Source organism: Streptomyces humi (genome assembly GCF_001005085.2).
Classification (GTDB): domain Bacteria; phylum Actinomycetota; class Actinomycetes; order Streptomycetales; family Streptomycetaceae; genus Streptomyces; species Streptomyces humi.
On sequence record NZ_LBMU02000041.1, the window covers coordinates 57,672 to 112,393 of the forward strand.

The following is a 54,722-nucleotide window of genomic DNA, read 5'->3' on the forward strand; positions in this document are numbered from 1 at the left end:
CCAGTACTACATCGAGCGCCGTTACGCCCGCGGTTCCTCGCGCAGCCTGCCGCCGACCCCGTTGCAGCGCCTGCGCAGGAACCTGTCCCAGTGGGCTTCGTTCCGTCGCCCGGAGGTGGCCCGATGAGCTCTCTCGTCAAGGACATCACCCCGCCGAGCAGCGGCGCCCCGATGGTCAAGGCGGAGGGGGTGCACAAGTCGTTCGGACTCGCGCACATCCTCAAGGGCATCGACCTGGAGGTGCTGCCGCGTGAGGTGTTCTGCCTGATCGGCCCGTCCGGTTCCGGCAAGTCCACGTTCCTGCGGTGCATCAACCATCTCGAGAAGATCAGCGCGGGCCGCCTCTACGTCGACGGCCAGCTGGTCGGCTACCGCCAGCACGGCGACAAGCTCTACGAGCTGAAGGAGAAGGAGGTCGCGGCGCAGCGGCGGGACATCGGCATGGTGTTCCAGCGCTTCAACCTCTTCCCCCACATGACGGCGCTGGAGAACGTCATGGAGGCGCCGGTCCAGGTCAAGGGCGAGTCCAAGGCCGTGGCCCGGGAGCGGGCGCAGCGTCTGCTGGACCGGGTCGGTCTCGGCGACCGTACCGGGCACTACCCGGCGCAGCTCTCCGGCGGCCAGCAGCAGCGGGTCGCGATCGCGCGGGCGCTCGCCATGCAGCCGAAGCTGATGCTGTTCGACGAGCCGACGTCCGCGCTCGACCCGGAGCTGGTCGGCGAGGTGCTGGACGTGATGCGGGACCTGGCCGAGGACGGCATGACGATGATCGTCGTCACCCACGAGATGGGGTTCGCCCGCGAGGTGGGCGACAGCCTGGTCTTCATGGACGACGGCGTGGTGGTGGAGTCCGGCCATCCGCGTGACGTCCTGACCAACCCGCAGCACGACCGGACGAAGTCGTTCCTGTCGAAGGTGCTGTAGCACACAGCGCACAGCGCACGGCCAGTAGCGCGCGCCTCGGCGCGAAGGGGCGGTACGGGATGCCCGTACCGCCCCTTCGCGCTGCCGCCCGTTCTGCCGCCGCCGCTACTTGAGGGCCAGCAGCAGCGTGTCCGAGGGCGAGCACCACACCGGCCTGGCCTCCCCGAACCCCTTCTCGCGCAGCACGCGCGCGTGCCACCGGGCCGAGGGCATGTCCCCGTCCGCGTGCTCGCCGTAGATCTCGAACCGGCGGGCGGTCGGCCCGGCGAGCACCGGGTCCTGGGCGGCCAGCTGCCACCATTCGGCCCAGTCCAGTGCCCCCGCCGCCTTGGCCTGATCCATGTCACGGTGCCGCCGCGCCCGTTCCGCCGCGTTGATCCGGGGCGTGCTGTCGTCGATCATGTGGTCCGCGTTCATGAAGACACCGCCGTCGCGGACGAGTCCCGCGACCTGACCGTAGAGGGCCGCGAGGGGTTCGCTGTGCAGCCAGTGCAGGGCCGTGGCGGTGAGGACGGCGTCGTACGAGTCGTACGGCAGCCGCGCCGGCCACTCGGGATCCTTGAGGTCGGCGGTGACGAACGTGACCCGGTCGTCGCCCGCGAAGGTGCCCTCGGCGATGGCGAGCAGGGCCGGGTCGAGGTCGACCCCGGTGCTCACCGCGTCCGGGAAGCGGGCCAGCAGCCGGGCGGTGATGCTGCCGGTGCCGCAGGCCAGGTCGAGGACGCGGGGCGCCGTGCCGACGAACGCCTCGACCATGTCGAGCATGATCCGGAACCGTTCCTCGCGGTCCGGCATGTACCACTCCTGCTGCCGGTCCCAGCTCTCCTGCCAGGCGCCCCAGTCGGCTCCGGCCACGGCCGTCGTGACGTCGCTGATGTCGCTCATGGCAACCCTCCACCATCCCGGTCCCGTAATACCCTGGAAGCACGACCGGCTGTTACCCGACCGCACACCGACCATAGAGCGCCCCCGTAAGGACTACAAGTGGAACTGGCCTATTACTCGGATTACGCCGTCCGGCTCGTCAACAGTGAGGAACCGGGCCGGGGCAGGGACGCCCTGACCTCGGTCGAGGCCGTCCGCGACCTCTTCGGCGGCAACCAGCAGGCCGCCCGGCGCGCCACCGACGCCGACGTCACCCGCTTCCGCTCGGTACGGGGCCGGCTGCGCGCGGTCTTCGAGGCGGCCGACAAGGGCGAGGAGACCCTCGCGGTCGACCTGCTGAACTCACTCCTGCTGGAGTTCCCGGTCAGCCCGCAGATCTCCGGGCACGACCACCGGGACGAGGACGGCCGCCCGTTGTGGCACATGCACCTCGCCGACCACCCCTCCAACGCCACCGCCGGGTACGCGGCGATCGCGGCGATGGGCCTGGCCTTCCACCTCACCGAGTACGGCGTCGACCGCCTCGGCCTGTGCGAGGCGGCGCCGTGCCGCAACGCCTACCTCGACACGTCCACCAACCGCTCCCGGCGCTACTGCTCGGACCGCTGCGCGACCCGCGCCAACGTGGCCGCCTACCGGGCCCGCAAACGCCTGGAGGCGGAACGCCCGGACCGGCCCGCGCGATCGGGCAGCACCGGCCTCGCGGCCGAGAGCGCCCAGCGCGCCACCGCCAGCGGCGAGCGCTGACCGGCCCGCAGCGGCCGCCAGCGGAACAGGGCCCGGCCGAGGATCAGTTCCTCCGGCACGGTCCCGTAGTCCGTGCTGTCCCCGCCCGCGTACGCGTTGTCCCCGAGCACCCACCAGCCGCCCTCGCGCGGCTCCACGGCGCGCTTGACGACCAGCAGGTCCTGCTGGAAAGGATGACGCAGGACGACCACGTCACCGGGCCGCACCCGGGCCCCGTACCGCACCAGGAGCTGATCCCCCTGGTACAGCGTGGGCACCATCGACGGGCCGGTCACCTCGGCCAGCCCGAAGGGCGCGGCGCCCCTCCCCCGCTCGGTCTCCTGCGACAGCTCCGGCATCCCCGGCACCTCCCCGGTCCGTTCCTCCACCAGTCTCAGTCTGACCCTGGACTTTTGTCCTAAGCCCATGGGGGCACTCGCGAAATCACGCTTCCCAGGGAGTAATGTCCCACCTGAGAAGACGATCACGAGGAAGGAATGCTCCATGCTTTCCCGCCTGTTTGCCCCCAAGGTCAAGGTCAGCGCACACTGCGACCTGCCCTGCGGTGTGTACGACCCGGCCCAGGCCCGCATCGAGGCGGAGTCGGTGAAGGCCGTGCAGGAGAAGATGGCCGCCAACGACGACCCGCACTTCCAGGCGCGCGCCACCGTCATCAAGGAGCAGCGTGCCGAGCTCGCCAAGCACCACGTCTCGGTGCTGTGGAGCGACTACTTCAAGCCCCCGCACTTCGAGAAGTACCCCGAGCTGCACCAGCTCGTGAACGACACCCTGAAGGCCCTCTCCGCGGCCAAGGCCTCCACGGACCCGGCCACCGGCCAGAAGGCCCTGGACTACATCGCCCAGATCGACAAGATCTTCTGGGAGACCAAGAAGGCCTGACCCCGCGCCTTTTCGGTTGCGAAGGTCTGGTCCTGCCGCACCCGGCCCGTCGGCCCGCCGTCCACGGCGTACCGGGGGTTCGGGTGCGGTCTTTTTCCCGGCCCCTCCCGGCCTCTCCCCGCGTCCTCCCCGCGTTCTCCCGGCTACGGGGCGTCCGCCGCGGACGCCAGCGCGCTCAGGCCGTCGCCGGTGAGGCGGCAGACGCGCCACTCGTCCAGGAAGTCCGCGCCGAGCGACTTGTAGAAGCCGATCGCCGGTTCGTTCCAGTCCAGCACCCACCACTCAAAGCGCTCGAACCCGCTGCGCAGACAGAGCGCGGCGAGGGCGGCGAGCAGGGCCCTGCCATGGCCGCCACCGCGCGCCTGCGGTCGTACGTACAGGTCCTCCAGGTGCATGCCGCGGGTGCCGGTCCAGGTGGAGAAGCGCGGGAACCACAGGGCGTAGCCCACCGCCTCGCCCGTGGTGTCGTCCTCGGCGATCAGCGCGTGGGCCGCGGGGTGGGGGCCGAACAGCGCCTCGCGGAGCTGCTCCTCGGTGGCCCGGGCCTGTTCGACGGCCCGTTCGTAGGCGGCGAGTTCACGGATCATCGCGCGGATCGCGGCGATGTCGTCCTCGGTGGCGGCTCGGATCATGCGGCCGATCCTCGGTGGTCGCGCCGAGGCGTGTCCACCGCGTTCCGCCATGCGAAAGGGCCGGCCGGGGCCCGGCCGGCCCTCCGCGCTGCCGGCGTCGGCGCACGCCGTCCCTGCCCTCCGCGCTCCCGGTGCTAGCGCATGCCGTCCCGGTCGTCCTCACCGGCCTCCAGGAGGCCGGCCGCCGCGCCCACGATCCGGGGGTCGGGGCTGCCGACGACCTCCTCGTCCTTGTCGGCGTAGTCGAAGCGGGCCAGCACACTGCGCATGGCCTCGACCCGGGCCCGCTTCTTGTCGTTGCTCTTCACCACGGTCCAGGGCGCGTACTCGGTGTCCGTCTCCCGGAACATCTCGACCTTCGCGGCCGTGTAGTCGTCCCAGCGGTCCAGCGAGGCCAGGTCCATCGGGCTGAGCTTCCACTGCCGTACCGGGTCGACCTGGCGGATGGTGAAGCGGGTCCGCTGCTCGCCCTGCGAGACCGAGAACCAGAACTTCACCAGGTCCACCCCGTCGTCCACCAGCATCCGCTCGAACAGCGGCGCCTGGCGCATGAAGCGGCGGTACTGGTCGTCCGAGCAGAAGCCCATGACCCGCTCGACACCGGCCCGGTTGTACCAGGACCGGTCGAACATCACGATCTCGCCCGCGGTGGGGAGGTACTGGACGTACCGCTGGAAGTACCACTGCCCGCTCTCGCGCTCGGTGGGCTTCTCCAGCGCCACGACGCGCGCGCCACGGGGGTTCAGGTGCTCCGTGAAGCGCTTGATGGTGCCGCCCTTGCCGGCCGCGTCGCGTCCCTCGAAGACGATGACGATCCGGCGCCCGGTCTCCTTGATCCAGCTTTGCAGTTTCAGCAGTTCGATCTGTTGCAGCCGCTTGTGCCACTCGTACTCCTTGCGCTCCATGCGCTGGGCGTACGGGTAGTTCTCCCGCCAGGTGTCGATCGGGGAACCGTCCGGGCGGATGAGTACGGGGTCGTCCGGGTCGCTGTAGTCGACCTTCAGGTCGGCCAGATCGGCCAGGTCGGACAGCAGGTCCGGCGTCGTCATCCAGTCCTCCTCAGCGAGTCGGGGGGTCGGGGGTCGGGGTCAGTGGAACTGCGGCACGATCAGGTAGATGCCGTACGCCACCACCGCCGCGCAGGCGAGGAAGCACAGCCCGGCCTGGGCGATGCCGGCGGTGCTGGTGCCGCCCTGCTCCTTTGCGCCCTCGTAGCGGGAGAGGCCGAGGACGCCGAAGGCGAAGACGACCACCACTGCGAATGTAACTCCGATGCTCACCGCGGTGACCTGCCCGAGTGAGGTCCAGTCGATGCTCATGGGAACTCCCGGATTCAGGCGGCGGTGCCGACGTGGGACGGCGGTTCGGTGCGGATGGCGACCTGGTGGCCGTCGTTGACGTTCTTCGCGTCGATCGGGTTGCGCCGCGACAGCAGGACGATGCCGGCCGCGAGCGCCGCGCCGACCAGTGCGACCACGACCGTGCCGAAGTTGCCGCCGTGCTTGACGGCGTACGCGGAGATGCCGCCGACCAGTGCCGCGCAGGGCAGTGTGATCACCCAGGCGGCGACCATGCGGCCCGCGACACCCCAGCGGACCTCCGCCAGCCGCCGGCCGAGGCCCGCGCCGAGGATGGAGCCGGAGGCGACCTGGGTGGTGGACAGGGCGAAACCCATGTGGGCCGAGGTCAGGATGACGGCCGTGGAGGCGGTCTCCGCCGCGAAGCCCTGCGGGGACTGGATCTCGGTCAGGCCCTTGCCCATGGTGCGGATGATCCGCCAGCCGCCGATGTAGGTGCCGAGACCGATGGCGAGACCGGCGGTGGTGATGACCCAGACCGGCGGGCCGGCCCCGTCCGGCAGCGCGCCGACGGATATCAGGGTCAGGGTGATGATGCCCATGGTCTTCTGGGCGTCGTTGGTGCCGTGCGCGAGCGAGACCAGCGAGGCCGAGCCGATCTGCCCGAGCCGGAAGCCCTTGGTCACGGAGCCCGCACGGCCGCGGGCGGTGAGCTTGTAGGCGCAGTACGTCGCGATCAGCGCGGCCACGCCGGCGACCACCGGGGAGGCGAAGGCGGGGATGATGATCTTCTCGACCACCTTGTCGAAGTTCACGGCCCCGGAACCGGCACCGACCCACACCGCGCCGATCAGCCCGCCGAACAGGGCGTGCGAGGAACTGGACGGCAGACCCACCAGCCAGGTCAGCAGATTCCACAGGATCGCTCCCACGAGTCCCGCGAAGATCATGCCCGGCGTCACCTTGGCGTCGTTCACGATGCCGCCGGAGATCGTCTTGGCGACCTCGGTGGAGAGGAAGGCTCCCACCAGGTTGAGGGCACCACTGATCAGAACCGCCGTCTTCGGTTTGAGGGCACCGGTCGCGATGGAGGTGGCCATCGCGTTCGCCGTGTCGTGGAAGCCGTTGGTGAAGTCGAAAGCAAGCGCTGTGACGATCACGACCGCCACGAGGAACGTGATGTGGTCCATTCCTTAATGCAAACAAGCGATGGCCAATTACGCGAGAACTGAAGGGAAACGAACGTCCAAGAACAAACCCGGTCCGTGTGGCGAATGTGCGTGCCATGCTGGGGCGATGACCCTGGAGGACCTGCGGCGGCTGCGCCGGGCGCGCGACCGCATGGACCGCGAGTTCGCCGAACCCCTCGACATGGCGGAACTGGCGCGCACCGCCCTCATGTCGGCCGGCCACTTCCAGCGCAGTTTCCGCAAGGCCTTCGGGGAGACGCCGTACAGCTATCTGATGACCCGGCGGGTCGAGCGGGCCAAGGCGCTGCTGCGGCGCGGCGACCTCACCGTGACGGAGGTGTGCATGGCGGTCGGCTGTACGTCCCTGGGGTCCTTCAGCTCCCGGTTCACCGAACTGGTCGGCGAGACACCGAGCGCGTACCGGGCGCGGGACCACGAGGAGAGCACGGTGATCCCGTCCTGCGTGGCCCGTACGTTCACCCGGCCCCGCCGCCGGCCGTACTGACCGCGGTTCGTCCACGGCCCCGGTCACGGTTCGTCCACAGCCCCGGTCACTCCGCGCTCTCCCGCCGTACACTGACGGTCATCGTCGTATCAGTTGCCCGACAAGGTCTGTCAGAGCACCCGGGGGAGCCGTGGCAACCGCATTCATCTCCGTGCTGAGTCCCGATCCGGTCCGGCACGCCGAGTCCCTGACCGACTGGCTCAGGGGCGAGCCGGCGCTGACCGGCCGGGTCCGGCCGGTCGGCGGCGCACCGGTCGAGGGGCACCTGGGCGTCCCTCTCGACACGGTGTCCGTGCTGCTGGGCGCGGGCGGTCCGCTCACCGTGCTCGCGTCCTGCCTGCGTGCCTGGATCACCCAGCCGCGCCGCAGCGACGTGAAGCTGAGCATCAGACGCGAGCACGGCCCGGCGATCGAGATCGACGCCAGACGGGTCGACGGCGAGGACCTGGCCCGGCTGCTGCGGCAGGCCCTGGACGAGCACCAGGATCCGCGGGCGTGACGTGCGCCTCCCCGACCGCGGGCGCTCCCGGATCGTCCTGATCGGCGCGAGCCGCTACTCCGACCCGGCCCTGCCCGGCCTGCCGGCCGTCGCGCGGACCGTCACCGACCTGCGCGAGCTGCTCACCGACCCCGGTCACGGAATCGTCCCCGAGAGCCACTGCACGGTCCTGCTCGACGACGGCGACCTGCGCACGGTCGGCGACCGGCTGCGCTCGGCCGTCGCCGACGCCGAGGACCTGCTGCTGGTCCACTACGCCGGGCACGGCCTGGTCGCCGGCCGCCGCCACTCGCTGTACCTGGCGCTCCCCGACAGCCGCTGGGCGGCACCCGAGTTCAACTCGCTGGAGTACGACAAACTCCGCGACGCCGTGCTGGACTCCCCCGCCGCCGCCAAGGTGGTCGTCCTCGACTGCTGCTTCTCCGGCCGGGCCCTCGGCGACTCGCTCGGCGGCGGCACGGCCGAGCGGCTCGGCCAGCTGGAGGTGGCCGGCAGCTACGTCCTCACCTCCGCCCAGCGCGACCAGGTCGCCCTCGCCCTGCCCGGCGAGGAACACACGGCGTTCTCCGGCCGGTTGATACGGCTGCTGCGCGACGGGATCCCCGGCGGACCCGAGTTGCTCACGGTCGAGGACCTGTACCGCCGGCTGCGGGCCGTCATGGCCGCCGAGGGCCTGCCCACCCCGCTCAACCGGAGCGCCGGCACCGCCCACTCCGTCGCCCTCGGCACCAACCGGGCGTTCGCCGCGACCGCTCCGCCCGAGCTGCGGGGACGGCACGAGCACGCCGTCGCGCAGGGCAAGGCCGGGGACTGGGCGGGGGCCGCCGAGCAGCTCCGGGAGACCGTCGAGGCACAGACCAGGCTGCTGGGCGCCGAGCACCCCGACACCCTGCGCGGCCGTCAGTCCCACGCGCACAGCCTGGGCGGCGCGGGCGGCCCCGCCGAGGCCGCCGAGCTGCTGCGCCCGCTCCTCGGCGACCAGCTGCGCCTGCTCGGCCCCGACCACGAGGACACCCTGCGCACCCGCCAGTTCCTCGCCGTCAACCTCGGCGAGGCCGGGCACCGCGAGGAGGCGGCCGGGATGCTCCGGGTGCTCCTCACCGACCGGGGCCGGGTCCTCGGCCCGGACCACCCGCACACCCTGCGGACCCGGCATCTGCTGGCCCGCAACCTGGCTCTGAGCGGCGCCGAGGAGGAGGCACGGACCCTGCTGCGCGAGGTGGTGACGGTACGGGAGCGGGTGCTGGGGGCGGAGCATCCGCACACCCGCAGGGCACGGACGGACCTGGCGGACCTGACGGAGGCGGGCGATGGGGTACGAGAGGTTCGGTGACCGGGCGCTGGACGTCGTCGACGCCGCCGGTGCGCGGGCCCGGGAGCTGCGGCACTGGTACGTCGAGCCGGGACACGTCCTGCTGGCACTGCTCGACCTGGACGGGGCGGAGACGGTACGGGTGCTGGGCGCGCCCGCCGAGGCGCTGCGCGGCGGGGTGATCGACGCCCTCGGCCGGGGCACCGTGGAACCGGGCGACCACCTGCCGCTCAGCGGTGCGACCGGTGCCCTGCTGGCGCGGGCGCCGCAGGAGGCCGACCGGCTCGGCCAACGCCGTGTGGAACCGCTCCACCTCCTGCTCGCCCTGCTGTCGGCCGCGGACACCGTGGTCATGGACGTCCTCGCGGCCCACCGCGCCGGCCCTCGGCAGGCTCCCTTCGTCTCCGCCGACGCCCCACCCGCTCCCCGCCCCGCCCACGATCCCTACGTCTGGGCCATGAGCTGACCCGCCGTCCCGGCCCGGCTGCGCCTAGCCTGAGCCCATGGACGTAAAACTCGCGCAGTGTTTCATCGCCGTCGACGACCACGACAAGGCGCTGGCCTTCTACCTTGACGTCCTCGGCCTGGAGGTCCACAACGACGTGGAGTTCGAGGGGATGCGGTGGGTGACCGTCGGCTCGCCGCAGCAGCCGGGCGTGGAGATCGTGCTGGAGCCGCCCGGCGCCAACCCCGACGCCTCCCCCGCCGACCGGCAGGCCATGGCCGAACTGCTCGCCAAGGGCATGCTGCGCGGAGTGATCTTCTCCACCACCGACTGCGACGCGCTGTACGAACGGGTGCGGGAGTACGGCGGGGACGTCATCCAGGAGCCGATGGACCAGCACTGGGGCGTACGCGACTGCGCGTTCCGGGACCCGGCGGGCAACCTGCTGCGCTTCACCGAACGCCGCGACACGTAGTGCCCCTACGATCCCGTCCATGACCATCCGCTGGACGTACGCCTTCGCCGACCGCCCCGCCGACCGCCTCGGTGCCGCCCAGGCCTTCTGGACGGCCGTCACGGACACCCGGCTGTCCGCGCCGCGCGGCACCGACGGCGAGTTCACGACCCTGCTGCCGGTCGCCGCCGCGGACGCCTGCGTCAAGGTCCAGGGCGTCGGCGACGGCCTCGGCGGCGCCCACCTGGACCTGTGCGCCGAGGATGTGGCTGGCCTGGTGCGGCGGGCCCGGGAACTGGGGGCGGAGCCGGTCGCCGAGCACGAGGGCTGGGCCGTACTGCGGTCGCCCGCCGGGCTGTTGTGGTGCGCGGTGCCCTGGCACGGCGAGTCGGTACGGCCGCCGGTGGTGGCGGGCAGCCGGCTCGACCAGGTCAGCCTGGACATCCCGCCGTCCGCGTACGAGGCCGAGACCGTGTTCTGGGCGGAGCTGACCGGCTGGGAGCTGCTGACCGGCTCGCTGCCGGAGTTCCGGGTGCTCAGGCCACCGGCCGGGCTGCCCCTGCGGATCCTGCTCCAGCGGCTGGCCGCCGAACAGCCCGCCGCCGCCCACCTGGACCTGGCCTGCGCGGACATCGCCGCGACCCGGGCCCGGCACGAGGAACTGGGTGCCCTGCATGTGGCCGACGGCCGGCACTGGACGGTGCTGCGGGACCCGGCGGGCGGCGTCTACTGCCTGACCGGCCGGGACCCGGAGACCGGTGGCCTCCCTGCCGTCACCGCCAGGGCCGCACATCCACCACGGCCGTGACCGGGATCGGACCGTACACGTGCGGGAACTCCTCGCCACCCGGCTTCACCGCCTCCCACTTCACCGGTACACCGACCCGCGCCGGGTCCACGACCAGCACCACCAGTTCGTCCGGTCCGTCGTAGGACCCGTACAGGAACGCCGCGACCTGGGGGAGCTGGTCCTCGGTCGAGCAGTGGATGAAGCCCTCCTCCTGGAGGGTGCGGCCACGGGTGGAGATCTCGTAGGTGCCGCGTGCGCGGGCCTCCTCCCACCGGGAGTTCTCGGTGATGTGCAGGATGTTCGGCAGTCCGGTCATGCGCTCACGCTACGGCGTCGGCTCTCCCCGTGGGGCCTCCGGCGGCCTGCGCTCCGGACCCGGGGACGGCGGGGCCTGCGGAGACCGCGCCTGCGAAGACCGTGGGGTCTGGGGAGACCGCGGGGCCTGCGGAGACCGTGGCGGGCCGGGGTCCGGCTGCTCGGAGCGCTGCGGCCGGGACCGCGCGGGGGACCGCTTCGGGGCGCCGGATCCGGCGTACTCGCCGCATTCCGGATTGCGGCAGGCCCCGGGACCCCAGACCGGCACCCAGGCGCCCAGCGTCTTGTGCCGCCGCACGACACTCTCCACGGCCTGCCCGCAGACGGGACAGACCTGCTTCCGGCCGTCCATGTCCTCAGCGTAGGCGGGTACCGGGCGCGGCGCCTCGGGACGGTCCGGCACGGGGAGACGGCGGGCCCCGCACGCCGTGGGGATGTGCGGGACCCGTCGGACCGGAGTCCCCGGGGATCCGTGCGGGGTCAGGAGCCGCGCGGGCCCGGGGACTCCGGGGTCTTCATCTGCTGCGCCGGGTCACGAACTCGGCGAGCGCGAGCAGGCCACCGGCCGGCTCGGGGTCGGGCACGGCACGGGTGAGTTCCTGCATCGCCCGGGCCATCCGGTCGGCCGCCTCGGCCTGCGCCCAGTCCCGGCCGCCCGCCCGCTCCACGGCCAGCGCGGTACGCGCGATCTCGTCGGCGTCGGCCCGCACATGAGGTGTGGCGTACAGCTCGGCGAGTTCACCGGCGGCCGGACTGCCGGAGGTGAGGGCCGCGACGACCGGCAGGGACTTCTTGCGGGCGGCCAGGTCGGCACCGGCCGGCTTGCCGGTGCGCCGAGGGTCGCCCCATATCCCGATGACGTCGTCGATCAGCTGGAAGGCGAGTCCGGCCTGCCGGCCGAAGCCGTCGAGCGCCCCGACCTCCTCCTCGTCCGCCCCGGCGTAGAGGGCGCCCAGGGCGCAGGCGCAGCCGAGCAGCGCCCCGGTCTTGGCCTCGGCCATGTCGAGCACCTCGTCGAGGGTGACCTCGTGGGGCGCCCTGTTCTCCATGGCCGTGTCCGCGTGCTGCCCGGCGCACAGTTCGAGGACGCACTGCGCGAGGCGGGCGGCGGCCGGCCCGGACGCCGGGTGCGGGTCCTCGGCGAGCAGCCTGAGGGCCAGTGCCTGGAGCGCGTCCCCGGCGAGGATCGCGTCGGAGTCACCGAACACGGTCCAGACGGTGGGCCGGTGCCTGCGGGAGGTGTCCCGGTCCATGACGTCGTCGTGCAGCAGGGTGAAGTTGTGCACCAGCTCCACGGCGGCCGCGGCCCGTACGGCGGACGCGCGGGCCCGCGGGCCGCCGAGCGCTTCGGCGGCGGCGAGGACCAGCGCGGGCCGGATGGCCTTGCCTGCGCTGCCCACCGCGGGGGTGCCGTCCACGTGCTCCCAGCCGAAGTGGTAGCGCGCGATCCGCCGCATGGAACCGGGCAACGACTCGACGGCCGCGCGCAGTTCGGGGTCGACGGACCCCCGGGCCCGCTCCAGTATGGCCGCCGCCTCGGCCCCGTCGAGCGTCTCGGTCCTGCCCGGCGGCACCGCCGTGGCAGGGTGCTGCCTCTCCGTCACGAACTCGGTCATGGCCTCCCCCTCGCGGAGTGCGCGGACCGTGGCGTCTCCGCCCCGGCTCGGCACGTACCCCGAGGGTGTACCCGCCCCGGAGGGCGGGGACACGGCCGCCAAGTGCGGAAACGTCACCTCCACCGGCCGATCTCGACGTTCTCCAGCACTCCGAGGGCGTCCGGGACCAGGACGGCCGCCGAGTAGTAGGCGGTGACCAGGTAGTTGATGACGGCCTGCTCGTTGATGCCCATGAAGCGGACCGACAGGCTCGGCTCGATCTCGTCGGGGATACCGGACTGCCGCAGCCCGATGACGCCCTGCTCCGACTCGCCGGTACGCATGGCGATGATCGAGGTGGTCCTGGCCTCGGTGACCGGGATCTTGTTGCACGGGTAGATCGGGACCCCGCGCCAGGTCGGGATGCGGTTGCCGCCGATCTCGACGGTCTCCGGGACCAGTCCGCGCTTGTTGAGCTCGCGTCCGAAGGCCGAGATGGCGCGCGGGTGGGCGAGGAAGAGCTTGGTGCCCCGTCGGCGGCTGAGCAGTTCGTCCATGTCGTCCGGGCTGGGCACGCCGTCGTGCGGCTGTAGCCGCTGGTCGTACTGGCAGTTGCTGAGCAGGCCGAACTCCCGGTTGTTGATGAGTTCGTGCTCCTGGCGTTCCTTCAACGCCTCGACGGTGAGCCGCAACTGGTGCTCGGTCTGGTTCATCGGCTGGTTGTAGAGGTCGGCGACCCGGGTGTGGATGCGGAGCACGGTCTGGGCGATGCTCAGTTCGTACTCGCGCGGACGGGCCTCGTAGTCGACGAAGGTGTGCGGGATGTCGGGCTCGCCGCTGTGGCCGGCCGCGAGGGCGACCTCCTTCTCGCCGTACTTGTTGGTGCGCTGCTCGGGGATCGCGCGCAGCTGCTGAAGGTGCTCGCGCAGCGTGTCGGCGCGCTCGGCGACCTGCTCGAAGTCCTGCCGGGACAGGGTCAGCACGGTGCAGGCCGTGTCCGCGCGGGCGGTGTAGTCCCAGATGGCGTCCGAGTCGAGCAGACCGTGCTCGCCGAAGTAGCCGCCGTCGGCGAGGACGCCCAGCACCGCGTCGTCGCCGTACGGGCCGGTGCCGACCTTCTCCACCCGGCCGTGGGCGAGCAGGTGCACCTCGTCCGCCTGGTTGCCGAACGAGGCGATGACCTCGCCCGGGGCGAAGTCCCGCTGCCGGCAGCGCTGGGCCAGCTCCCCCAGTACCTCCTGGTCCTCGTACGCCCGCAGGATGGGGAGTTCACCCAGCTCCGCCGGGATGACCTCGACACGGTCGCCGGTCTTCAGGAAGGTGATACGGCCGTCCCCCACCGTGTAGGTGAGCCGCCGGTTCACCCGGTACGTGCCGCCCTGCACGTCGACCCAGGGCAGTGACCGCAGCAACCAGCGGGAGCTGATCTCCTGCATCTGTGGCGCGGACTTGGTCGTGGTGGCCAGGTTCCGCGCTGCCGCCGTGTCCAGAGACTGCTGCGGCTTGCCCTGATCCGTGCGGACCTCTTCGCCTACCGACATAAGGAAATGCCCTCCCATACCTGCGCAGACGCCGAACTGCCCGCGCATCGGTCTCACGGGCAACCCTGTCATCACCGAGCGTGTTCGTGCCATTACCCGAAAGAGCGGGAATAGATCATCGGACTACTGGGCATGACGACGCCTCACGCCCCCCTTGCCCTGCGGCGCAGCGACTTGCCCGGCTCGTCCGGATCGGCTCGCACGTGATCCGAACAAGCCCGGACCCCCTGGCAGGGAAAGCGGACTTATGTCGAAAATCCATCAGTTCATGGATTTCATCGCACTCACCACGAAAACGAAGGAGCCGGTCATGGCCCCACCCATGTCCGCGGGCGCCCTCCTCGACGCGTTGCGGGACGAGGGCGTCACCGTCGTCGAGGTCGGCGACTGGCGGGAACACAACCGGAACCACAAGGGCCCCTGGGGCCCCGTCCACGGCGTGATGATCCACCACACCGCGACCCACGGCGCCGACCGCGCCGTCCGGCTCTGCCGCTACGGCCGCCCCGGCCTGCCCGGTCCGCTGTGCCACGGCGTCATCACCAAGGACGGCACGGTCCACCTGGTCGGGTACGGCCGCGTCAACCACGCGGGCCTCGGCGACGACGACGTCCTGCGGGCCGTGATCGCCGAGAAGGCGCTGCCCCCGGAGAACGAGGCGAACACCGACGGCAACCGGCATTTCTACGGCTTCGAGTGCGAGAACCTCGGCGACGGCGAGGATCCCTGGCCACAGGCCCAGCTGACGGCGATCGAGAGGGTGGCCGCGGCGGTGTGCCGACGGCACGGGTGGTCGGAACGGTCGGTGATCGGGCACCTGGAGTGGCAGCCGGGGAAGGTGGACCCGCGCGGCTTCTCGATGGCCTGGCTGCGCGACCGCGTCCGGGACCGCCTGAAGTGACCCCCGGGCCGCCGACCGGGCGTCCGTCCCGGGCGACAATGACGACGTGACCAGCGCCGGCATACTCGACCCACGGCTGCCCTCCCCGCTCCAGGAGGTGGCCGACGACCGCTTCGACCGGCACGGGGTCCGGCTGCTGCTCAAGCGGGACGACCTGATCCACCCGGACCTGATCGGCAACAAGTGGCGCAAGCTGGTCCCGAACATCGAGGCGGCGGCCGGCCGGCCGCTGCTCACGTTCGGCGGCGCGTACTCCAACCACCTGCGGGCCACGGCCGCCGCGGGCCGCCTGCTCGGCTTCCCGACGGTGGGAGTGGTACGGGGAGAGGAACTGGCCGGCCGGCCCCTGAACCCCTCCCTCGCGCGGTGCGCGGCCGACGGCATGCGGCTGCACTTCGTCGACAGGTCGACGTACCGACGCAAGGCCGAGCCGGAGGTGCTGGCCGGTCTGCTGCGGGCGGCAGGGGCGCAGCACGCGTACGTGGTACCGGAGGGCGGCAGCAACGCGGCGGCGGTACGCGGCTGCCGCGCCCTCGGCGAGGAGCTCCGGGGGCGGACCGACGTGGTGGCCGTGGCCTGCGGCACCGGCGGCACGCTGGCCGGCCTGGCCGCGGGCCTCGGCGCCGGGCAGCGGGCCCTGGGGGTGCCGGTGCTCAAGGGCGGGTTCCTGGCAGCGGAGACGGCACGACTCCAGGTGGCGGCGTTCGGGGCCCGGAGCGGGGACTGGTCGCTGGACGAACGGTTCCACTTCGGGGGTTACGGGCGCACGACCCCCGCTCTCCATGCCTTCGCGGCGGACTTCGAGGACCGGCACGGGGTGCGGGTCGAGCGCCTGTACGTGGCCAAGCTGCTGTTCGGGCTCGTCGAGCTCGCGGCGGAGGGGGCGTTCGGGCGGGGCACCCGGGTGGCGGCGGTCGTCACGGCCTGACCGGCGCTGCCGCCGGCCGGGGCGCACGGGGTGGCTCAGCCCGCTTCCCGGTAGGCCGCCGCCTCCTCCAGGTCCAGTCGGCGCAGCAGGGTGCGCAGCATCTCGTCGTCGATGTAGCGGTGGTCGCGGAGGCGGACGAAGACCTCGCGCTCGGAGCTGATCATCTCGCGGGACAGCCGGCGGTAGGTGTCGTCGACCGTCTCGCCGGTGACCGGGTTGGTCTGGCCCAGACGCTCCCAGACGGCGTTGCGGCGGCGCTCCAGGACCGTGCGGAGGCGGTCGGCGAGCGGGGGCGGGAGCTGGTTGCGGTCGTCGGTGAGGAGTTCGTCGAGACGGGACTCGGCCGCGCGGGACGCCTGCGCCTGGGCGTTGGCCTCGGCGAGGGTCTCGGTCTGCGGGTCGCGGCCGGGGAAGTTCAGCCGGCGGATCAGCGGTGGCAGGGTCAGCCCCTGCACCACGAGGGTGCCGATGACGGTGGTGAACGTCAGGAAGAGGATCAGGTTGCGGTGCGGGAAGACGCCGCCGCCGTGCACGGTGACCGGGATCGAGAAGGCGATGGCCAGCGAGACCACCCCGCGCATCCCGGCCCACGACGTCACCATCGTGCCCTTCCAGGTGGGGTTGGTCTCGCGTTCCCTGATCCGCGCGGAGAATATCCGGGGCAGGAAGGTCGCCGGATAACACCAGGCGAAGCGGGCGGCCACGACCACCAGGAAGACGGCCACGGCGTACCAGGCCGCTTCGACGCCCTCGTACTGGCCGAGGCCCCGCAGGACGATCGGGAGTTGCAGGCCGATCAGCGCGAAGACCGCCGATTCGAGGATGAAGGCGACCATCTTCCAGACCGCCTCCTCCTGGAGGCGGGTGGCGAAGTCGACCTCCCACGCGCGGTGGCCGAGGTAGAGGGCGACCACCACGACGGCGAGCACACCGGAGGCGTGCATCTGCTCCGCGACGGCGTAGGCGACGAACGGGATCAGGAGCGAGAGCGTGTTCTGGAGGAGCGGCTCCTTCAGGTGGGTGCGCAGCCAGTGCAGCGGCGCCATCAGGAGCAGGCCGATGCCGACACCGCCGACCGCCGCGAGCAGGAACTCCTCGATGCCGCCGGCCCAGGTCGCGCCCTCGCCGACGGCGGCCGCGAGGGCGACCTTGTACGCCGTGATCGCGGTGGCGTCGTTGAGCAGGGACTCGCCCTGGAGGATCGTCGTGATGCGGGACGGCAGCCCCACCCGGCGGGCCACCGCGGTCGCCGCCACCGCGTCCGGCGGGGCCACCACCGCGCCCAGCACCAGCGCCGCGGGCAGCGGCATGCCCGGGATGAGCAGGTAGACGGACCAGCCGACCACGACCGTGGCGAAGAGCACGTATCCGACCGAGAGCAGCGCGACCGGTCTCATCTGGGCCCGCAGATCGAGGTAGGAGCTGTCGGACGCCGAGGTGTACAGCAGCGGGGGCAGCAGGAGCGGGAGGACGACCTCGGGGTCGAGGGTGTAGTCCGGCACCCCGGGTACGTACGACACGACCAGGCCGACCGCGACCAGGAGCAGCGGTGCGGGCACCGGGGTCCGCCGGGCGGCGGCGGCGATCACCGTGCTCCCCGCCACCAGCAACAGCAGTGGCATCACGTCCATGATCCTCGCCCACCCTCATTTTCCGCGCGGCCACCCGCACACCCGTCGTAATCTGGCAATCATGAAACAGTGCACGCATGCCGGCGCGCTGCCGCACCCGGAGCCAGACCCCCTGAACGCGACCTGTCCCGAGTGTCTCGCCAAGGGCTGGCACCCGGTCCAGCTGCGGATCTGTCTGACCTGCGGCCACGTGGCGTGCTGCGACTCGTCGCCGGGAAGACATGCGACGGGACACCACGAGACGTCCGGTCACCCGGTGATGCGGACGTTCGAACCCGGTGAGGACTGGCGCTGGTGCTTCGTCGACCACGTCCTCGTGTGAGACTGCACTACGGCCGCCGAAGACGGCCATAGCGACGGTTCGACGGTTCGACGCCGGGGTACGTCAACCCGGCGCGCGCTCTTCCCAATTGGGCAAGGCGGACCCCTAGACACGGAGCGTATACACAGGTTTACTGTGAGTGACGCCAGGGGTCGGGGTCCCGGGGACAGAAAAGTTCGGAGCGCGGTAGCGTCACCGCTGAACCACGTAGTGCGTTACCCCGGGGGGCGACCCTCGGCCCCGAGAAGCTTGTACCACCATGGAGGTGAGGGTGTCCCAGATCGCAGGCGAGCCCGCGACCCAGGACTTCGTGGAAGTCCGGCTGCCGGCTGCGGGTGCCTACCTGTCGGTGCTGCGCACGGCCACGGCCGGTCTCGCCGCCCGCTTGGACTTCACCCTGGACGAGATCGAGGACCTGCGCATCGCGGTGGACGAGGCGTGCGCGATCCTGCTCCAGCAGGCCGTCCCCGGCTCGGTGCTCAGCTGTGTCTTCCGCCTCGTCGACGATTCACTGGAGGTCACGGTCTCCGCCCCGACCACGGACGGCCACGCCCCCTCGCGCGACACTTTCGCCTGGACCGTGCTCTCGGCCCTGGCGGGCAAGGTCTCGTCGGCCGTCGACGAGGACAAGACCGTGTCGATCAGCCTCTACAAACAGCGCGGCGCGGGACCCGGGCCGGCGTGAGGAACGGGGACGGGCCGGTGCGGGACGAAGAGCGCGGCACGCGGGAACTGCCGGCCGGGGGCGAAGGCCCCGAGGCCGGCTCCCGCCGCATGGCTGACGGCATCGACGGCATCCCTGAACAGGCCAGGCCGCATCCGGAGGAGCCCTCCGCGCAGCCCGGTCCGGACGGAGCCGTACAGAGCGCGCCCCCGGAAGGGCGGAACGGGGTCGCGGCCCCGGACCGGGCAGGGGCGAAGGCTCGCGGAAGGGCGACGGGCGGGACGATGAGCGAGCACGAGCGATACGCCGAGGACGAGGCGCTGGCCGCGGAGGTAGTGCACGCGACCCAGCACGAACCTCAGGACCGCAGCGGGGCGCGCGCCAAGTTCGTCGAACTGCGCGCCCTCAAGGAGGGCAGCGCCGAGTACGCGGAGCTGCGCAACCAGCTGGTCCGGATGCATCTGCCGCTCGTGGAGCACCTCGCACGCCGGTTCCGCAACCGGGGCGAGCCGCTGGACGACCTCACCCAGGTCGCCACCATCGGCCTGATCAAGTCGGTCGACCGGTTCGACCCGGACCGGGGGGTGGAGTTCTCCACGTACGCCACCCCCACCGTGGTCGGCGAGATCAAGCGCCACTTCCGCGACAAGGGCTGGGCGGTCCGCGTCCCGCGCCGCCTCCAGGAGCTGCGCCTCGCGCTCACCACGGCCACCGCCGAGCTGTCCCAGCAGCACGGCCGCTCCCCCACGGTCCACGAACTGGCCGAGAAGCTGGCGATCTCGGAGGAGGAGGTCCTGGAGGGCCTGGAATCGGCCAACGCCTACTCCACGCTGTCCCTGGACGTCCCCGACACCGACGACGAGTCACCGGCGGTCGCCGACACCCTCGGCGCGGAGGACGAGGCACTGGAGGGCGTCGAGTACCGCGAGTCCCTCAAGCCACTCCTGGAAGACCTCCCGCCCCGAGAGAAGCGGATCCTTCTCCTCCGCTTCTTCGGCAACATGACCCAGTCCCAGATCGCTCAGGAGGTCGGCATCTCCCAGATGCACGTCTCGCGACTGCTGGCGAGGACCCTGGCTCAGCTGCGGGAGAAGCTGCTGGTGGAGGAGTAGGCCGTCACGCCGCCCCGCACCGGAGCGCCCCGCCGGGGGTGCCCCGGCCGAAGGCCGGGGAGGAACCGCGCGACCAGCCCCTGCCCGCCCGCTGATCAGCTACTACGCCCGGGCCCCTTGATGCCGAGGGCCTGGGTGGTAGCCGAGTTCACCAGCAACACCAGCGAAGCGATCGCCACCACCGCCAGCACGATCCCCACCGGGATCGCCACACTGTCGGCTTGCAGCAGGTTGTACGCCACCGGCAGCGCCATGATCTGGGTGATCACCGCCGGCCCCCGGCTCCAGCTCTTCCGCAGCAGCAGCCCGCGCGCGGCGAGCAGCGGCAGCAGCGCCAGCACGATCACGGTGACGCCCCCGGTGACGGCCTGCCCCCGGTCGTCCGGTGACCCGGTGAGGCCCAGCACGAGCATCCACACTCCGCCGGCCACCAGCGCGAGCCCTTCCAGCCCGGCCAGCGCGGCGGCATACGTCAGCCGCCGCGGGCGGGGGCCGTCGGTCACGTCGGCCCTCTCGGCCGTAGGCGCATCACTCACCCCAGCAGGGTAGCCCTCGGCCGGCACCCCCAAGTGTCGAGGCTCACGCCCCTGTCTCTTACCGGATCCCTAACTCGGTCTGGGATCGGTACTTTCCAGTAGGTACGCTGCAATCCATGCGTGCACTCCTCGTGGTCAATCCGGCGGCAACCACCACAAGCGCACGTAGGCGCGACGTTCTGATCCACGCGCTCGCCAGCGAGGTGAAGCTGGAGGCGGTCACCACCGAGTACCGCGGTCACGCCCGCGACCTGGCACGGCAGGCGGCGGCGAGCGACGACATCGACCTCGTCGTGGCCCTGGGCGGCGACGGCACGGTCAACGAGGTGGTCAACGGCCTGCTGCACGACGGCCCCGACCCGGACCGGCTGCCCGGTCTCGCCGTGGTCCCCGGCGGATCCACCAACGTCTTCGCCCGGGCCCTCGGCCTGCCCAACGACCCGGTCGAGGCCACCGGCGACCTGCTGGACGCGCTGCGCGAGAAACGGGAGCGCCTGGTGGGCCTGGGGCTGACCGCCGGTACTCCCGGCACCGTGGACGAGGCGGTCCCGGCCCGCTGGTTCACCTTCAACGCGGGACTCGGCTTCGACGCCGGCGTGGTCGGCCGGGTCGAGCAGCAGCGCGAACTCGGCAAGAAGTCGACACACGCGCTGTACGTACGGCAGGTGGTCCGGCAGTTCTTCGGCGAACAGCACCGCCGGCACGGCGCGATCACCCTCGAGCGGCCCGGTCACGACCCGATCAACGATCTGGTCGTGGCGATAGTCTCGAACACGTCGCCCTGGACGTATCTCGGCAATCGCCCGATGTACACGTCACCTAAGGCCTCGTTCGATAAGGGCATCGACGTACTCGGTCTCAGCCGCCTGTCGTCCGCCGCGGTTGCCCGGTATGGCACGCAGTTGCTCACTTCGTCCCCCGAGCGCGGACCCCATGGCAAGCATGCGGTGTCGTTGCACGACCTGGACCAGTTCACCTTGCATTCGAAGGTGCCCCTCCCCCTCCAGATGGACGGCGACCACCTAGGACTGCGTACGAGCGTGACGTTCACAGGCGTACGCCGCGCACTGCGTGTGATTGTGTGAGCGGAACGGGCTAAAGTCCTTTCACTCGAACGTTTAGGCCAGGATCCACCCCATGGAAGTACGGCTGTGACCCAGTCGACACCGAGGAATCAAAAAAAACTTTCCGGAAGGGGTTGTATCCGCCGCTGAGGTTTGCGAGGCTCTACGTGGCGGTCGGGACAGCCCGCAACATCGGCATCCACTGACCACCGGAATCCCCCTTCAACTCACAGGACCCCTGCCGGGAACCTGGCAGTCGGCCCTTCACTTGTTGAGGGATTCGTGAAAGCGTTCACATTCACAAGCACTGAGCATGTAATACCAAGGAGAGGTAGCAGCCATGGACTGGCGTCACAACGCCGTTTGCCGCGAGGAAGACCCCGAGCTCTTCTTCCCCATCGGCAACACTGGTCCTGCGCTGCTGCAGATCGAGGAAGCCAAGGCCGTCTGCCGTCGCTGTCCTGTTATGGACCAGTGTCTGCAGTGGGCGCTCGAGTCCGGCCAGGACTCCGGCGTCTGGGGTGGCCTCAGCGAGGACGAGCGTCGCGCGATGAAGCGCCGTGCCGCCCGCAACCGGGCCCGTCAGGCCTCCGCCTGACCCGACCCACCCCGCTAGCCTGAGCTTGGCGGCGCGTACAGCGAGTACGCATCTCCCGCCCCCGAGCCGCAGCGCGCAGTACCCCCGATGCGCTCAAGAGCAGCAACGAGCGAGCAGCCCCGGACCCACCAGGTCCGGGGCTCTTTGCTGTGCCCGGACCTTCGTGCCCGAACGGCCCGTCGGCGCGCCCTACTTCTGCGGGCGGACCGGCACGTCCAGGATCACGCGCGTTCCCCGCTCGGGCGCCGGCACCATGTCGAACGTTCCGCCCAACTCGCCCTCGACCAGCGTTCGTACGATCTGGAGACCGAGGTTCCCGGAGCGGTGCGGGTCGAAGCCCTCGGGCAGGCCCACCCCGTCGTCCTGAACGGTGACCAGCAGCCGGGCCTCCTTGGTGGTGCCACCGCGCACCGCCGTCACCTCGACCATGCCCGTGTCGCCCTCCCGGAAGCCGTGTTCCAGGGCGTTCTGAAGGATCTCGGTGAGAACCATCGACAGCGGGGTGGCGACCTCGGCGTCGAGTATCCCGAAGCGGCCGGTGCGGCGGCCCGCGACCTTGCCCGGTGAGATCTCGGCGACCATCGCCAGCACCCGGTCGGCGATCTCGTCGAACTCCACCCGCTCGTCCAGGTTCTGAGACAGCGTCTCATGCACGATCGCGATCGAACCGACCCGCCGTACGGCCTCCTCCAGGGCCTCCCGGCCGCGCTCCGACTCGATGCGCCGGGCCTGGAGCCGCAGCAGGGCCGCGACCGTCTGGAGGTTGTTCTTCACCCGGTGGTGGATCTCCCGGATGGTCGCGTCCTTGGTGATCAACTCCCGCTCACGGCGCCGCAGTTCCGTGACGTCCCGGAGCAGGACCAGCGAACCGATGCGGGTGCCCTTGGGCTTGAGCGGGATCGCCCGGAACTGGATCACCCCGTCCTCGGACTCGATCTCGAACTCGCGCGGCGCCCAGCCACTGGCGACCTTGGCGAGCGCCTCGTCCACCGGGCCCTTGGTCGGGGCGAGTTCGGCCGTGGTCTGGCCCAGGTGATGGCCGAGCAGGTCGGCGGCGAGCCCGAGGCGGTGGTACGCGGAGAGCGCGTTCGGGGAGGCGTACTGGACGACACCGTCCGCGTCCACCCGGATCAGGCCGTCGCCGACGCGCGGGGAGGCGTCCATGTCGACCTGCTGGTTGGCGAAGGGAAACGATCCGGCGGCGATCATCTGCGCCAGGTCCGAGGCGCTCTGGAGGTATGTCAGCTCAAGACGGCTCGGGGTGCGCACGGTCAGCAGGTTGGTGTTGCGGGCGATCACTCCGAGGACCCGGCCCTCGCGCCGCACCGGGATGGACTCGACCCGTACGGGGACCTCTTCACGCCACTCCGGGTCGCCCTCGCGGACGATCCGGCCCTCGTCCAGGGCGATGTCCAGCATGGGGCGCCGGCCGCGCGGGACCAGGTGGCCGACCATGTCGTCCTGGTAGGAGGTGGGGCCGGTGTTCGGGCGCATCTGCGCCACCGAGACGTACCGGGTGCCGTCCCGGGTGGGGACCCACAGGACCAGGTCGGCGAAGGAGAGGTCGGAGAGCAGCTGCCACTCCGAGACCAGCAGGTGGAGCCACTCGAGGTCGGAGTCGTCGAGGGCGGTGTGCTGGCGGACCAGTTCGTTCATGGAGGGCACGTCTGCGAGCGTACCCGCGGGTCTGTGCGTGGCCTAAAAACACCCGCGGGCCGCGGCGCCTGGGAGGGACCCTCAACCCTCCCGGCACCGCAGCCCGGAGCAGCAACGGCCGTGGGGTGTGCGGTCCCGGTCGGCCGAAGGTGAGGATCCGGGGCAGTCAGGGCAGAGAGCACCGGTTCCTCGGTCCGTCCTCCTGTGCGGGGAGGACGGAAGCGTTCGACTGTGCCGTACGGACCCGCCGTACCGCTTCAGCCCATGCACGCAATTGTGGACTAGACCACGGTGTGTGTCCATGCGTTGGAAGCTGTTCACAGTTGATGCGATCGCAGCCTAGCCCGCCGGGGTCGGCCGTGGGGACGGATGACCGAGGCAGTTTTCCACGCTGCGAAGTTTTTCCGCAATTCACCCCGTCTGATGTATTCACGTAACCTCGGCCCGGTCGCCTTTTCCCTGCGCCCGACCCGCGGCGACAGGGGCTGGTTCTGTTAGATTGGTCCCACTAGATTGGTCTAAACCACATAGACCCCGCAGACCCTCCAGCCCTCTTCAGAACGGCAGGCCCAGCGTGGAAGTTGTCATCGTTCCGGACGCCGCGGCGGGTGGCGAGCTGATCGCCGAGGCCATGGCGCGGCTGCTGCGGCGCAGACCGGACGCGCTGCTCGGGGTGGCCACCGGCTCGACCCCGCTGCCCGTCTACCAGGCCCTCACCGCCAAGGTCCGCGCCGGCGCCGTGGACACCTCCCGGGCCCGGATAGCCCAGCTCGACGAGTACGTGGGCCTGCCCGCCGAGCACCCCGAGTCCTACCGCTCGGTGCTGCGACGCGAGGTGCTGGAACCCCTCGGCATCGCCATGGACGCCTTCCTCGGACCCGACGGCACCGCCACCGACGTCCAGGCCGCCTGCGACGCCTACGACACCGCACTCGCCCAGGCCGGCGGCGTCGACCTCCAGCTCCTCGGCATCGGCACCGACGGACACATCGGCTTCAACGAACCCTGCTCCTCACTGGCCTCCCGGACCCGGATCAAGACCCTCACCGAACAGACCCGCGTCGACAACGCCCGCTTCTTCGACGCAGACGTCGAACAGGTCCCCCACCACGTCATCACCCAGGGCATCGGAACCATCCTGGAAGCCCGGCACCTGGTACTCCTCGCGACCGGCGAGGGCAAGGCCGACGCGGTCGCCGCGACCGTCGAAGGACCGGTCGCCGCGGTGTGCCCCGCCTCCGCCCTCCAGCTCCACCGGCACGCCACCGTGGTCGTCGACGAAGCCGCCGCCTCCAAGCTGAAACACGCGGACTACTTCCGGTACACCTTCGCCAACAAGCCGGAGTGGCAGGGGATCTAGCGTCGGGCGTCGGGTGCAGGTGCGTGGGGGTCGCTCGCGCAGTTCCTCGCGCCCCCGAGGGGCGCGGCACCTACCGGGGTGCGAGGAGTTCCGCCGCTGCCTGGCCGCACACCCTTGCCGCTCCGTGGGTGGCTATGTGGAGGGCGCCCCTCGGCGGGGCCTGGGGGACGCCCATCTCCACCACGATCGTGTCCGGGCGGGCCTCGAGCAGGACGTCCAGGGCCCGGCTCATCCACGGGTGGCGGTGTTCGTCGCGCACCACCGCGACGATACGGCGGTCCCCCGCCGCCACGAGCGCCGCGTGACCCGCGTCCTCGCCCGCGAAGGTGCCGGTCTCGGTGCCGGGCAGCAGGCGGGTCAGTTCCGCCGCCACTCCCCAGGGGGTCTCCGTGCCCACCGCGATGTTGGCCACCGGGGCGAGGGAGGCGACGAAGGGGGGCGCGGTCAGCGGGGCGGCGGAGTCGACGCGCGTCACATGAAGCGCGCGGCGGGCCGCGACCAGGCCGATGTCCGCGAGCGCGGGGTCCACCGGCGCCGGTCGTGTCGTCGCGGTCCAGCGGGCCAGTGACCGTACCCGCTGAGCCGCGTCGGCCAGGCGCTCCTCCGGCAGTTCCCCGGAGCGGACCGCGGCGACCAGGGCGTCGCGGAGCCGGCGTACCGTCCCCTCGTCCGACAGGCCGCCGCCCACGCAGATCGCGTCGGCCCCGGCGGCGATGGCCAGGACGCTGCCGTGTTCGATGCCGTAGGTCGCGGAGATGGCCTGCATCTCCATGCCGTCGGTGACGATCAGGCCGTCGTAGCCGAGTTCGCCGCGCAGCAGGTCGGTGAGGATCGTGCGGGACAGCGTCGCCGGGCGGGCCGGGTCCAGCGCGGGGACCAGGATGTGGGCGCTCATGACGGCACGGGTGCCGGCGGCGATGGCCGCGCGGAACGGGACCAGCTCGCGGGCGTGCAGGACGTCGGCGGTCACGTCGATGCGGGGCATGGCGTGGTGGGAGTCGACGGCGGTGTCGCCGTGGCCCGGGAAGTGCTTGGTGCAGGCCGCCACCCCGGCCGCCTGGAGGCCGGTGACGTAGGCGGCCGTATGGCGGGCGACCAGGTCCTGGTCGGCGCCGAAGGAGCGGACGCCGATGACCGGGTTGGCCGGGTCGGAGTTGACGTCGGCGGACGGGGCCCAGTCGAAGTTCACCCCGCAGGCGGCCAGCCGCCGGCCCAGTTCGAGGGCGACCTGGCGGGTCAGTTCCGGGTCGTCGACGGCGCCGAGGGCGTGGTTGCCGGGGAAGGAGGAACCGGTGCGCACCTCCAGGCGGGTGACGTCACCGGCCTCCTCGTCGATCGCCACCAGGACGTCGTCCCGTTCGGCCCGCAACTGGGCGGTGAGTGCCGCGAGCTGCTCGGCCGAGACGATGTTGCGGCCGAACAGGCCGACGGAGGCGAGGCCTTCGCCGAGGCGGCGGAGCAGCCAGTCGGGTGCGGTGGTGCCGGTGAAGCCGGGCTGGAGGACGGTCAGCGCGTCGCGCGTGATTGTGTCCGTACCGCTGGCGAATGTCGTCATCGGATGGGGTTATCCCTTCACGGCGCCCGCGGTGAGGCCCGCGGCCATCTTGCGCTGGACGAGGAGGAACAGGACGACGATCGGCACGGCCATCATGGTGGAGCCGGCCATCATCGGGGCGTATTCGGTGCCGTGCTTGGTGGTGAAGTTGGCGAGCCAGACGGTCGCGGTCTGGTGCTCCTGGCTGAGCAGCATCAGGGCGTACAGGTACTCGTTCCAGGCCTGGATGAAGGCGTAGACCGAGGTGGCGACCATGCCGGGCGCGAGGAGCGGGAACACCACGCGGATGAAGGCGCCGGTGCGGGAGCAGCCGTCGACCATGGCGGCCTCCTCCAGCTCCTTCGGGATGTTGACGATGAAGCCGCGCAGGGTCCACACCGTGAACGGCAGGATGAAGGTCAGGTACGTGATGATCAGGCCGCTGAGCTTGTCGTACTGGTCCAGGTCGTTGAGGAGCAGGAAGACCGGGATGATCATGGCGACGAGCGGGACCATCTGGACCGCGAGGATGCCGACGATCACGATCTTGCGGCCGCGGAAGGCGAACCGGGAGATGGCGAGGGCGGCGAGCAGGCCGATGACCATGCCGATCGCGACGACGGACAGCGAGACGATCAGGCTGCGGCCCACCGGGCCCCAGAAGTCGGCGATGTCCAGCGCGCGGCGGAAGTTGGCCAGGGTGATGCCCGTGGGCAGCAGGCTCGGGTCCGGGTCGATGGCGTCCTTCGCCGGCTTGAACGCCGTGTTCAGCATCCAGTAGACGGGGAAGCCCGCGGTGACGAAGACGAGCAGGCCGAGGATGTTCCAGCCCCAGCGTGAGCCCTTGCGGGCGGTGGCGACGGTGCTCATTCGACCTCTCCGATCTTCAGCATCTGGCGCATGTACACGGCGACGACACCGAGCAGGAGGAGCACGGTGAGCAGGGCGATCGCGGAGCCCTGTCCGTAGTCGTTGACCACGAAGGCGCGGTCGTAGGAGTAGGTGGTCAGCAGCTGGAACTCGGGTTCGGGGTGGCCGCCGCGCATCACGAAGACCTGCGGGAAGACACCCATGTCCCAGATCACCGAGAGCGTCGTGAGCATCACGATGATCGGCTTGAGGATGGGGAGGGTGACGTAGCGGAACACGCCCCAGGCACCGGCGCCGTCGAGGCGGGCCGCCTCCTCCAGTTCCTTGGGGACCTGGGTCAGACCGGCGCTGAGCGTGATGACCACGAAGGGCACGGCGCCCCAGACCACCAGGAGCATGATCACCGCCAGCCCCTCGGGTCCGCTGGCGAACCAGTTGTGGCCGATCATGTCGACCCCGGGAACCTTGCTGAGCAGGGCGTTGAGGATGCCGTAGTCGGAGTCGAAGAGCCACTTGAAGAGCGTGGTGGCGACGATGACCGGCATGCCCCAGCTGGCCACCAGCACGATGTTGACGAGGGTCTTCACCCAGCCGGAGACCTTCTGGAGCAGCAGCGCGACGAGCATGCCGACGACCATGGTGAAGACCACCGAGCCGACCGCGAAGACGATCGTGCGCAGCACCACCTGCCAGAACTCGGTGTCACCCAGGACCTGGGAGAAGTTCCCGAACCCGACCCAGTCGGCGGGCTTGAACCCCCACAGCTGGGACTGCCCGAACTCCTGGAAGGAGAGGGTGACCAGCCGGTAGAAGGGGTAGCCGAGGACGAGCGCGAGGATCGCCAGGCAGGGCGCGAGCAGCAGCCAGGGGACGGCGGGGCCGCCGGAACGCCGGTTCGCTGTTGGTCTCTTCGGGGACTCCGGTGGGGGTGCCGGCACCTTGGCGGGTGTGGTCGTGTCAACGGCACTCATCGCGCGCTCCTCAGCAGTTCAAGAAACGTCAGGTGACGCACCCCTCAGGCGCGGGGAACTGCGCGAACAACCCCCACGCGCCCGCAGCGGCCCCACCACCCGACGCGGCACTCTCTTCTGGAACCCACCGGCCGGACCCGTTCCCCCTGTTCCAGGCCCGGCCGCGGTCACCTACTTGGTGTTGATGACCTTGTCGATCGCGGCGTCCGCGGTCTTGGCGGCCGCCTCCACCGTCTGCTTGCCGGTGCCGATGTTCTGGAGCATGGTCTGGAGCACCTGGGCCTTCTCGACCTGGCCCCAGCCCGGCGCCATCGGCACGAACCAGTTGGACTCGGCCGCCTCGGCCGGCACCGCGGTCGCCGGGTCGTTCTTCAGCGTCGCGAGGTCGGTCTTGTTGTTGGGCAGGTTGCCCTTGGCCATCAGGCCCTTCTGGCCGGAGGGACCGGTGAACGCGTTGATCCACTCGGCGGCGACGGCCTGCGCCTTGGACTTCACCGGGATGGCGAGGTCGGAGCCGCCCAGGAAGACCGGCATGTTCTTGCCGGACGGGCCGGGCATCACGAAGTTGACGAGGTTGTCCTTCAGCTTGCCGCCGGTCTTGTCGTTCTTCGGGTCGGCCGCGGTCGCGCCCTCCCAGGCGGCACCGAAGATCATCGCCGACTTGCCCTGGCCGTAGACGATGTACCGGTCGGACTCGTCCTTGGTCTTGTCACCGTGCATGTACTTGTCGATGACGTTCTTGAACTCGGTGAGGCCCTTGATGGACTCCGGCGAGGAGAGGTTGCCCTTCCACTGGCCGCCGGACTCCGCGGCGATGGAGCCGCCGGCGTCGTAGACGAAGGACATGGCCGCGTACCAGTCGCGGGTCGGCTGGTACCAGGCGCTGAACTTGTCGCCTTCCTTCTTCTGGATCTTGTCCAGGTCGGCGGTCAGCTCGGTGTAGGTCTTCGGGGTGGTCTTGATGCCGGCCGAGGCGGCGATGTCCTTGCGCCAGTTGGCGACGCGGCCACCGGCGTAGTAGGGCACGCCGTAGGTCTTGCCGTCGTAGGTCACCGAGGCCTTGAGGCCGTCGAGCCACTGGTCGGAGCTCGTGAACTGGGAGGCGTCGACGGGGGCGAAGGCACCCTTCACCATGTAGCCGAGCATCTCGGTGTTGCCCATCTCGACCACGTCGGGGGCCTTGTCCGTGGCGAGGACGGCGTCCAGCTTGGTGTTCTTGTCCGGCCAGCCGTAGTACTCGTGCTTGATCTTGATGCCGGGGTGCTTCTTCTGCACGGCGGCGTCGGCGGCCTTCACCAGGTCGGGCCAGTTGTTCTGCGCGTCCACCGTGAGCCAGACGGTCAGCTCCTTGGCGTCCGAGCCCTGGGACTTGTTGTCGTCCTTGTTGTCACTGCCACACGCCGCGACGGAGAAGACCATGCCCGCGATACCAATCGCGGCTATCAGCTTGCGCTTCACGCCACCCTCCTCAGGGATGCCACAAACCCCCCTGCCTCCCCGCACGAGCGTTGGGCCGGGACCTGGACCAATGGTGTAGACCAGTGCGGGAAGCTTGGCCCAGACCACCAGGCCTGTCAAGGGTGGTCGAATGGGCTCCGACCAGCCGTTATGCGACCTACATATGCAAGAACCTTTAAGTAACAAGCCCTCGAAAACCCGACGCCCGGACGAGACAATTCCGGTAGACCACTCACGTGGTGGACTAGACCAGAAGGGCCCGCGACGGTATACAGAGGGGATCACGCAGCGTGCAGGGCGAATCCCGGTACGCTGCCGTGCCACGAGGCGAGCCGCATCAGGAGCCGGGAAGGCGGAGCATGAGCACCGACGTCAGCAGTGCGGAGAACGAGAGCGGGACAGCCGTCCGTACCGCGCGCGTGCCCAAGTACTACCGCCTGAAGAAGCACCTCCTCGAGATCACCGAGACCCAGGCGCCCGGCACCCCGGTCCCGCCCGAGCGCACCCTGGCCGCCGAGTTCGACACCTCCCGCACCACCGTCCGCCAGGCCCTCCAGGAACTGGTCGTCGAGGGCCGTCTGGAACGCATCCAGGGCAAGGGCACCTTCGTCGCCAAGCCGAAGGTGTCCCAGGCGCTCCAGCTCACCTCGTACACCGAGGACATGCGCGCCCAGGGCCTGGAACCGACGTCCCAGCTGCTGGACATCGGTTACATCACCGCCGACGACCGGCTGGCCGGCCTGCTCGACATAAGCGCGGGCGGCCGGGTGCTGCGCATCGAGCGGCTGCGTATGGCCAACGGCGAGCCGATGGCCATAGAGACCACCCACCTGAGCGCCAAGCGCTTCCCGGCGCTGCGCCGCTCCCTCGTCAAGTACACGTCCCTGTACACCGCCCTCGCGGAGGTGTACGACGTCCATCTCGCGGAGGCCGAGGAGACCATCGAGACCTCGCTGGCGACCCCCCGCGAGGCCGGCCTGCTCGGCACCGACGTGGGCCTGCCGATGCTGATGCTCTCCCGCCACTCCCTGGACCGCGACGGCCAGCCGGTGGAGTGGGTGCGCTCCGTCTACCGCGGCGACCGCTACAAGTTCGTGGCCCGCCTCAAGCGCCCACAGGACTGACGCGGACCGTCCTTCACGGAATCGACATACCGAGAGCCCGACTGCTACTTCCGCTGCGGTGACGCCGTGACCTAGATTGCCTGCGCATTACACAGGCGATCGGTGAGGGGACGGAGCCGCGGTATGTCGGATGTACCTGAAGTGAGGCAGTCGGTGGTGACACCCATACGCGTGGTCATCGCCGTCTGCCTCGTCGCGCCCTTCGTGGCGATGCTGTGGGTGGGCTCCTACGCCAGGACGGACCCGACGTTCATCGGGATCCCGTTCTTCTACTGGTACCAGATGCTGTGGGTGCTGATCTCCACCGCGCTCACCATGACCGCGTACCAGCTCTGGCAGCGCGACCAGCGCGCCCGCAAGGCCGACCACACGAGCGGGGGTGCGCAGCGGTGAAGGACGGCGTGAACGGCGTCGCGCTCGGCGTCTTCATCTTCTTCTTCCTGGCCGTCACGGTCATGGGATTCCTGGCCGCGCGCTGGCGCAAGGCCGAGAACGAACACAGCCTCGACGAATGGGGCCTGGGCGGCCGGTCGTTCGGAACCTGGGTGACCTGGTTCCTGCTCGGCGGCGACCTCTACACGGCGTACACCTTCGTCGCCGTACCCGCGGCGATCTACGCGGCGGGCGCGGCCGGCTTCTTCGCCGTGCCGTACACGATCCTGGTCTACCCGCTGATCTTCACGTTCCTGCCGCGCCTGTGGTCGGTCTCCCACAAGCACGGCTACGTGACGACCTCGGACTTCGTACGCGGCCGGTTCGGCTCCAAGGGCCTCTCGCTCGCGGTCGCGCTGACCGGCATCCTGGCGACGATGCCCTACATCGCGCTCCAGCTCGTCGGCATCCAGGCGGTCCTCGACGTGATGGGCGTCGGCGGCGGCGACGGCACCAACTGGTTCGTGAAGGACCTGCCGTTGCTGATCGCCTTCGGCGTGCTGGCGGCCTACACCTACTCCTCCGGCCTGCGCGCCCCCGCCCTCATCGCGTTCGTGAAGGACGGGCTGATCTACCTCGTCATCGCGGTGGCGATCATCTACATCCCGATCAAGCTGGGCGGTTTCGACGACGTCTTCGCCAAGGCGGGCCACGCCTTCGCCCAGACCAACCCGGCGACCGGCAAACCGCGCGGCGCGCTGGCGCCACCGGAGGCGGGCCAGTGGACGTACGCCACGCTGGCGCTGGGCTCCGCGCTCGCCCTGTTCATGTACCCGCACTCGATCACCGCGACGCTCTCCTCCAGGAGCCGTGACGTGATCCGCCGCAACACCACGATCCTGCCGCTGTACTCGCTGATGCTGGGCCTGCTGGCCCTGCTCGGCTTCATGGCGATCGCGGCCGGCGTCAAGGTCACCAACGGCCAGCTGGCGATCCCGCAGCTGTTCGAGAACATGTTCCCGGACTGGTTCGCCGGCGTCGCCTTCGCGGCGATCGGCATCGGTGCCCTGGTCCCCGCGGCCATCATGTCCATCGCGGCCGCGAACCTCTTCACCCGCAACATCTACCGGGACTTCATCAAGCCGGACGCCACGCCGAAGCAGGAGGCCCAGGTCTCCAAGCTGGTGTCCCTGCTGGTGAAGGTCGGCGCGCTGGTCTTCGTCCTCACCATGGACAAGACGGTCGCCATCAACTTCCAGCTGCTGGGCGGCATCTGGATCCTGCAAACCTTCCCGGCGCTGGTCGGCGGCCTGTTCACCCGCTGGTTCCACCGCTGGGCCCTGCTCGCGGGCTGGGCGGTCGGCATGGTCTACGGCACGGCCGCGGCGTACGGGGTGGCCTCGCCCACCCAGAAGCACTTCGGCGGCTCGGCCAAGGAGATCCCGGGCATCGGCGAGATCGGTTACATCGGCCTCACGGCGTTCGTGCTGAACGTGGTGGTGACGGTGGTCCTCACCTTCGCCCTCAAGGCTCTCAAGGCCCCCGAGGGCATCGACGAGACCAACCCGGCGGACTACACGGCCGACGCGGGCGACCCCGGCGTGGAGGTGGAACTGCCGCCTGCCGTGGCAGGAAGCGCCCACTAGACCGGGCCCCGCAAGGGGCGCTGGGGGTACCCCCGGCCGAAGGCTGGGGGAGGAACTGCGCGAGCAACCCCTCACAACCCGCAGCGGGCCGCCGGTGACAAGTTCGACGGCGGCCCGCTCCTCGTATCCCACCGTACAGAGAACCTGACGCTCCGACACCTCCCCGACACAACATCTGGGGGTGACACGACAGCCTGGCACTAGATGTATGCTCATGCTCGCTGTCGCCGCAGGGGAATCCGGTGCGAATCCGGAACTGTCCCGCAACGGTGTACTTGTGCGCGTCTGCGCACGGGAGTCAGTCCGAGGACCTGCCGACAGCACGCCCGGCCACCCGGTCAGGGCGTCTGACGTCCGGGCCTCGTGGAGTGGGCCAGGGTCTCGACGCGCGCCCCCGCGCGCTCGCGCTGCCCGCTGCCCTCCGCCAGGCCCCGTGCCGAGCGAGGGAGAGCCCCACGTGACCATCGCGCCAGCCGATCCGGCTTCAGCGACCACGACCGCCGCGGAGACCGACGGTCCCGGAACGGCCCTGCTGCGGATCCTGACCGAGCTGACCGGGGACCTCCCCGACGCCGACCCCGGCCGGGTCGCCGCCGCCGCGCTGCGCGGCCGGTCCTCGCGTGAGGCCTCCGCCGAAATGATCGTGGAGCTGCGCGAGCTGGCCACCGAGGCCGCCGCCGGCCTGATCTCGGAGGACCCCGCCTACTCCCGGCTGGCCGCCCGCCTGCTCACCCTCACCATCCGCGCCGAGGCCGCCTCGCAGGGCGTCACGTCCTTCACCGGGTCCGTCGCCGTGGGCCACCGCGAGGGCCTCGTCGCCGACCGCACCGCCGAGTTCACGCGGCTGCACGCGGCGCGCCTGGACGCGCTCGTCGACCCGGCCGCCGACGACCGCTTCGGCTACTTCGGCCTGCGCACCCTGCACAGCCGCTACCTGCTCCGGCACCCGATCACCCGCAAGGTCATCGAGACCCCCCAGCACTTCATGCTCCGGGTGGCCGCAGGACTCGCCGAGGACGACACCGCCCGCGCGGTGGACGAGGTCGCCGCGCTCTACGGCCTGATGAGCCGCCTCGACTACCTCCCGTCCTCCCCCACCCTCTTCAACTCCGGTACCCGGCACCCCCAGATGTCGTCCTGCTACCTCCTCGACTCCCCGAAGGACGAGCTGGACTCGATCTACGACCGCTACCACCAGGTCGCCCGGCTCTCGAAGCACGCCGGCGGCATCGGACTCTCGTACTCCCGGATCCGCAGCCGCGGTTCGCTGATCCGCGGCACCAACGGGCACTCCAACGGCATCGTGCCGTTCCTGAAGACCCTGGACGCCTCGGTCGCCGCCGTGAACCAGGGCGGCCGGCGCAAGGGCGCGGCCGCGGTCTACCTGGAGACCTGGCACTCCGACATCGAGGAGTTCCTGGAGCTGCGCGACAACACCGGCGAGGACGCCCGGCGTACGCACAACCTGAACCTCGCGCACTGGATCCCGGACGAGTTCATGCGCCGGGTGAACGCCGACGAGCCGTGGTCCCTGTTCTCCCCCGCCGACGTGCCGGAGCTGGTGGACCTGTGGGGCGCGGAGTTCGACGCCGCCTACCGCAAGGCCGAGGCCGACGGGCTCGCGCGCAGGACCATCCCGGCCCGTGACCTGTACGGCCGGATGATGCGCACCCTCGCGCAGACCGGCAACGGCTGGATGACCTTCAAGGACGCGGCCAACCGCACCGCGAACCAGACGGCCACGCCCGGTCACGTCGTCCACTCCTCCAACCTCTGCACGGAGATCCTGGAGGTCACGGACGACGGTGAGACGGCGGTCTGCAACCTCGGCTCGGTGAACCTCGGCGCCTTCGTCGACACGACGGCCGGTGACATCGACTGGGAGCGGCTGGACGAGACCGTCCGTACCGCGGTCACCTTCCTGGACCGGGTCGTCGACATCAACTTCTACCCGACCGAGCAGGCGGGCCGCTCCAACGCCCGGTGGCGGCCGGTGGGCCTGGGCGCGATGGGCCTCCAGGACGTCTTCTTCAAGCTGCGGCTGCCTTTCGACTCCCCCGAGGCGAAGGCCCTCTCCACCCGGATCGCCGAGCGGATCATGCTCGCCGCGTACGAGGCCTCCGCCGACCTCGCCGAGCGCAACGGCCCGCTGCCGGCCTGGGAGAAGACCCGGACCGCGCGAGGTGTGCTGCACCCCGACCACTACGGCGTCGAGTTCGCCTGGCCGGAGCGCTGGGCGGCGCTGCGCGCGCGGATCGCCGTCTCCGGGCTGCGCAACAGCCTGCTCCTCGCCATCGCGCCCACCGCCACCATCGCGTCCATCGCCGGCGTGTACGAGTGCATCGAGCCGCAGGTCTCGAACCTCTTCAAGCGGGAGACGCTCTCCGGTGAGTTCCTCCAGGTCAACTCGTACCTGGTGCGGGAGCTCAAGGAGCTCGGCGTCTGGGACGCCAGGACCCGGGAGGCGCTGCGCGAGGCGAACGGCTCCGTGCAGGACTTCGTCTGGATCCCGGAGGACGTACGGCGGCTGTACCGCACGGCGTGGGAGATCCCGCAGCGCGGGCTGATCGACATGGCCGCGGCCCGCACCCCGTACCTGGACCAGGCCCAGTCCCTGAACCTGTTCCTGGAGACGCCGACCATCGGCAAGCTCTCCTCGATGTACGCGTACGCCTGGAAGTCCGGGCTGAAGACCACGTACTACCTGCGCTCGCGCCCGGCGACCCGTATCGCCCGCGCCGCCCGGGCCACCGTCCCCGTCCCCGTCCAGCAGGCGGCCCCGGAAGACGCCGTCGCCTGCTCCCTTGAGAACCCCGAGTCCTGCGAGGCCTGCCAGTGATGTCCAGCAAGAACCTTCTCGACCCCGGCTTCGAGCTCACGCTCCGTCCGATGCGCTACCCGGACTTCTACGAGCGCTACCGGGACGCCATCAAGAACACCTGGACCGTGGAGGAGGTCGACCTCCACTCCGACGTCGCCGACCTAGCGAAGCTCAGCCCGTCCGAGCAGCACCTCATCGGCCGGCTCGTCGCCTTCTTCGCGACCGGCGACTCGATCGTGGCGAACAACCTGGTGCTCACGCTCTACAAGCACATCAACTCCCCCGAGGCACGCCTCTACCTGAGCCGGCAGCTGTTCGAGGAGGCCGTGCACGTCCAGTTCTACCTGACGCTCCTGGACACCTACCTTCCCGACCCGGAGGACCGCGCCGCCGCCTTCGCGGCGGTCGAGAACATCCCCTCCATCCGGGAGAAGGCCGAGTTCTGTTTCAGGTGGATGGACTCGGTGGAGCACCTGGACCGCCTGGAGTCCCAGGCCGACCGCCGCCGCTTCCTGCTCAACCTGATCTGCTTCGCCGCGTGCATCGAGGGCCTGTTCTTCTACGGCGCCTTCGCGTACGTCTACTGGTTCCGCAGCCGGGGTCTGCTGCACGGTCTCGCCACGGGCACCAACTGGGTGTTCCGTGACGAGACGATGCACATGAGCTTCGCGTTCGACGTGGTCGACACGGTCCGCAAGGAGGAGCCGGAGCTGTTCGACGACGAACTCCGGCAGCAGGTCACCGACATGCTGCGGGAGGCCGTCGAGGCGGAGCTACAGTTCGCCCGTGACCTGTGCGGTGACGGCCTGCCGGGCATGAACACCGACTCGATGCGGCAGTACCTGGAGTGCGTCGCCGACCAGCGGCTCGGCCGCCTCGGCTTCGCCCCCGTGTACGGCTCGGAGAACCCGTTCTCCTTCATGGAGCTCCAGGGTGTTCAGGAGCTGACGAACTTCTTCGAGCGCCGTCCGTCCGCGTACCAGGTGGCGGTGGAGGGCACCGTCGACCTGGACGAGGACTTCTGAGCCTGCTGGGTCCGGCTCTCCCCGCGGTCCTCGTGGGCCTCCCTGATCTGCCGGTCGATGCGCCTGTCGCGCAGGACGCCGAGCACGGACGGGAGGGCCATGAGGACCAGGATGCCGAGGACCAGGACCATTCCGACGAGACCTTCGATCTGGTTTCCGTTCATGGACACCACTGTCGCGCCTGAGACTCCTTACCGTGAGTGGCAGTGCTGCCATGCACCCTCGAATTACTGCCAGCGGCGAGGCACACTGGCAGCATGCTGAAGAACGTGGCGGCGGTGCTCCTGGACGGCGTGCACCCCTTCGAGCTCGGCGTGGTCTGCGAGGTCTTCGGTCTCGACCGCTCCGACGAGGGGCTGCCGGTGTACGACTTCGCGGTGGTCTCGGCGGAGGGGCCGATGCTCGGCACCCATGTCCCGGGCCTCACCGTCACCACGCCGTACGGCCTGGACCGGCTGGAGGAGGCCGACCTGATCGCGGTCCCGGCCTCCGACTCCAACGTCGCCCGGGACTACCCGCCCGAGCTGCTCGACGCGCTGCGCCGGGCGGTGGACCGGGGCACCCGGGTGCTCAGCGTGTGCTCCGGCGTCTTCGTGCTCGGCGCCGCCGGGCTGCTGGACGGGCGCCGCTGCGCCGTGCACTGGCGCCACGCCGAGCTGCTGGCCCGTCGCTACCCGCGCACCCGGGTCGAGCCGGACGTGCTGTACGTCGACGAGGACCCGGTGATCACCTCGGCGGGCACCTCCGCCGGGATCGACGCCTGTCTGCACCTCGTGCGCAAGGAGCAGGGCCCCGAGGTCGCCACGAAGATCGCCCGGCGGATGGTGGTCCCCCCGCACCGGGACGGCGGCCAGGCCCAGTACATCGAACGTCCACTGCCGGAGGGCCCCTGCGACACGGTGGGCGAGGTGCTGGCCTGGATGACGGAGCACCTGGACGAGGAGGTCACCGTCGAGCAGCTGGCCGCCCGCGCCCTGATGGCCCCGCGCACCTTCGCCCGCCGCTTCCAGCAGGAGACCGGTACCACGCCGTACCGCTGGATCCTGCGGCAACGGGTGCTGCTGGCGCAGGAGTTGCTGGAGGGGACGGACGAGACGATGGACGCCATCGCGGGCCGGGCCGGTTTCGGCACGGCCGCCGCGCTGCGGTACCAGTTCGTGAAGTCGCTGGGCACCACCCCGAACGCCTACCGGCGCGCGTTCCGGGGCCCGGAGGCCGCCGCCTGAGACCTGCGCCCGAGACCGGAGCCCGCGACCGCCGCCTGAGACCGGAGCCCGCGACCGCCGCCTGAGACCGGCGTTCGAGACCGGCGTTCGCCGGAGAACGCCCATCGGCGCGCGTCCGGCGGCCTCACGGGCCGCCCGAGCGCGCGCCGGTATCAGGAGCCGGCCGGGGGCAGGCAGGTCACCAGGGCACCGGTGTGAGCAGCAGACGCTGGGGGCGCAGGGTGATGCCCACCCGGGTGGCGTCGTCCGATCCGGGCACCTGCTCGAAGCGGTACCTGGCGCACAACGCGGCCGTGATCAGGCTCAGTTGGGCCATGGAGAAGTGGTCGCTGGGGCACTTGCGGTTGCCGACGCTGAAGGGGCTCATGGCGTACTTCGGCACCTCCTTGGCCCGCTCCGGCAGCCACCGGTCCGGGTCGAAGTCCAGATGCGCCGGGTACGAGCGCGGGTCGCGCTGGACGGCGTAGGGGCTGTAGACGATGTCGGCCCCGGCCGGAATGCGATAGCCACCGAGCTCGGTGTCGGCTTTGGCGCGCCGCGTCAATATCCATACGGCGGGCCGCAAACGCATGGCCTCGACGATGACATTGTTGGTGTGGGTGAGCCGCCGAACGTGCTCAAAACCGACCGGTTGACCACCCGTCACGGATTCGACCTCGGTCCGTACCTTCTCCGCGTGTTCCGGGTGTTCGGCGAGCACCTGGAGCAGCCACATGATCGTGGAGGCGACTGTTTCGCTTCCGGGGGTGAGTATCGCGACGACCTGATCGTGGATCTCCTGTTCCCCGATGGGCTCGCCATTCTCGTCCTTCGCTTCGAGCAATGCCGTCAGCAAATCGTCCGGCTTTTGACCAGATGCCCGGCGCTCGGTGACGATCTCGTCGACCAGCAGATGCAAATCGGCCAGGGCCCGGTTGAATTCGCGGTTGGCCGGCAACGGCAGTCGGTACAGCGGGCCGAGCGGGATCACCATCCGCCGGTACATACCGCGGAAGACGCTCGCGAGGTCGGTGCTGAGCCGCTCGGCGCGCTCGTCCATGTACTCGCCGCGCAGCAGGCACCGGGCGGCGATCCGGACCGCCACCCGGAACGACTCCGAGGTGCCGTCGACGGTGTCGCCGGGCCGCCAGCGCTCGGTCAGGGCATGCGCCTCCTCCTCCATGACCGGCCCGTACTGCGGGATCGCGGAGAGGTTGAACGCGGGCTGGACGGTGCGGCGCTGGCGACGGTGGCGGGGCCCGTTGGCGGTGGCCACCCCCTCCTTGCCGAGCAGTCCCTCCAGGGACTCCCACAGCGGGCCGGCGATGACGAAGTCGGGGCTGAGGGCGAGGGCGCCGGTGAGCTCCGGTGTGGTCACGGCGTACACCTCCTTGGGGCCCAGCCGCAGGCGCACCATGTCGCCGTGCTCGCGCAGCCGGGACATGAAGGCCAGCGGGTCGCGGACCAGCCGCCAGCCGTGCCCGAGCAGCGGCACCCCGCCGCCCGCCAGGGGCGGTTCACGCAGCTCACTCGCTTCGGAAGCCCCGGTGGTCGCGGGTTTCACGGACTCGACGGTCATTTCTCACCTGCCGTTTCGTTGTTGACGTACGGGGGCGTGGACCGGTCGTCCCAGCTGTCGACCATGTAGCGGCCGGATTCGTGGTGGAACCAGTAGACGGAGCTGAACCAGTTCCGCATATTGGCGACACAGGCCAGGACCGCGGCACCGAGTTCCTTTCCTTGGACGGTGCCGTCGTCGAGCTGTTCGGCGAAACGAAGTGCGGCACGCTCGGCGGCCAGGAATTCGCGAATGCATTCCTCGACGCGTCGCCTGACTTCTTCGATCGCCTGCTCCAGACTCATTCCCTCATGGGTGACGAGACTGATTCCGAGATTGTGCACCTCGTCGCCCGCTATTTCCTTCGGCAGCGAGCAGAGGTCGTTGTACCAGGCGGCGAATTCCTGACTGAGCAGCGCCGGGCGCCGATATGCCGGGTTCTTGCGCACGGCGTCCGGCAGTTCGGTTCCCGCGCTCGGCTCCAGCAGGTCCGTCCATATCCAGTGGGCGAAGGTGAGGCGCCGCAGCGCCAGGTATTCCTCGACCCGGGGAACGTATCCCGTGGTGCGGTTGCGGTACTCGCGGTCGTAGGCATCGACCACCTCGTGGAAGTGCCGGGCGAACCGCTCGTTCCAGGTCCGCGGCAGGAACGTGTACAGCCGGGCGACGCTGTCCGCGAAGCCCGCGACCAGGGTGTCCGGGTGGTGCAGATGGTGCAGTGGGGCGTCGAGGGCCGCGTGCAGCCGGAACCTCAGCCGCCGCCAGTCGGCCGACCGGCCGTGCACCACGTCCCGGTCGTGCCGGTCGTCCCAGACGAAGAACCAGGCGCTGTAGTCGCATATCGCCTGGATGACCTCGTCGGACGCACCGAGGTAGTACCCCGCCATGAGGTCGGTGTAGCAAAGGCCGTCGGCATATTCCTGCACCTTGTCCGCGGGCATCAGCCGTTTTTCCAGCAGCCAGAGGCGGGTGTTCTCCTGAAGCCGCGGCCAATACGGGTGCAGTCGCCGGGGAAACTCGGCCTCGATCACCGGGAGGGCGAGTTGTGGTGGAACCGCGACCGCCGCCGGCGTCGATGTGGTGCTGTGTGAGAAAGCATGCACGAACAAACCCCTCTCAGCCGCGCCAGGAGCGCACGCCCCTCCCGCTGTGCCAGGCGCGCGCCGTTGTGTATCCCCGCACTTCCCATTCAGCACCACAACTGACCGGTCTGGGAACGGATTTGCTTCACTCACTACCCCACGATGCCGCGAATCTCCCCTTGTGTGACTGATTAAGGATCGCTAGGGGCGCACAAAGGATCGAATGTGCGACGGACGGGCGAGCGACTCCGACCGGACATGACGAACGCCTGGTCGAGAGGGTCTCGACCAGGCGTCACAACTGCCCTTGCAGTCTCAGTCGTTGGCGACCACGGGATAGCGTGGCTCGTTCTCGGCCATCTGCCGCAGCGCGTCCTTGCGCTCCCGCTTGGAGAGCCGGTCGATGTAGAGGTAGCCGTACAGGTGGTCGGTCTCGTGCTGCAAACACCGTGCGAAGTAGCCGGTGCCACGCACCTTGATCGGGTTGCCCTTCTCGTCCTGCCCGGTGACCTCGGCGTAGTCGGGGCGCGCGAGCGGCGCGTACGCGGTGGGCACGGACAGGCACCCCTCGTTGCTGTCGTCCAGCCGCCGCTTGTCCGCGGGCAGGTCCACGAGCTTCGGGTTGCACACCACGCCGACGTGCCGGGCCCCCTCGTCGTCCTGGCAGTCGTACACGAAGACCTTCAGGTCGACGCCGATCTGGTTGGCGGCGAGACCCACGCCCTCGGCGGTCCGCTGGCTCGCGAACATGTCGGCGACCAACTGGTCCAGCTCGTCCCCGAACTCGGTGACGTCCTTGCACTCCTTGTGCAGCACCGGGTTCCCGACGACGGTGATGGGCCGCGAGGTCCCCCGCGCACGCCAGGCGTTCTCGCGCTCCTCGGTCCCCTCGGTGTCGACGACGAACCCGTCGTCATCCACGGGGAGCACGCCCGCGTGCTGCTGATCGGTGTCCTGCTGCGCCATGACCGACGTAAGCCTTCCTAGGTAAAACGGGGGTGATGTTGCTGATACAGGGTACGTGGACGCGCCCGCCAGGGGCGCGGGGAACTGCGCGACCAGCCATATCCGGCCCGCAGCCGAAGAACGACGCTCAGCAGACCTCTTCCAGATCCCGCCAATCCCTGGAATCAGGGCTGTCGGCCACCCACCCGTCCAGCAGCCCCCTCACCAGCGCGGCCGGCGCGGCCACCCCGCACTCCCGCTCCGGCACCCACAGCTGCCCGTCGGTCCGGTGCCCGAGCGGCCCCGGATGCCCCGGCTCGCTGTGGTCGTGCGGATCGAGATGCACTCCGTCGCCCTCGTCGGACGGCATCCGCGACTCGGAGCACATCCGGCACAGCAGCCGCACGGAGGAGGACCAGTCCTCCGCCGCGAACCCGGCGTCCCCGGCCAACTGCTCCAACGCGTCCCGGTCGGCTTCCGTCGCCGCCTCCAGCAGCACCACCCAGGTCGGCACCGGCGACGGCGCCCACAGCTCGATCTCGTCGAAGACGGGGTAGGAGTGGCCGGTCGCCGTGGTCCGTTCCCCGTGCGGCACCCCGTCGTGCAGGACGACCTCGCCCCAGCGCCGCCCGGACGAGGGCAGCGGAATGGACTGCACCTCGATACGGGCGGGGTCGAGGCGTCGCCCCCAGACCACCTCCGCCTCCCCCTCCGGGGACAGCCGTACGGCGGCGCTGCCCAGGTCCATGCCTTCGGGCTCGGCGGACGCGGTGGCACCGCCCGGCACCCGCAGCCCGTACGCCTGCCAGGCCCGCCGGGCCAGCGGCCAGTCCTGCAACGCGGTCGCCGCGATGCCCACGTTCCACCAGTCGGGCGCCCCGGTCTCCCGGTCCAGCAGCGCCACCGCCCGCAGGCCGGCCGCCCGCGCCTGCTCCCAGTCGTGCCGGAACTTGTGCAGCAGGGCGAGGTTGAACCAGGACTCGGACAGCCAGGGCTCCAGGTCGGCGGCGCGCGTCAGCAGCTCGCCCGCGTCCTCGTACCGGCCGTCGCCGATCAGCGTGAACGCGCGGTCGGTCGCCTGCCGCCAGGAGGCGGAGGGCCGGTGCCGTCCCTTGCCGAAGATCCTCACGATTCCCGCCTGCCAGTTCCAGTTCCGCACAGTGGGCTGGCTTGTGCCCCCGGACATCACCCTCTCCCTCGCATCCAACCACGTACGACGGGAGGGCCGCTCATTACCCATGGGTTACCCAGCCGCGCGCAGGGTCAGACAGTCTCCGGAGAGCACGCGCGCCAGGGACTCCACGACCTCGGGAGCGTAGTCCCCCGCGGTGGCCAGGCGTAACTCCTCCAGCGCGGTCAGCTGCCCGCCGGGCCCGGAATCCCGGGACTTCTCCTCGTACGCGTTGACGGCCCGCACGATCCGCGCGGCGAGCGGCTGCTCCCGGCAGGGGTCGGCCTGCCGCTCCACGACCACGGCGACGGCCGCGGCCACCCCGGTCTGCCGGACGACCGCGCCGCCGAGCAGGGCTATCCGCCGCTGCTCCGCCGCCGGCAGCCCGGCGGTGGCGCCGGCGGGGACCGGGTCGACAAGACTGAGCTGGCCGATGTCGTGCATCAGCGCCGCGTACTCCAGCACCGTGAGCTCCGCTTGGGACAGGCCCAGGTCCCGTCCGACGGCCTGGCTGAGCGTGGCGACCCGGTGGGCGTGCCCGGCCGGGGTGTACCCCGCTATCTCGGTGGCGCGGGCGAGGGAGGCGATGGTCTGCCGGTAGGTGGCACGGACGGCCGCGTACCGGCGCAGGGACAGCTGGGTGAGGAGCAGGGGCAGACAGAAGACGGGCAGGGCCCACAGGCCGACGGCGGCCACCGCCAGTGCGATCACCGCCCCGGTGGCGCAGACGGCGGACCCGATGCCGAGCAGCCCGCGCAGTTCGTCCCGCAGCAGCGGCCCGAACGGCCACCGGGTGCGGGAGTGCGCCTGGGCGGCGGCGAGCACGGCGTCGCACAGTGCGGTGAGCACCAGCAACGCGACCAGCAGCAGCGCGTACGCCGGTCCGCCCCAGCGCTCCAACGCGCCCCTGGCACAGAGGGGTTGGAAGCAGACGGCGGCGAAGCCGACGGTGAGGACACGGCGGGCCAGGTGGTCGAGCGTGCGCCGGCCACGGGCGATGTGGGGCACGTTGCCGAGCAGCGCGGCCACGCTCACCACGGCGACGACCTGGAAGGCGCCGTCCCGCGCGGCGATCCCGTCGTCGGCGCCGAGCAGCGCGTAGGCGAGGCCGCCGGCCGCCCCGAGGGGTGCGGCCTCCCGCACGTCGGCGCCGGTCCACCGGGCCCATTCCCCGACCCCGACGAGCATGCCGAAGGCGAGGGCGGCGCCGCGGTTGTCGATTCCTTCCCACAGGGTGCCGGCGACACCGCCGAGGGCGAGGACCAGTGCGGCCGGCCGGACGGACCACAGCAGGGCCGCGGGGCGCGGACGTGCCGGGCGAACCGGAGCGACCCGGTCCACGGCCGTCTCCCATCCGGACACCGGGTCGGCGGCGCTCATGGGGCGGCCCGCCCCGCGCCGTGCCGGTCACCGCCCGGCCGGGGTGACGGGGGCGGTCCCGGTGGCGGGGACTCGGCGGTCACCGTGGGGTGCCAGCCCTCCCTGGCGAGCGCCCGGGTCAGGGCGTCGACGACCCGCGCGTCGAAGTGCCGGCCGGCGCACCGTCGTAACTCCGCCACCGCCGCCGGTACCGGGCGGGCCCGGCTGTAGGAGCGGGTCGAGGTCATCGCGTCGAACGCGTCGGCCACGGCCACCACCCGCGCGGAGTGCGGGATCTGGCTGCCCGCGAGTCCGTAGGGGTAGCCGGTGCCGTCGATGCGTTCGTGGTGGTGGAGGATCGCCGCGCGGGCCTCGCCCAGGAAGGAGATCCCGCGCACCATCTCGTGGCCGTACTCCGGGTGGAGTTCGATGATCCGCCGTTCCTCCGGTGTGAGCGGACCGTCCTTGCGGAGCAGCCGTGTGGGGACGCCGAGTTTCCCGACGTCGTGCAGGATCCCGGCGAAGCGGAGCACCTCGACCCGCTCGTCGTCCATGCCCAGTTCGCGGGCGATCATCACGGAGGCCCGGCCCACCCGCTCGCTGTGTCCGCGGGTGTACCCGTCCTTGATGTCGACGGCCTGGACGAGCGCACGGATGGTGGCCTGGTGGGCGGCCCGCTCCCGGTGGTACTGGGCGAACACCCACCAGGAGACGCACATCGGCAGCAGGACGAGAAGTGCGGCGACGGGGCCGTAGGGGCTGCGCCAGAGCACGGCCATCATCAGTCCGGCGAGCCCGTGCACCGCGACCGGTGCCAGCGAGCGGGAGAACAGCCCGCGCCAGGCCCGGCGGGCGGGCACCCGCTCCGCGAGCGCGAGGATCCCGCCGTCCAGCAGCGCGAGCACCCCGCAGAACGCCAGGACCGCCGCGGCGCACGGCAGCAGCGCGTAAGGAAAGTCGGAGCCCACCACCGCGTCCCGGCCGCCCAGCAGCCAGTGCACCCGCCCCGCGCCCCACACGGCGAGCGCCAGTTCGGCGGCCCGCCAGATCCGGCGCAGCGCCTGCGGCCGGTGCCCGGTGGGCGAGAGGAGCGCACCGGGCAGCGGTACGAGGGCGGCGGCCGGCGGTGGCAGCAGGAAGGCACCGGCGAGGAGCACCGGGTGGAAGGTGCCGCCGAGCCGCTGTCGCACGACGTGTTCGCAGGCCGCGTACAACGCGGCCAGCAGGGCGACGGCCCACCACGGCGTGCGCAGAGCGGGCAGCGGCAGCAGGCAGAGCAACGTACCGAGGGCGGCACAGGCGACGTACGCGCGTGCCCGTGCCGGAACCGCCTCCATCACGCCCCTCCCCCGACCATGCCTCTCCAGGCTCCGGAGCCTAGGGCGGGAGCCGACGGGTACGGGGGCTTATGACGGGAGGATTAGCACATTCGGGTGACAGACCACCCGTAGAGCGTCCGGTGGCGGCACTCCTCGGAGGAGGACGCTCAGCTCTCCTGGGGAGTGACCGGCGCGGTGGCCACGTCGCTCTCCGGGACGGTCTGGCCCGAACGGATCAGGTCCAGCCGCCCCAGCACCTTGGCCCGCAGGTCGCTCGGCACGTCGTCATGCCCGCAGCAGCGCTTGACCAGCTTCTTCACGGCCTGCTCCAGCCCGTACTTCTCCAGGCAGGGCGAGCACTCGTCGAAGTGCTGCCTGAACTTGACGCGATCGACGTCAGGCATCTCACTGTCGAGGAACTCGTAGAGGTGATCGAGTACCTCACTGCAGTCCGTCTCGTGCGGCTCTCCGCAGCTCATGAGCCCGAGCCTTTCGCTTCGTTCGACTCTCCGGCGCCCGCCGGGACGAGTCCGCGCTCACGCGCGTAGTCCTCCAGCATGCCGCGCAGTTGACGGCGGCCCCGGTGCAGCCGGGACATCACCGTACCGATGGGTGTCCCCATGATGTCCGCGATCTCCTTGTACGCAAAGCCCTCTACGTCGGCGAGGTAGACGGCGATGCGGAACTCCTCGGGGATCGCTTGCAGCGCTTCCTTCACGTCCGAGTCGGGCAGGTGGTCGAGCGCCTGCGACTCCGCGGAGCGCAGACCCGTCGACATGTGCGACTCGGCACGGGCGAGCTGCCAGTCCTCGATCTCCTCGGCCGCCGAGCGCTGGGGTTCACGCTGCTTCTTGCGGTACGAGTTGATGAAGGTGTTGGTGAGAATGCGGTAGAGCCACGCCTTGAGGTTGGTGCCCTCGCGGAACTGGTGGAAGGACGCGTACGCCTTGGCGTAGGTCTCCTGCACCAGGTCCTCGGCGTCGGCCGGGTTGCGTGTCATGCGCAGCGCGGCCGAGTACATCTGGTCGAGGAATTCGAGCGCGTCCCGTTCGAAGCGCGCGGTGCGCTCCGACGTCGACTCCGCGCCCGTGCCCTGGCCCTCGGGCAGCTCCGCCTGGCCGTTGTCGGTCCCTGCGTCGGTACCGGTGACCGGACCCACCTCCTCAAGTTCCCGGGCAGGACCAAAACCGATCCCACTCGACTCGGAGGATAGAACACGACCCGTGCCTGCCGCCGCTCGAATAGGAGCGGTCTTGGCCGCGTGCAGCACCGTCCACTCCAGGTCAGCGCTGCTGCTGCGGCTCGGGCAGATGGTCGAACCCATGCGGCGGACTTCCTCTCCTTCGGCGTCGGCGCTGGTGCCCCAGCACTTATGTCCGCCTCAACAGCAGTCCGTCACGCAACATTCCCGGCCGTCACCCGAGGGCCGTGACCCATGCGGTGACCGCGTCCGTGATGATCGTCACTGCCCGCTCCTGCCCGATGTCCGCCCGTTTGGGCACCGCGAAGCCATGATCGCCGTGGGGTACCTCGACCAGTTCGTAGTCCCCGTCGGGAAACTCGGCCGGCTTGCCGAACGGGTCGTTCCCGCCCTGGACGACGAGCGTGGGCACCCCGGCCCCCAGCAGCTCCGCGGCGCGTGACTTCTCCGGGCTGCCCGGCGGGTGCAGCGGGAAGCTGAGGGCGAGGACCCCGGCCGCGCCCAGCTCGGTGGCCGTACGGCAGGCGACCCGGGCGCCCGCGCTGCGGCCGCCGGAGACCACCGGCAGCCCGGGCGCGGCGAGCGCCGGCCACACGCCCCGCCATCCCGTGTCGAGCGTCTTCGGCGCGGGCGCGACCTTCTTCCCGGCGACCCGCCAGGGCTGCTCGACGAGGGCCACGGTCACGCCGTGCCCGGGAAGCGCGGCGGCGATCGCCCGCAGGTCCCGTGCCTCGATGCCGCCGCCGGCCCCGTGGCTCACGGCGAGCACCAGCCGCGCCTTCTCCGCCTCGTGCCAGGTGACGCGGGCGTCCCCCGCGTCCGTACCGACGATCTTCGATGTGGTCACGGGAGAAGGCTAGAAGAGTGTGCCCTCCTCGGGCCCCTCCAGCTCCTTCAGCAGCTCCGGGCCGTTGTTGCGGACGTTGCTGACGGCCGTGGCGACCGGGTAGGCCCGCATCAGGCCCTCCGGCGGCGGGGCCAGCAGCGACCGCAGCTCCTCGACGTCGGTGCGCGCCGGGTCGAGCCAGGCGTCCCAGCGGTCCGGGGTCAGCATCAGCGGCATCCGGGGGTGGATGTCCGCGAGCGTCCGCGGCCCCTCGGCCGGCGCGACCGCCAGCGGCGCGGTCTCCGCCTCCGTCGTGATCACCGAGCAGGTCGCCCACCAGGCCAGCGGGTGCTCGTCGGGCAGGGTGCGGTCCCGCCAGAACTCGTACAGACCCGCCATGGCGAACACCGAACCGTCGGCCGGGAGCACGAAGTAGGGCTGCTTGCGCGGCCGCTTCTTCTTCCCCTCGACCTCCAGGTCGCGCTCCTCCTTGGCGGTGACCCACTCGTAGTAGCCGTCGGCGGGCACGATGCAGCGGCGGGCGGCGAAGGCGCGGCGGTACGACGGCTTCTCGTGCACGGTCTCGGCCCGCGCGTTGATCATCCGGGCGCCGCCCTCGGGCGTCTTGGCCCAGGAGGGCACCAGCCCCCACTTGAGCCTGCGCAGCTGGCGAACCGGGCGGCGGTCGTCGGCGTCTTTCAACGGACGGTCGAGGACGACGTAGACCTCCTTGGTCGGAGCCACGTTGTAGTCGGGCTCCAGGGTCTCCTCGGGCGCCCACTTCTCCACTTCAAAGATTCCTGCGAGATCCTCGGGCCCACGACTGGATGCATACCGTCCGCACATACGTGCAACACTGCCAGACTCCACGCGCCCATAGGGAGTAACCACCGGACCATGGACAGCACCGCCGCCCTCGCGCTGCCCGACTTCTGGGACCGTCTCACGGGGACCCAGACCGACCCCGACCTCTGGGTGGTCCTCGCGACCCTGGTCGCCGCGCTCGCGGTGGTCGTCCCGCACACCCTGTGGCGGATATCCCGCAACGCCATCACGATCGCCCACGAGGGCGGTCACGGCCTGGTCGCCCTGCTCACCGGCCGCCAGCTGACCGGCATCCGGCTGCACTCGGACACCAGCGGCCTCACGCTCAGCCGGGGCAAGCCGCACGGCATCGGCATGATCCTCACGGCCGCGGCCGGCTACACCGCGCCCCCGCTGCTGGGCCTGGGCGGGGCGGCCCTGCTGGGCGCCGGCCGCATCACGCTGCTCCTCTGGGTCGCGACCGCGCTGCTCGTCGTCATGCTCGTGATGATCCGCAACGCGTACGGCGTACTGACGGTGTTCCTGACGGGCGGCACCTTCCTGCTGGTGTCCTGGCTGGCGGGCTCCCAGGTGCAGGCGGCGTTCGCGTACGCGGTGGTGTGGTTCCTGCTGCTGGGCGGGGTGCGTCCGGCGTTCGAGCTCCAGGCGAAGCGCTCGCGGGGCGGGGCGGGTGACTCGGACGCGGACCAGCTGTCCCGCCTCACCCATCTCCCCGCGGCCGTGTGGCTGTTCCTGTTCCACACGGTCTCGCTGTGCTCGCTGATCGGCGGGGGCAGGTGGCTGCTCGGGATGTGACGCTCGCCCCACGGGGGCAGCGTCACGGAGGCGCTGGAGTCTCCCCGGCGTGATGCTCACCCGGCAGGGGCAGCGGCGTCACGGAGGCGCTGGGGTCCCGCCGGCCGGCCGAAGGCCGGGAGAGGAACTGCGCGACCGGTCCCCGCGGCGCCGCACCCGAAGGCTCCACGGGCGGCCGCACACTAAAGTGAGCCCATGGCCGCAAACCCCACCGCACCAACCGCCCTCTGGCCCGCCCCCCACGCGCGCGGAGCCGTCGACGCGACGGTTCACGTGCCGGGGTCCAAGTCGGTCACCAACCGCGCCCTCGTCCTCGCCGCCCTCGCCTCCGAGCCCGGCTGGCTGCGCCGCCCGCTGCGGTCCCGCGACACCCTGCTGATGGCCGGCGCCCTGCGCGCGATGGGCGTGGGCATCGAGGAGGGCGTGGGCCCGGACGGCTCCGGTGAGGCCTGGCGCGTGATCCCCGCGGGGCTGCGCGGCCCCGCCACCGTGGACGTCGGCAACGCCGGCACGGTGATGCGCTTCCTGCCGCCCGTCGCCACCCTCGCCACCGGCGACATCCGCTTCGACGGCGACCCCCGTTCCTACGAGCGTCCGCTGCACGGCGTGATCGACGCCCTGCGTGCCCTCGGCGCCCGCATCGACGACGAGGGCCGCGGCGCGCTGCCCCTCACCGTCCACGGCAGCGGCGCCCTGGACGGCGGCCCGGTGTCGGTCGACGCCTCGTCCTCCTCCCAGTTCGTGTCGGCCCTGCTGCTCTCGGGACCGCGCTTCAACCAGGGCGTGGAGGTCCGCCACACCGGCGCGAGCCTGCCCTCCCTCCCGCACATCCGGATGACCGTCGACATGCTGCGCGCGGTCGGCGCCCAGGTCGACACCCCGGAGTCGGGCGGCGAGCCGAACGTCTGGCGGGTCACCCCGGGCGCCCTGCTCGGCCGCGACCTGACCGTGGAACCCGACCTCTCCAACGCCCAGCCGTTCCTGGCCGCCGCCCTGGTGACGGGCGGCAGGGTGCTGATCCCGGACTGGCCGTCCCGGACCACCCAGCCGGGTGACCGGCTGCGGGAGATCTTCACCGAGATGGGCGGTTCCTGCGAACTGACGGAGTACGGGCTGGAGTTCACCGGCTCGGGCCGGATCCACGGCATCGACGTCGACCTCGGCGACGTCGGAGAGCTGACCCCCGGCATCGCGGCGGTCGCCGCCCTCGCCGACTCCCCCTCCACCCTGCGGGGCGTGTCCCATCTGCGTCTGCACGAGACGGACCGGCTGGCCGCGCTCACCAAGGAGATCAACGAGCTGGGCGGTGACGTCACCGAGACCGCCGACGGCCTGCACATCCGCCCGCGCCCGCTGCACGGCGGGGTCTTCCACACCTACGAGGACCACCGCATGGCGACCGCCGGTGCGATCATCGGCCTGGCCGTGCCGGGCGTACGGATCGAGAACGTGGCGACGACCGCGAAGACCCTGCCGGACTTCCCCGACCTGTGGACCGGGATGCTCGGGAGCGGTGGGGCGTAGGGGCGTACGACCATGCGCCGCTACGGCAAGCACACCGACGAGGACGACATCCGCTCCCGTCCCAACCGCAAGGGCAACCGCCCGCGGACCAACATCCGCCCCAAGCACGAGGACGCCGCCGAGGGGATGGTCCTCACCGTCGACCGGGGGCGGCTGACCTGCCTGGTCGACGACCGTACGATCCTCGCGATGAAGGCCCGCGAACTGGGCCGCAAGGCGGCGGTGGTCGGCGACCGGGTCGCCCTGGTCGGCGACCTCTCCGGCAAGAAGGACACCCTCGCCCGGATCGTGCGCATCGAGGACCGCAGCTCGGTGCTGCGCCGCACCGCCGATGACGACGACCCGTTCGAGCGGGTGGTGGTCGCCAACGCCGACCAGCTGGCGATCGTCACCGCGCTGGCCGACCCGGAGCCCCGCCCCCGGCTCATCGACCGCTGCCTGGTCGCGGCCTACGACGGCGGGCTCACCCCCCTGCTGGTCATGACCAAGTCGGACCTGGCCCCGCCGGACAAGCTCCTGGAGCTGTACGGCGACCTGGAGATCCCTCACGTGGTCACGAGCCGCGAGGAGCTGGAGACGGGGGACGCGGCCCGGCGCGTCCAGGAGCATCTCGACGGCAAGATCACGGCGTTCGTGGGCCACTCCGGCGTCGGCAAGACGACCCTGGTGAACGCGCTGGTCCCGGTGGACCGGCGGCGTACGACGGGCCATGTGAACGCGGTGACGGGCCGCGGCCGCCACACCACGACCTCCGCGCTGGCCCTCCCCCTCGCCGGCGACGACGGCTGGGTCGTCGACACCCCCGGGGTCCGCTCCTTCGGTCTGGCGCACATCGATCCGTCCCGCGTGATCCACGCCTTCCCCGACCTGGAGCCCGGCACGGTGGACTGCCCGCGCGCGTGCAGTCACGACGAGCCCGACTGCGCGCTGGACGGGTGGGTCGCCGAGGGCCACGCGGACCCCGCCCGGCTCTACTCGCTGCGCCGGCTGCTGGCCACGCGGGAACGCAAGGAGGGCGACTGACCACCACGGTGTTTGTCCTGACCCGAGTCAGGTAAGTGCATAATCGCACCGAGCCGGACGTACGGGAGGACAGCACATGGCGTGGCTGCTGGTGATCGTCGCCGGAATCCTGGAGACCGGCTTCGCCGTCTGCCTCAAGCTCTCCCACGGCTTCACCCGGCTGTGGCCGACGATCGCCTTCGCCTCCTTCGCCCTCGGCAGCTTCGGTCTGCTGACCCTCTCCCTGAAGAAGCTGGACGTGGGCCCGGCCTACGCGGTGTGGACGGGCATCGGCGCGGCGGGCACGGCGATCTACGGCATGGTCTTCCTGGGTGACCTGGTCTCGGTCCTGAAAATCGTCTCGATCAGCCTGGTGATCACGGGCGTCATCGGCCTCCAACTGTCAGGCTCCGCCCACTGAGACGCCCCCGGCTCAAACGCCCCGTAGGGGCGCGGGGAACTGCGCGACCAGCCCCCGCCCGCCCGCGCGTACTCACGGCCGCACGAACCCCCTTTCACACCGGCTGCCGATGAAGCACCCCCCGCACCAGCTCGGCGACGCCCCCCTCCCCCGGCGGCGCGGCCACACACGACAACGCGAGCCGGACGACCAGCTCGCACGACCGCGCGAGCTCACCCCCGTCCCGCCCGGACCCGGCCAGCACGGCCACCGCCCGGTCCCGCACGATCTGCACGAAGTCCCCGGGTGACGGCAGCGGCCCGTCCGCCCGCCGCTGCGCCGGCACCGCTGAGGAGGACGGCACCGCGGACAGCGTCGGCGCCGGCAACCGCTCGCTCCAGCACCCCGTGAGCATCGCCCGTACCAGCACGTTCTCCCGGGCCGCCAGCGCCATCCACTCGGCCGTCGCCGTCAGGCGCTCCCGCGCCTCGCTGTGGCTTCCCAGCGCCCGTTCGACCCCCGCGAGATACCCGTCGGCCTCCCGGCGCACCAGCGCCCTCGCCAGGCCTTCCTTGCCGCCGAACTCGTTGTACAGCGTCTGCCGGGACACCCCGGCCGCCGCGGCCACGTCGACCATCCGGACGGCGGCCCACGGCCGGCGTGCCAGCGCCGCGTACGCGGCGTCGAGCAGGGATTCCCGGGCTGCCGGCATCATCGCCTCCCTCGGGCGAGCGACTCTGCGCCCAGATTTGACGCGCACGAATCGACTGTCAAGGGTTCGCGAAGGCACCAGGGGGCGCCCTTCGGCCAACACGCGCGGGCGCGCCGGAGTCCGCCATCCGGTCACCACGATCACCGTCCGCTGATCACAGGGTCACCGCACGGCGTCCCCAGAGCCCTCCCGGGGTCCTCCGGCGTCCCCCTGGTAGCCCCGCGCCGGTCCCGGCAGATAGCGTTCGTGGCATGCCGGACTACCTCGATGACCTGCGTCTCGCCCATGTGCTCGCGGATGCGGCCGACGCCGTCACCATGGACCGCTTCAAGGCCCTCGACCTCAAGGTCGAGACGAAGCCGGACATGACCCCCGTGAGCGAGGCGGACAAGGCCGCGGAGGAGCTGATCCGCGGCCAGTTGCAGCGTGCCCGTCCACGGGACGCGATCCTCGGCGAGGAGTACGGCATCGAGGGCACGGGTCCCCGCCGCTGGGTGGTCGACCCGATCGACGGCACCAAGAACTACGTGCGCGGGGTGCCCGTCTGGGCCACCCTGATCTCCCTGACGGAGGCGGGCGAGGGCGGTTACCAGCCGGTCGTCGGTGTGGTCTCCGCGCCCGCGCTGGGCCGTCGCTGGTGGGCCGCGAAGGGCCACGGCGCCTTCACCGGGCGCAGCCTGTCCTCGGCGACCCGGCTGCGCGTCTCCCAGGTCTCGAAGCTGGCCGACGCGTCCTTCGCGTACTCCTCGCTGAGCGGCTGGGAGGAGCGGGGCCAGCTGAACGGCTTCCTGGACCTGACCCGCGAGGTGTGGCGCACGCGCGCGTACGGCGACTTCTGGCCGTACATGATGGTCGCCGAGGGGTCCGTGGACATCTGCGCGGAGCCGGAGCTGTCCCTATGGGACATGGCCGCCAACGCGATCGTCGTGACGGAGGCCGGCGGCTCCTTCACCGGCCTGGACGGCCGCCCCGGCCCGCACAGCGGCAACGCGGCGGCCTCCAACGGCCTCCTCCACGACGAGTTGCTCTCCTACCTCACCGAGCGTTACTGAAACGGTCTTCCGGGACGGGACCGCAGAACCTGAGGCACGAGGGAGCGCTCCACCCTCCCTCATATGAGCGCACACGCCCTCAATTGTCTTCGCGCACCCCCTTGTTGACTCCCGCTTTACCTGCCACCCTGAAAGCACCCCCATTTGTGAATTTGTGAATCGCCGAACTATCGGCGGTTCCGTAGGAGGTGGCACCTTTCATGCTCGTCCGTGACGCCATGAGCACGGTGGTCCTCACCGTCGGCCCAGCCCACACCCTCCGCCAGGCAGCCGCCCTGATGTCCGCGCGCCGCGTCGGCGCGGCGATCGTCCACGACCCGGACGCCGGCATCGGGATCCTCACCGAACGCGACATCCTCAACTCGGTCGGCCTGGGCCAGGACCCGGACCGCGAGCCCATCCACGCCCACACCACCAACGACGTCGTGTTCGCCGCCCCCACGTGGACCCTGGAAGAGGCGGCCCGCGCGATGGCCGACGGCGGCTTCCGGCACCTGATCGTCCTCGACGGCGGCGAACCGGCCGGGATCGTCTCGGTCCGCGACGTCATCCGCTGCTGGGCCGGGACCCGCACGCCGCAGCCCGCCTAGGACATTGGACTAAGTCCAATTCAAGTCCACCTCCAAAGTCACACAGCTTCGGAAAATGGTCCACCGGCTGTTAGGCTGGTTTCCATGAGTGACCTTCTGGAACGGCTGCGTGGACGCGGATGGCGGATGACCGCGCAGCGACGCGTGGTGGCCGAGGTCCTCGACGGCGAGCACGTCCACCTGACGGCCGACGAGGTCCACGCCAGGGCCGTCGTCAAGCTGCCCGAGATCTCCCGGGCGACCGTCTACAACACCCTGGGCGAGCTGGTCACGCTCGGCGAGGTCCTCGAGGTCTCCACGGACAAGCGTGCCAAGCGGTACGACCCGAACGCGCACCAACCGCACCACCACCTGGTCTGCTCCCGCTGCGGCTCCATCCGCGACGTCCACCCGACCGGCAACCCGCTGGCCGACCTGCCCAGCTCGGAGCGGTTCGGCTTCACGGTCTCCGACGTCGAGGTGACCTACCGCGGCCTCTGCCCGGACTGCATGGCGGCCGCCTGACGTACGGCCCCCGAAGGCCCCGGCACCCCTCGAGGGCGCCGGGGCCTT

The 54,722-nt window shown here is 70.9% G+C and carries 59 protein-coding genes and 1 riboswitch (1 of these 60 only partly in view); of the genes, 31 read left to right on the forward strand and 28 right to left on the reverse strand.

All coding sequences use genetic code 11. The features are described from left to right. Positions 1–127, forward strand: partial view of an amino acid ABC transporter permease gene (locus AAW13_RS19590; protein WP_046731182.1) — the 3' portion only. Its footprint begins 803 nt before the window's first position; 127 of the gene's 930 nt are visible here — the last part of the coding sequence; its start codon lies off the left edge, out of view; its stop codon occupies positions 125–127. Then, positions 124–924 carry an amino acid ABC transporter ATP-binding protein gene (locus AAW13_RS19595; protein ID WP_046731181.1) on the forward strand — a complete coding sequence of 267 codons (801 nt, stop codon included), beginning with the start codon at positions 124–126 and terminating at the stop codon, positions 922–924. The genes AAW13_RS19590 and AAW13_RS19595 overlap by 4 nt, the downstream gene beginning before the upstream one ends. 105 nt (positions 925–1,029) lie before the next feature. On the opposite strand, the gene AAW13_RS19600 is transcribed toward AAW13_RS19595, so the two are convergent. Further along, positions 1,030–1,809, reverse strand: coding sequence for a class I SAM-dependent methyltransferase (locus AAW13_RS19600; RefSeq protein WP_046731180.1), 780 nt, complete (start codon positions 1,807–1,809; stop codon positions 1,030–1,032). A 99-nt stretch (positions 1,810–1,908) separates the two neighbouring features. Here AAW13_RS19600 and AAW13_RS19605 point away from each other — a divergent pair, with 99 nt between their 5' ends. Continuing rightward, positions 1,909–2,556: a CGNR zinc finger domain-containing protein gene (locus AAW13_RS19605; RefSeq protein ID WP_046731179.1), complete on the forward strand. Its 648-nt coding sequence runs from the start codon at positions 1,909–1,911 to the stop codon at positions 2,554–2,556. On the opposite strand, the gene sodX is transcribed toward AAW13_RS19605, so the two are convergent. Continuing rightward, positions 2,442–2,894: a nickel-type superoxide dismutase maturation protease gene (gene sodX / locus AAW13_RS19610; protein WP_143145019.1), complete on the reverse strand. Its 453-nt coding sequence runs from the start codon at positions 2,892–2,894 to the stop codon at positions 2,442–2,444. The genes AAW13_RS19605 and sodX overlap by 115 nt on opposite strands. 145 nt (positions 2,895–3,039) lie before the next feature. On the opposite strand from sodX, the gene sodN reads away from it, so the two are divergent. Then, on the forward strand, positions 3,040–3,435 hold the full coding sequence (gene sodN, locus AAW13_RS19615) for a superoxide dismutase, Ni (protein WP_020136639.1): 396 nt from the start codon (positions 3,040–3,042) through the stop codon (positions 3,433–3,435). A gap of 143 nt (positions 3,436–3,578) precedes the next feature. On the opposite strand, the gene AAW13_RS19620 is transcribed toward sodN, so the two are convergent. The 4 genes from AAW13_RS19620 to AAW13_RS19635 all read right to left on the reverse strand — a co-directional run bounded on the left by AAW13_RS19620 (position 3,579) and on the right by AAW13_RS19635 (position 6,555). Then, the gene (locus tag AAW13_RS19620) at positions 3,579–4,067 is read right to left on the reverse strand and encodes a GNAT family N-acetyltransferase (RefSeq protein ID WP_046731178.1); all 489 of its coding nucleotides are present in this window, start codon (positions 4,065–4,067) and stop codon (positions 3,579–3,581) included. A gap of 134 nt (positions 4,068–4,201) precedes the next feature. Further along, positions 4,202–5,116, reverse strand: coding sequence for a polyphosphate kinase 2 (gene ppk2, locus AAW13_RS19625; RefSeq protein ID WP_206306241.1), 915 nt, complete (start codon positions 5,114–5,116; stop codon positions 4,202–4,204). Between the two features lie 39 nt (positions 5,117–5,155). Then, entirely contained in the window at positions 5,156–5,386 is a 231-nt protein-coding gene (locus tag AAW13_RS19630) for a hypothetical protein (RefSeq protein ID WP_046731177.1), read from the reverse strand. 14 nt (positions 5,387–5,400) lie between these two features. After that, positions 5,401–6,555 carry an inorganic phosphate transporter gene (locus AAW13_RS19635; protein WP_046731176.1) on the reverse strand — a complete coding sequence of 385 codons (1,155 nt, stop codon included), beginning with the start codon at positions 6,553–6,555 and terminating at the stop codon, positions 5,401–5,403. A 106-nt stretch (positions 6,556–6,661) separates the two neighbouring features. Here AAW13_RS19635 and AAW13_RS19640 point away from each other — a divergent pair, with 106 nt between their 5' ends. The 6 genes from AAW13_RS19640 to AAW13_RS19665 all read left to right on the forward strand — a co-directional run bounded on the left by AAW13_RS19640 (position 6,662) and on the right by AAW13_RS19665 (position 10,578). Continuing rightward, complete coding sequence (locus AAW13_RS19640) at positions 6,662–7,060, forward strand: helix-turn-helix transcriptional regulator (RefSeq protein WP_046731175.1); 399 nt, start codon at positions 6,662–6,664, stop codon at positions 7,058–7,060. Positions 7,061–7,190: 130 nt separating this feature from the next. Further along, positions 7,191–7,559 (forward strand): effector-associated constant component EACC1, encoded by a 369-nt coding sequence (locus tag AAW13_RS19645; RefSeq protein ID WP_079178867.1) that lies wholly within the window; start codon positions 7,191–7,193, stop codon positions 7,557–7,559. 1 nt (position 7,560) lies between these two features. After that, on the forward strand, positions 7,561–8,892 hold the full coding sequence (locus tag AAW13_RS19650) for a caspase, EACC1-associated type (RefSeq protein WP_052768620.1): 1,332 nt from the start codon (positions 7,561–7,563) through the stop codon (positions 8,890–8,892). Then, a complete protein-coding gene (locus AAW13_RS19655; protein ID WP_046731174.1) occupies positions 8,870–9,337 on the forward strand; it encodes a Clp protease N-terminal domain-containing protein in 468 nt (155 codons plus the stop codon). The genes AAW13_RS19650 and AAW13_RS19655 overlap by 23 nt, the downstream gene beginning before the upstream one ends. 37 nt (positions 9,338–9,374) lie before the next feature. Then, on the forward strand, positions 9,375–9,791 hold the full coding sequence (locus tag AAW13_RS19660) for a VOC family protein (protein ID WP_046731173.1): 417 nt from the start codon (positions 9,375–9,377) through the stop codon (positions 9,789–9,791). A 19-nt stretch (positions 9,792–9,810) separates the two neighbouring features. Then, the gene (locus AAW13_RS19665; protein ID WP_046731172.1) at positions 9,811–10,578 is read left to right on the forward strand and encodes a VOC family protein; all 768 of its coding nucleotides are present in this window, start codon (positions 9,811–9,813) and stop codon (positions 10,576–10,578) included. On the opposite strand, the gene AAW13_RS19670 is transcribed toward AAW13_RS19665, so the two are convergent. The 3 genes from AAW13_RS19670 to AAW13_RS19685 form a co-directional block, all read right to left on the reverse strand. After that, positions 10,544–10,876: a DUF952 domain-containing protein gene (locus AAW13_RS19670; RefSeq protein ID WP_046731171.1), complete on the reverse strand. Its 333-nt coding sequence runs from the start codon at positions 10,874–10,876 to the stop codon at positions 10,544–10,546. The two genes, AAW13_RS19665 and AAW13_RS19670, sit on opposite strands and share 35 nt — an antisense overlap. Positions 10,877–11,390: 514 nt before the next feature. Further along, entirely contained in the window at positions 11,391–12,491 is a 1,101-nt protein-coding gene (locus AAW13_RS19680; protein WP_071659609.1) for a family 2 encapsulin nanocompartment cargo protein polyprenyl transferase, read from the reverse strand. Between the two features lie 113 nt (positions 12,492–12,604). Beyond that, the gene (locus tag AAW13_RS19685) at positions 12,605–14,011 is read right to left on the reverse strand and encodes a family 2B encapsulin nanocompartment shell protein (RefSeq protein WP_046731170.1); all 1,407 of its coding nucleotides are present in this window, start codon (positions 14,009–14,011) and stop codon (positions 12,605–12,607) included. 310 nt (positions 14,012–14,321) lie between these two features. Between AAW13_RS19685 and AAW13_RS19690 the strand changes: the two genes are divergently transcribed. Both AAW13_RS19690 and AAW13_RS19695 read left to right on the forward strand, forming a co-directional pair. After that, entirely contained in the window at positions 14,322–14,912 is a 591-nt protein-coding gene (locus AAW13_RS19690; protein ID WP_046731169.1) for an N-acetylmuramoyl-L-alanine amidase, read from the forward strand. 46 nt (positions 14,913–14,958) lie between these two features. Further along, positions 14,959–15,840 (forward strand): 1-aminocyclopropane-1-carboxylate deaminase/D-cysteine desulfhydrase, encoded by an 882-nt coding sequence (locus AAW13_RS19695; protein ID WP_046731168.1) that lies wholly within the window; start codon positions 14,959–14,961, stop codon positions 15,838–15,840. Positions 15,841–15,875: 35 nt separating this feature from the next. Here the strand turns inward: AAW13_RS19695 and AAW13_RS19700 are convergent, their stop codons facing one another. Further along, entirely contained in the window at positions 15,876–17,471 is a 1,596-nt protein-coding gene (locus AAW13_RS19700; protein WP_046731167.1) for a Na+/H+ antiporter, read from the reverse strand. 61 nt (positions 17,472–17,532) lie between these two features. Between AAW13_RS19700 and AAW13_RS19705 the strand changes: the two genes are divergently transcribed. The 3 genes from AAW13_RS19705 to AAW13_RS19715 all read left to right on the forward strand — a co-directional run bounded on the left by AAW13_RS19705 (position 17,533) and on the right by AAW13_RS19715 (position 19,569). Continuing rightward, positions 17,533–17,793, forward strand: a complete 261-nt coding sequence (locus AAW13_RS19705) for a UBP-type zinc finger domain-containing protein (RefSeq protein ID WP_046731166.1) — start codon at positions 17,533–17,535, stop codon at positions 17,791–17,793. 271 nt (positions 17,794–18,064) lie between these two features. Then, entirely contained in the window at positions 18,065–18,478 is a 414-nt protein-coding gene (locus AAW13_RS19710; protein ID WP_004925829.1) for an ATP-binding protein, read from the forward strand. A gap of 17 nt (positions 18,479–18,495) precedes the next feature. Further along, the gene (locus AAW13_RS19715; protein ID WP_420855476.1) at positions 18,496–19,569 is read left to right on the forward strand and encodes an RNA polymerase sigma factor SigF; all 1,074 of its coding nucleotides are present in this window, start codon (positions 18,496–18,498) and stop codon (positions 19,567–19,569) included. A gap of 95 nt (positions 19,570–19,664) precedes the next feature. On the opposite strand, the gene AAW13_RS19720 is transcribed toward AAW13_RS19715, so the two are convergent. After that, the gene (locus AAW13_RS19720) at positions 19,665–20,105 is read right to left on the reverse strand and encodes a hypothetical protein (protein WP_046731165.1); all 441 of its coding nucleotides are present in this window, start codon (positions 20,103–20,105) and stop codon (positions 19,665–19,667) included. A 116-nt stretch (positions 20,106–20,221) separates the two neighbouring features. Here AAW13_RS19720 and AAW13_RS19725 point away from each other — a divergent pair, with 116 nt between their 5' ends. Then, a complete protein-coding gene (locus AAW13_RS19725) occupies positions 20,222–21,190 on the forward strand; it encodes a diacylglycerol/lipid kinase family protein (RefSeq protein ID WP_046731164.1) in 969 nt (322 codons plus the stop codon). Between the two features lie 319 nt (positions 21,191–21,509). After that, positions 21,510–21,767: a WhiB family transcriptional regulator gene (locus AAW13_RS19730; RefSeq protein WP_006142322.1), complete on the forward strand. Its 258-nt coding sequence runs from the start codon at positions 21,510–21,512 to the stop codon at positions 21,765–21,767. A gap of 189 nt (positions 21,768–21,956) precedes the next feature. Here the strand turns inward: AAW13_RS19730 and AAW13_RS19735 are convergent, their stop codons facing one another. Continuing rightward, on the reverse strand, positions 21,957–23,423 hold the full coding sequence (locus tag AAW13_RS19735) for a sensor histidine kinase (RefSeq protein WP_046731163.1): 1,467 nt from the start codon (positions 23,421–23,423) through the stop codon (positions 21,957–21,959). Between the two features lie 574 nt (positions 23,424–23,997). Between AAW13_RS19735 and nagB the strand changes: the two genes are divergently transcribed. Then, positions 23,998–24,783 (forward strand): glucosamine-6-phosphate deaminase, encoded by a 786-nt coding sequence (gene nagB, locus AAW13_RS19740; RefSeq protein WP_046731162.1) that lies wholly within the window; start codon positions 23,998–24,000, stop codon positions 24,781–24,783. Between the two features lie 70 nt (positions 24,784–24,853). Here the strand turns inward: nagB and AAW13_RS19745 are convergent, their stop codons facing one another. From AAW13_RS19745 to AAW13_RS19760, 4 genes are all read right to left on the reverse strand, one after another. After that, positions 24,854–26,338 carry a glycoside hydrolase family 3 protein gene (locus AAW13_RS19745; protein WP_046731161.1) on the reverse strand — a complete coding sequence of 495 codons (1,485 nt, stop codon included), beginning with the start codon at positions 26,336–26,338 and terminating at the stop codon, positions 24,854–24,856. 9 nt (positions 26,339–26,347) lie between these two features. After that, complete coding sequence (locus AAW13_RS19750) at positions 26,348–27,187, reverse strand: carbohydrate ABC transporter permease (RefSeq protein ID WP_046731160.1); 840 nt, start codon at positions 27,185–27,187, stop codon at positions 26,348–26,350. After that, the gene (locus AAW13_RS19755; protein WP_046731159.1) at positions 27,184–28,158 is read right to left on the reverse strand and encodes a carbohydrate ABC transporter permease; all 975 of its coding nucleotides are present in this window, start codon (positions 28,156–28,158) and stop codon (positions 27,184–27,186) included. The genes AAW13_RS19750 and AAW13_RS19755 overlap by 4 nt, the downstream gene beginning before the upstream one ends. Before the next feature lie 171 nt (positions 28,159–28,329). Beyond that, on the reverse strand, positions 28,330–29,616 hold the full coding sequence (locus tag AAW13_RS19760) for an extracellular solute-binding protein (protein WP_046731158.1): 1,287 nt from the start codon (positions 29,614–29,616) through the stop codon (positions 28,330–28,332). A 359-nt stretch (positions 29,617–29,975) separates the two neighbouring features. Between AAW13_RS19760 and AAW13_RS19765 the strand changes: the two genes are divergently transcribed. The 5 genes from AAW13_RS19765 to AAW13_RS19785 all read left to right on the forward strand — a co-directional run bounded on the left by AAW13_RS19765 (position 29,976) and on the right by AAW13_RS19785 (position 36,604). Continuing rightward, on the forward strand, positions 29,976–30,740 hold the full coding sequence (locus AAW13_RS19765) for a GntR family transcriptional regulator (RefSeq protein ID WP_046731157.1): 765 nt from the start codon (positions 29,976–29,978) through the stop codon (positions 30,738–30,740). A gap of 123 nt (positions 30,741–30,863) precedes the next feature. Further along, positions 30,864–31,133: a DUF3311 domain-containing protein gene (locus AAW13_RS19770; protein ID WP_206306242.1), complete on the forward strand. Its 270-nt coding sequence runs from the start codon at positions 30,864–30,866 to the stop codon at positions 31,131–31,133. After that, a complete protein-coding gene (gene mctP, locus AAW13_RS19775) occupies positions 31,130–32,758 on the forward strand; it encodes a monocarboxylate uptake permease MctP (protein ID WP_046731156.1) in 1,629 nt (542 codons plus the stop codon). The genes AAW13_RS19770 and mctP overlap by 4 nt, the downstream gene beginning before the upstream one ends. Positions 32,759–32,966: 208 nt before the next feature. Beyond that, positions 32,967–33,091: riboswitch (cobalamin riboswitch) on the forward strand. 124 nt (positions 33,092–33,215) lie between these two features. Next, positions 33,216–35,597, forward strand: coding sequence for a ribonucleoside-diphosphate reductase subunit alpha (locus tag AAW13_RS19780; RefSeq protein WP_046731155.1), 2,382 nt, complete (start codon positions 33,216–33,218; stop codon positions 35,595–35,597). Next, positions 35,597–36,604, forward strand: coding sequence for a ribonucleotide-diphosphate reductase subunit beta (locus AAW13_RS19785; protein ID WP_046731154.1), 1,008 nt, complete (start codon positions 35,597–35,599; stop codon positions 36,602–36,604). Before AAW13_RS19780 ends, AAW13_RS19785 begins: the two co-directional genes overlap by 1 nt. On the opposite strand, the gene AAW13_RS19790 is transcribed toward AAW13_RS19785, so the two are convergent. Next, positions 36,517–36,768, reverse strand: a complete 252-nt coding sequence (locus AAW13_RS19790) for a hypothetical protein (protein ID WP_046731153.1) — start codon at positions 36,766–36,768, stop codon at positions 36,517–36,519. The two genes, AAW13_RS19785 and AAW13_RS19790, sit on opposite strands and share 88 nt — an antisense overlap. A 93-nt stretch (positions 36,769–36,861) precedes the next feature. On the opposite strand from AAW13_RS19790, the gene AAW13_RS19795 reads away from it, so the two are divergent. Next, positions 36,862–37,830, forward strand: coding sequence for a helix-turn-helix domain-containing protein (locus AAW13_RS19795; protein ID WP_046731152.1), 969 nt, complete (start codon positions 36,862–36,864; stop codon positions 37,828–37,830). Between the two features lie 178 nt (positions 37,831–38,008). On the opposite strand, the gene AAW13_RS19800 is transcribed toward AAW13_RS19795, so the two are convergent. The 10 genes from AAW13_RS19800 to AAW13_RS19845 all read right to left on the reverse strand — a co-directional run bounded on the left by AAW13_RS19800 (position 38,009) and on the right by AAW13_RS19845 (position 48,116). Next, positions 38,009–39,388, reverse strand: coding sequence for a bifunctional albaflavenone monooxygenase/terpene synthase (locus AAW13_RS19800; protein WP_046731151.1), 1,380 nt, complete (start codon positions 39,386–39,388; stop codon positions 38,009–38,011). Continuing rightward, positions 39,385–40,470, reverse strand: a complete 1,086-nt coding sequence (cyc1, locus tag AAW13_RS19805) for an epi-isozizaene synthase (protein ID WP_107483362.1) — start codon at positions 40,468–40,470, stop codon at positions 39,385–39,387. The genes AAW13_RS19800 and cyc1 overlap by 4 nt, the downstream gene beginning before the upstream one ends. Positions 40,471–40,764: 294 nt before the next feature. Beyond that, positions 40,765–41,415, reverse strand: coding sequence for a peptide deformylase (gene def, locus AAW13_RS19810; protein ID WP_046731149.1), 651 nt, complete (start codon positions 41,413–41,415; stop codon positions 40,765–40,767). A 127-nt stretch (positions 41,416–41,542) separates the two neighbouring features. Then, on the reverse strand, positions 41,543–42,523 hold the full coding sequence (locus AAW13_RS19815; protein ID WP_046731198.1) for a tetratricopeptide repeat domain-containing protein: 981 nt from the start codon (positions 42,521–42,523) through the stop codon (positions 41,543–41,545). A gap of 114 nt (positions 42,524–42,637) precedes the next feature. Then, entirely contained in the window at positions 42,638–43,945 is a 1,308-nt protein-coding gene (locus AAW13_RS19820; protein WP_240528660.1) for an HD-GYP domain-containing protein, read from the reverse strand. Continuing rightward, positions 43,942–45,261, reverse strand: a complete 1,320-nt coding sequence (locus tag AAW13_RS19825; protein ID WP_046731148.1) for an HD-GYP domain-containing protein — start codon at positions 45,259–45,261, stop codon at positions 43,942–43,944. The genes AAW13_RS19820 and AAW13_RS19825 overlap by 4 nt, the downstream gene beginning before the upstream one ends. 149 nt (positions 45,262–45,410) lie before the next feature. After that, entirely contained in the window at positions 45,411–45,722 is a 312-nt protein-coding gene (gene rsrA, locus AAW13_RS19830; RefSeq protein WP_046731147.1) for a mycothiol system anti-sigma-R factor, read from the reverse strand. Continuing rightward, positions 45,719–46,402 (reverse strand): RNA polymerase sigma factor SigR, encoded by a 684-nt coding sequence (gene sigR, locus AAW13_RS19835; RefSeq protein ID WP_046731146.1) that lies wholly within the window; start codon positions 46,400–46,402, stop codon positions 45,719–45,721. Before sigR ends, rsrA begins: the two co-directional genes overlap by 4 nt. Before the next feature lie 256 nt (positions 46,403–46,658). Next, positions 46,659–47,291, reverse strand: coding sequence for an alpha/beta hydrolase family protein (locus tag AAW13_RS19840; protein WP_046731145.1), 633 nt, complete (start codon positions 47,289–47,291; stop codon positions 46,659–46,661). Positions 47,292–47,300: 9 nt separating this feature from the next. Next, on the reverse strand, positions 47,301–48,116 hold the full coding sequence (locus tag AAW13_RS19845) for an SOS response-associated peptidase (protein ID WP_046731144.1): 816 nt from the start codon (positions 48,114–48,116) through the stop codon (positions 47,301–47,303). Between the two features lie 51 nt (positions 48,117–48,167). Between AAW13_RS19845 and AAW13_RS19850 the strand changes: the two genes are divergently transcribed. The 4 genes from AAW13_RS19850 to AAW13_RS19865 all read left to right on the forward strand — a co-directional run bounded on the left by AAW13_RS19850 (position 48,168) and on the right by AAW13_RS19865 (position 51,837). Then, positions 48,168–48,890, forward strand: coding sequence for a M50 family metallopeptidase (locus AAW13_RS19850; RefSeq protein WP_046731143.1), 723 nt, complete (start codon positions 48,168–48,170; stop codon positions 48,888–48,890). Positions 48,891–49,085: 195 nt separating this feature from the next. Next, a complete protein-coding gene (gene aroA / locus AAW13_RS19855) occupies positions 49,086–50,414 on the forward strand; it encodes a 3-phosphoshikimate 1-carboxyvinyltransferase (protein WP_046731142.1) in 1,329 nt (442 codons plus the stop codon). Between the two features lie 12 nt (positions 50,415–50,426). Further along, positions 50,427–51,437, forward strand: coding sequence for a ribosome small subunit-dependent GTPase A (gene rsgA, locus AAW13_RS19860; RefSeq protein WP_046731141.1), 1,011 nt, complete (start codon positions 50,427–50,429; stop codon positions 51,435–51,437). A 76-nt stretch (positions 51,438–51,513) separates the two neighbouring features. Then, the gene (locus AAW13_RS19865; protein WP_046731140.1) at positions 51,514–51,837 is read left to right on the forward strand and encodes a DMT family transporter; all 324 of its coding nucleotides are present in this window, start codon (positions 51,514–51,516) and stop codon (positions 51,835–51,837) included. Between the two features lie 94 nt (positions 51,838–51,931). Here the strand turns inward: AAW13_RS19865 and AAW13_RS19870 are convergent, their stop codons facing one another. Continuing rightward, complete coding sequence (locus AAW13_RS19870) at positions 51,932–52,531, reverse strand: TetR/AcrR family transcriptional regulator (RefSeq protein ID WP_240528661.1); 600 nt, start codon at positions 52,529–52,531, stop codon at positions 51,932–51,934. A gap of 248 nt (positions 52,532–52,779) precedes the next feature. On the opposite strand from AAW13_RS19870, the gene hisN reads away from it, so the two are divergent. The 3 genes from hisN (at position 52,780) to AAW13_RS19885 (ending at position 54,674) form a co-directional block, all read left to right on the forward strand. Continuing rightward, positions 52,780–53,580, forward strand: coding sequence for a histidinol-phosphatase (gene hisN, locus AAW13_RS19875; RefSeq protein WP_046731139.1), 801 nt, complete (start codon positions 52,780–52,782; stop codon positions 53,578–53,580). A 200-nt stretch (positions 53,581–53,780) separates the two neighbouring features. Beyond that, positions 53,781–54,170 (forward strand): CBS domain-containing protein, encoded by a 390-nt coding sequence (locus AAW13_RS19880; protein WP_046731138.1) that lies wholly within the window; start codon positions 53,781–53,783, stop codon positions 54,168–54,170. Between the two features lie 84 nt (positions 54,171–54,254). Beyond that, positions 54,255–54,674, forward strand: a complete 420-nt coding sequence (locus AAW13_RS19885) for a Fur family transcriptional regulator (protein ID WP_046731137.1) — start codon at positions 54,255–54,257, stop codon at positions 54,672–54,674. Positions 54,675–54,722: the final 48 nt, after the last annotated feature.

Bases quoted from the DNA above. Each gene is read 5' to 3' on its own strand.
- AAW13_RS19700 (WP_046731167.1), bottom strand. From the start codon at position 17,471: ATGGACGTGATGCCACTGCTGTTGCTGGTGGCGGGGAGCACGGTGATC.
- AAW13_RS19750 (WP_046731160.1), bottom strand. From the start codon at position 27,187: ATGAGCACCGTCGCCACCGCCCGCAAGGGCTCACGCTGGGGCTGGAAC.
- AAW13_RS19665 (WP_046731172.1), top strand. From the start codon at position 9,811: ATGACCATCCGCTGGACGTACGCCTTCGCCGACCGCCCCGCCGACCGC.
- AAW13_RS19800 (WP_046731151.1), bottom strand. From the start codon at position 39,388: ATGACCGTCGAGTCCGTGAAACCCGCGACCACCGGGGCTTCCGAAGCG.
- AAW13_RS19845 (WP_046731144.1), bottom strand. From the start codon at position 48,116: ATGTGCGGACGGTATGCATCCAGTCGTGGGCCCGAGGATCTCGCAGGA.
- AAW13_RS19765 (WP_046731157.1), top strand. From the start codon at position 29,976: ATGAGCACCGACGTCAGCAGTGCGGAGAACGAGAGCGGGACAGCCGTC.
- AAW13_RS19785 (WP_046731154.1), top strand. From the start codon at position 35,597: ATGTCCAGCAAGAACCTTCTCGACCCCGGCTTCGAGCTCACGCTCCGT.
- AAW13_RS19880 (WP_046731138.1), top strand. From the start codon at position 53,781: ATGCTCGTCCGTGACGCCATGAGCACGGTGGTCCTCACCGTCGGCCCA.
- AAW13_RS19635 (WP_046731176.1), bottom strand. From the start codon at position 6,555: ATGGACCACATCACGTTCCTCGTGGCGGTCGTGATCGTCACAGCGCTT.
- AAW13_RS19660 (WP_046731173.1), top strand. From the start codon at position 9,375: ATGGACGTAAAACTCGCGCAGTGTTTCATCGCCGTCGACGACCACGAC.
- AAW13_RS19790 (WP_046731153.1), bottom strand. From the start codon at position 36,768: ATGAACGGAAACCAGATCGAAGGTCTCGTCGGAATGGTCCTGGTCCTC.
- sodN (WP_020136639.1), top strand. From the start codon at position 3,040: ATGCTTTCCCGCCTGTTTGCCCCCAAGGTCAAGGTCAGCGCACACTGC.
- hisN (WP_046731139.1), top strand. From the start codon at position 52,780: ATGCCGGACTACCTCGATGACCTGCGTCTCGCCCATGTGCTCGCGGAT.
- rsrA (WP_046731147.1), bottom strand. From the start codon at position 45,722: ATGAGCTGCGGAGAGCCGCACGAGACGGACTGCAGTGAGGTACTCGAT.
- sodX (WP_143145019.1), bottom strand. From the start codon at position 2,894: ATGCCGGAGCTGTCGCAGGAGACCGAGCGGGGGAGGGGCGCCGCGCCC.
- AAW13_RS19820 (WP_240528660.1), bottom strand. From the start codon at position 43,945: ATGAGCGCCGCCGACCCGGTGTCCGGATGGGAGACGGCCGTGGACCGG.
- AAW13_RS19870 (WP_240528661.1), bottom strand. From the start codon at position 52,531: ATGATGCCGGCAGCCCGGGAATCCCTGCTCGACGCCGCGTACGCGGCG.
- def (WP_046731149.1), bottom strand. From the start codon at position 41,415: ATGGCGCAGCAGGACACCGATCAGCAGCACGCGGGCGTGCTCCCCGTG.
- AAW13_RS19850 (WP_046731143.1), top strand. From the start codon at position 48,168: ATGGACAGCACCGCCGCCCTCGCGCTGCCCGACTTCTGGGACCGTCTC.
- rsgA (WP_046731141.1), top strand. From the start codon at position 50,427: ATGCGCCGCTACGGCAAGCACACCGACGAGGACGACATCCGCTCCCGT.
- AAW13_RS19745 (WP_046731161.1), bottom strand. From the start codon at position 26,338: ATGACGACATTCGCCAGCGGTACGGACACAATCACGCGCGACGCGCTG.
- AAW13_RS19795 (WP_046731152.1), top strand. From the start codon at position 36,862: ATGCTGAAGAACGTGGCGGCGGTGCTCCTGGACGGCGTGCACCCCTTC.
- AAW13_RS19685 (WP_046731170.1), bottom strand. From the start codon at position 14,011: ATGTCGGTAGGCGAAGAGGTCCGCACGGATCAGGGCAAGCCGCAGCAG.
- aroA (WP_046731142.1), top strand. From the start codon at position 49,086: ATGGCCGCAAACCCCACCGCACCAACCGCCCTCTGGCCCGCCCCCCAC.
- AAW13_RS19680 (WP_071659609.1), bottom strand. From the start codon at position 12,491: ATGACCGAGTTCGTGACGGAGAGGCAGCACCCTGCCACGGCGGTGCCG.
- AAW13_RS19595 (WP_046731181.1), top strand. From the start codon at position 124: ATGAGCTCTCTCGTCAAGGACATCACCCCGCCGAGCAGCGGCGCCCCG.
- AAW13_RS19670 (WP_046731171.1), bottom strand. From the start codon at position 10,876: ATGACCGGACTGCCGAACATCCTGCACATCACCGAGAACTCCCGGTGG.
- AAW13_RS19755 (WP_046731159.1), bottom strand. From the start codon at position 28,158: ATGAGTGCCGTTGACACGACCACACCCGCCAAGGTGCCGGCACCCCCA.
- AAW13_RS19865 (WP_046731140.1), top strand. From the start codon at position 51,514: ATGGCGTGGCTGCTGGTGATCGTCGCCGGAATCCTGGAGACCGGCTTC.
- AAW13_RS19705 (WP_046731166.1), top strand. From the start codon at position 17,533: ATGAAACAGTGCACGCATGCCGGCGCGCTGCCGCACCCGGAGCCAGAC.
- AAW13_RS19630 (WP_046731177.1), bottom strand. From the start codon at position 5,386: ATGAGCATCGACTGGACCTCACTCGGGCAGGTCACCGCGGTGAGCATC.
- AAW13_RS19735 (WP_046731163.1), bottom strand. From the start codon at position 23,423: ATGAACGAACTGGTCCGCCAGCACACCGCCCTCGACGACTCCGACCTC.
- AAW13_RS19600 (WP_046731180.1), bottom strand. From the start codon at position 1,809: ATGAGCGACATCAGCGACGTCACGACGGCCGTGGCCGGAGCCGACTGG.
- AAW13_RS19885 (WP_046731137.1), top strand. From the start codon at position 54,255: ATGAGTGACCTTCTGGAACGGCTGCGTGGACGCGGATGGCGGATGACC.
- AAW13_RS19640 (WP_046731175.1), top strand. From the start codon at position 6,662: ATGACCCTGGAGGACCTGCGGCGGCTGCGCCGGGCGCGCGACCGCATG.
- AAW13_RS19770 (WP_206306242.1), top strand. From the start codon at position 30,864: ATGTCGGATGTACCTGAAGTGAGGCAGTCGGTGGTGACACCCATACGC.
- AAW13_RS19725 (WP_046731164.1), top strand. From the start codon at position 20,222: ATGCGTGCACTCCTCGTGGTCAATCCGGCGGCAACCACCACAAGCGCA.
- AAW13_RS19690 (WP_046731169.1), top strand. From the start codon at position 14,322: ATGGCCCCACCCATGTCCGCGGGCGCCCTCCTCGACGCGTTGCGGGAC.
- AAW13_RS19825 (WP_046731148.1), bottom strand. From the start codon at position 45,261: ATGGAGGCGGTTCCGGCACGGGCACGCGCGTACGTCGCCTGTGCCGCC.
- AAW13_RS19655 (WP_046731174.1), top strand. From the start codon at position 8,870: ATGGGGTACGAGAGGTTCGGTGACCGGGCGCTGGACGTCGTCGACGCC.
- ppk2 (WP_206306241.1), bottom strand. From the start codon at position 5,116: ATGACGACGCCGGACCTGCTGTCCGACCTGGCCGATCTGGCCGACCTG.
- AAW13_RS19620 (WP_046731178.1), bottom strand. From the start codon at position 4,067: ATGATCCGAGCCGCCACCGAGGACGACATCGCCGCGATCCGCGCGATG.
- AAW13_RS19730 (WP_006142322.1), top strand. From the start codon at position 21,510: ATGGACTGGCGTCACAACGCCGTTTGCCGCGAGGAAGACCCCGAGCTC.